Raw genomic sequence first — 56,027 nt, forward strand, 5'->3', positions numbered from 1 at the left:
GACCAGTCGGGCAGCCGCCGCGAGTCCGTGAACGAGTGCCCGATCAGGCCGGCCAGATCGACGCCCTGGCCGACGATCACGCGGGTGAACACCACCACGACATTGGTCCGGAACTGGGACGGCTGCTCGTGCTGTGCCGCGAACACGTTGAGATAGCCCATGTTCCGGCCATCGATCTCAGCCCAGGTACCGGGATCGAGGTCGAGCGTGACGCTGCCCGGGATAGTGCTCGGGTCGGTGACCCGGTGAGTACTGAGCGCCAGGGATTCCAGTGCCGCGTAGATGGGGGTCTCGTCGTCTGCCATCTAGAACAACCCACCTATCCATTTGCCGACCGAGCTGCCCGCGATGCCGCCGACCACACCACCGACCACGCCGCCGACGGCAGCACCGACCGGGCCGCCGACCGCACCGATCATCGCGCCGCCCTCTGCGCCGGCCACCATACCGCCCAGCGCGCCCACGCCACTGCCGACCGCTTCCGGCACCGTCTCTTTGCCCGCCTTCACCTGGTTGTAGCCGTCGTAGACCTCGTACGCCGCAGCCAGCGGTAGTGCCGCCTTACCGGCGACCCGCAGCGCCTTCGAGCCCGCACCCTCGCCCGCACCCGCCACAGTGTCGGTGACGTCCGGCGTGCCCGGCCCAGTGTTGGGCCCGCGCACCCGTGCCTGCACTTCCTTGGGGTCTGGCAGCTGCGGATTCTTCGGATCGACGCCCAGCGCCTCGTTGACCGCACCGCGACTCTTCGACGAGGAGTCGATGACATCCTGCAACGCCTGCTCGCGGGTCATCCCCTTCTTCGCCATCTTGTCTTCGATCAGTTGATCGAAGGGCCGGTTTCCCTCTTTCTTCATGAGTTCTTCGGCCGCGGCTCGGTTCGACATCAAATCCCTCGCCTTGGTGCGGAACTCATTGCGAATCTCGCTGGCGATCCTGGCCCGTTCTTCCAGCGGCATGTCCGTTTTCGCGAGCTGCTCATTGAGCGCCGCCAAGCGCCGCTCGGCTTCGAGATAGTAGTTGCGCACCTCTACATCGGTCAGCGAACCATTGGGATACTCGGGCAATCCCAAGGAAGCGAGACCGAATGCGGCGGCGTATACCGGCGGATGATTCTGCTTGGCCAGATCGCTTTCGCTGAGTTGCCCGTCGGCGCCTTTGATCGCCGCGGCGAGATCGGCGTCCACCAGCTGGGCATTGATCATCAAACGGTTGACCTCGAGTTGCAGCGCCACCCGGTTCGCCTCGATTTTGGCTAGCTGGTCGGCGGTGTAGGGCCCCTGCACAACCCGGGTGACCTTGCCGTCGTCACCGATCATGAACCCGCCGGTCTTGGCCTCGGCGCGCAGGCCGGTCAGTTTGGCTTTGACCGTGGCGACCTCCTCGGCGGCGGTCTTCGCGGCCGCGGCGATTGCGGCGACGTGTTTGCCGTGCGCGTCGAAATCGACGCGCGTCTTGCCGACCGACTGCTTGGCCGCCTCCGCCGCTTCGCCGTCCCAGGTCTGGAACATCTGCAGGTTACCGAGATTCGACGCGCGTTCGTCGCAGTGTTGCGCGTGCGAGGTGCAGACTTGGAATACCGACTCGATGTCCGCCACGTTCCACCGATCGATGTCGGAGATCGTGATCATAGATCCAGCAATCTCCGACCGCGCGGCCGGTCGACCTGGTCGAGTTCGGTCGTGGATTTGTGCTCGGTCATGCTGAATTCGCGCACCGCGTCGGTGACCAGGGACGAATGCCCGTCGAGCCGTCCGGTCAACGCGGTACCCGAGCCGCGCAACTTTTCCAACGCTCCCTCGAGCGCCGCGCGAGAACTGCCTACCCAACCCGAGGACGCCGAGGAAATCTCGGAATGCCCGGATTCGAAGAGCGCGGTGCTGTCCCCGCACCAATCGGCCAGGCACCCCGCCGAATGGTGTAGATCGGTAAAGTTCACCGAAAGTTCGCCAGTCATCGAATACCCCCGTATTCAGGTGCAGTGTTGAATGGACTGCACCTGAATACGTTAACGGGCTGCGGACGCCCTGTTCATGCCCCAATTACTCGGGGCCTCAAGGCTTTTCGGACTTTTCGCCCTTATTTAACCGCGAGGTCGGTTTTCTCTTCGTTCTTGTTCGACGCCGTTTCCTCCAGCACGGCTTCGCCGCGGGCGACCATGCCCGCCTCGTCCGACAGCTTGAGTTGGGGGATGAACAGGGCCAGGACGAAGACGACGATGGCGCCCGGGATCAGATACCAGAAGCCGGGGACCAGGGCGTTCACGTATGCGCCGACGATCGCGTCGTGCAGGCCCTCGGGCAGGTGCTTGACCACCGACGGCACCAGCGCGCTCGGGTCGAGCTTCGCCGCCATGACCTCGGGTCCGTGCGACATGAACGCGTCGGTGAGGCCCTCGGTCAGCCGGCTGGTGAAGATCGAGCCGAAGATCGCGACGCCGATCGCGCCGCCCATTTCCCGGAAGTAGTTGTTGGCGCTGGTCGCGGTCCCGATCTGGTTGGGCGACACGGCATTCTGCACGACCAGCACGATGATCTGCATGATCAGGCCGAGGCCCGCACCGACCACGAACAGCATGGCCGAGACGACCCACATCGGGGTGTTCGCGGCGAGCGTGGTGAGCCACAGCATCGCGGCGAGCATGACCAGCGCACCGATCGGCGGGTAGATCCGGTAGCGACCGGTCTTGGTGATCGCGGTCATCGACCCGATCAGGGTGATCATCATGCCGACCATCATCGGGATCAGCAGCAGGCCGGAGACCGAGGCGGACGCGCCGGTCGCCATCTGCAGATAGGTCGGGATGAAACCGATCGCGGCGAACATCACCAGCCCGACCAGCAGGCCGATCGCGGAGGTCAGCACGAACGTGCGGTTGCGGAACAACCACAGCGGCAGCATCGGCTCCTCGGCCCTGGCCTCCACCATGACGAACGCGGCGACCACGACCACCAGCGCGGCGATCATCGCGATGATCGTCGTCGAACCCCACGCGTACTGCTTGCCGCCCCAGTCGGTGATCAGGATCAACAGCGTTGTCGCCGAGGACATCAGCAGCACACCGAGGTAGTCCGGCTTGGTCTTGGGCCGGTGGCTGGGCACGCTCAGGTAGCGGAAGGCGATGAACAGCGCCGCGATGCCGATCGGCACGTTGATCCAGAAGCACCAGCGCCAGCCGAGCGTGTCGGCGAAGAAGCCGCCGAGCAGCGGACCGGCGACCGAGGTGATGCCGAAGACCGCGCCCATCGGCGCCATATACTTACCGCGATCCTTGGCGGGCACCACGTCGGCGATGATCGCCTGCGCCAGAATCATCAGGCCACCGCCGCCGACGCCCTGCAGGCCGCGGAAGACGATGAACTCCCAGAAGCTGGTCGAGGCCGCGGCGCCGACCGACGCGGCGGTGAACGCGGTCACCGCGAACAGGAAAAGCCAACGCCTGCCGAACATGTCGCCGAACTTGCCGTAGATCGGCATCACGATGGTGGTGGCCAGCAGGTACGAGGTCGCGGTCCAGGCCATGTGCGAGACGCCGCCGAGTTCGCCGACGATGGTCGGCATCGCGGTGCCGACGATCATCTGATCCAGGCTGGCCAGGAACATGCCCGCGATGAGCGCGGAGAAGATGAGCCATATTCGCTTCTGGGTCAGGACAATAGGGGTAGGCGGCGAGTCAGCCGTCGTGGTCATCGCTTCTCCTGGTTTCGCTCGGCGGGCTGGTCGAACATCCGGGCGGCCATCGCGCAGTGCTCCTGCACGGCCGCGGTGAGAGATCTGCTGGTGTCGGCGGTCGCGGACATCGCGGCCCTGGTGGTGATGCTGGTCATGACTCCCGCTGCGAGAGCGGCGAATTCGCGGGCAACCGGTTCGCCGGCCCGCGCGGACAGCAACTCGCCGACGATGGCCTCCTGCTGCGCACCCGCGGCCACGAACCCGGCGAACACCCGCGGTTCCTCCTTGACGATCTGCATCACCAGCGAAATTGCCTCGCGCACTTCGTCTTCCGGCTCGAGCGCGGAGGCGAACAGCCAGGTGAGGTCGGACATGAGCATCCCGGTCGGCCCACCGGCGACGAATTCCTCTCGCGCGGCGGGAGTTCCGATCTCCTCGATCGGGCCGACGATCGCGTCGAGTTTCGTGTCGTAGTAGTTGAAGAACGTGCGCGGCGAGACACCGACGACCTTCGCGATGTCCTCGACGGTCGTCGCGTCGAGCCCGTGCGCGACCACCAGCCGGCGAGCGGCCATGCACAGCTCGAGCCGGGTTTTGCGCTTCTTCTGTTCGCGCAGGCCGATCGGCGGCTCCGCGCGAGTGGGGGATGACATGGCAAAAATTTAACACAAACTGCAAAATTTCAGACAGTGCAATTTTCTGTGATCGCGCTCACCCGAGCCACCGGGACCACTGGGCGGGTTATCCGATCTACTGCTCCAATGCGTACTCGATCACACTCCCGTAAACCTCAGCTCGATAAGTGCTGGTCATAAGCAACCTCTCAGAATCTTCATCTACTGTTCATCTCAGTAGATAAGCAGAGAGGCAACGACGCCATGCAGCGATCACCCCTACGACCGACCGGGCAGCTCCGCCGACACCGCCGCGCCACCGCACTCGTGCTGATCGCCGGATTGCTCGGCGCCACAACCCTGCTCAGCACCGCCGTCGCGGTGGCCGACCCCGGCACTCGCCCGAGCCAGGCACCGGGCCGCGCCGGTTCGGCCCACCCCGGCAACACGACCGGTGCACACCACATCGATCCATTCGGCTACAACCACACCGACGCCAACCCGCTGCAACAGAACGAGCACCGGAACGCCCTGCGCGAATACCGAAGCCAGCAAAATCCGGCCGAGCCGACGCAGAACCGCAGCGGCGGCGCCAGCACCTGGACCGCGGTGCCGCGCGCCGACGGTGACGGCTGGGTCGTCTGCCGGCCCACCGCCAGCTGGTGCTGACCGAAAGCTTCGAAATCACCTGCCGTACTTCGCATTACCGATCGGCGGCGAATCGCGCCGCCAGGTCGAGGACGAAAGAGAGAACTCGATGAACCCGGCAACGACGCCGAACACCCCTACCCTGCGCCGCGCCTCGATCGCGCTGCTCGCGGTCGCCACCCTGGCCGGCGGCCTCACCTTCGGTGCCGGCACCGCCGCGGCCCAGGCCCGGACCAGCGCGGCCGGCGCCGGCGCGCCCTGCCTGTGGGCAGGCACCGGCTATCCGCAGGGCGCGACCGTCGCCGCGGGCGGCCAGACCTTCCGTTGCGGCATCGACCGCGGCGCGGCGTCCTGGTCGCGCGGCCCGGCCGACGGGAAGTCGGTCGCCGTCCCCAACCCCGGCGCCTACGCCAATCCCACCGGCCTGTTCAGCGCGGGCGCCCGGCAACCCGGCACCGAGTACAACGACTACTGCGTCGGCAGCCAGCTCATCGAGGGCAACGAGGACATCTACCAGGTGGTCGCGACCCGCGACGGCAAGCTGCAATGGAAGGCGGCCGGACCGATCTCCCAGTGGGCCTTCGCCGCGGGCGACCCCCGCCCCGGACCGTCCACCCGGTCGGTGAGCCTCTGTATCGACGGCAACCTGACCTGACCCCGGCCGCCGTCACATCCGCGCGGCGGCGTCACCGATCGCCTCGTCGAGAATGGCCAGGCCGAGGGACAATTCGTGCTCGGTCGCGGTCAACGGCGGGGCGATCCGGAACACGCCACCCATACCGGGCAGCTGCACGATGTTCATGTGCAGGCCCAGCTCCAGGCAGCGGCGGGTGACCAGCGCGCCGAGCTCGTCCGACCCCTGCTTGGTCTCGCGGTCGACGACCAGTTCCAGCCCGGCGAGCAGCCCGCGACCACGGATGTCCCCGACGACGGTGTGCCGCTCGGCAATCCGCTCCAGCCCGGCCCGCAGGTACGCGCCGAGCTCGGCGGCGCGGACCTCGAGCCGATCGCGCACGAGCACGTCGAGCACGGTGTTGCCGACCGCGGCGACCAGCGGGTCGGCGACATGCGTGGTGAAGAACAGGAACCCGCGGTCGTGTGCCTCCTGCTCGATCTCCGCGCTGGTGAGCACGGCCGCGAGCGGCAGTCCGGCGCCGAGCGTCTTGGACAGGGTGAGAATGTCGGGCACGATGCCGTCGCGCTCGAACGCGTACCAGGATCCGGTGCGGCACAGGCCGGTCTGGGCCTCGTCGAGAATCAGCAGCATGCCGCGCTCGCGGCACTTGTCCCGCAGCGCGGCGAAGTAGCCGAGCGGCGGTTCGACCACGCCGCCGGAGCTGAGGATCGGCTCGACGATGCACGCGGCCAGGCTGCCCACCGACTGCGCGTCGATCAGGTCGAAGGCGAAGTCCAACTGCTTGCGCCAGTCGAGTTCGCCTGCGGCCGTAATGAAGTCGGGACGATAGGTGTGCGGCGCCGGGATCGCGAAGTTGCCGGGCGCGGCGGGCCCGTACCCCTTGCGGCCCGCGCTGTAGGTCGCGCTCGCCGCGGCCTGGGTCATGCCGTGCCAGGAGCGGGCGAACGAGACGATCTCGTGCTTGCCGGTGACCAGCTTGGCCATCCGGATCGCCGCCTCGTTCGACTCGGCGCCGGTGGTCAGCAGCAGCGCCTTGTCCAGCGGCGACGGCAAGGTGTCCGCCAGCCTGCGGGCGAGATCGACGACCGGGCGGCTGAGCATGCCGCTGAACAGGTGGTCGAGTTCGCCGACCTGACGCCGGACCGTCGCGACGATGTCGGGGTGCGAATGCCCGAGGATCGCGCTCATCTGCCCGGAGGTGAAATCCAGGATCTCCCTGCCGCTTTCGGTGTACAGGAAGCTGCCCGCGGCGCGCGCGATGATCTCGGGCGTGAAGCTGCCCGCGCCCGCGTAGCGCACGAGGTGCCGGTCGGCGTCGGCCCAGAAGTCGTCGGTGGACTGCGGTGTGAAGGTGGGGGAAGCCATAGTCCGACGGTAAGGGCGGTGCCAGCGACACGTCCATCTCACAATTCCGGCTGTGCTGTTCGGCCCAGCCGTACAACAATCGAGGCATGCTGAACCCATGGCGGCTGCGGCTGCTCAGCCAGCTCGACTCCCTCGGCACCGTCCGCGCGGTCGCGCAGGCGGCCGACCTCAGCGCGTCCAGCGTGTCCCAGCAGCTGGCCGTGCTGGAGGCGGAGACTCACACGCAGTTGCTGGAACGCACCGGCCGCCGGGTCCGGCTCACCCCCGCCGGGCTGATCCTGGCCCGCCGGGCCAGGGCGATCCTCGATCACATGGCAACCGTCGAGGCGGAGCTACGCAGCCTGGGCGGCGAACCGGCAGGCCTGGTCCGGCTCGGCGCGTTTCAGAGCGCCATCCACTCGCTGTGCGTGCCCGCGGTGACCCGGCTCGCGCGGAGTCATCCGCACCTCGACATCACGCTGCACGAGCTGGAACCGCACGAGAGCATGCGCGCGCTGCGCGCCGGTGACGCCGACATCATCATCACCACAACGGATTTCGTCGCGCAGCCGCTCGGCCCGGACATCGATATCGTGCCGCTGGCCACCGATCCGATCGTGCTGGTGCTGCCGCCGGGACAGGCCGCGCGCGGACCGGCCGACCTGGCCGCGTACGCCGACGAGCCGTGGGCCTTCGACACACCGAAGTCCTATATGGCGGGCCTGGCCACCCGACTCTGCCGTGAATCGGGCTTCGAGCCGCGGATCGTCTGCCGGTTCAGCAACTATCTGATGGCGCTGCAACATGTCGAGGCCGGGCTGTCGATCACGCTGCTGCCCGGCCTCGCCATCGATCCGCGCTATCACGTCGCGACCAGGGAACTCGCGAGCCCGGTTACCCGGACCATCACGGCGGTAATCCGGCGCGGGACGCCCCCGCGCCCGGCCGTCAATGTAGTGCTCGACGCACTGCGCAGACACGGCGACTTGCCGGGCGCGACCGGCCCGATCGGCGGTTGAAAACACCCGATCGAAAACCGGGAAGCTCGCCGACGAACAGTAATTAGCCCACCATACGGCTCACCGACACGGGAATTCACCCCGGACCGACCGTCGCGTTACCCCAGCTAGAAGGCGTTTTTCAATAGACAATAAACTATAGTTACCATTTCGTTATTGCTCTATCGTGTGTCGGAAATTTGTTCGAACCCCGATGTGTCGAAAGATGGGAAATCGGATCCGCTTGGACTGACAGATCACCGTGATGTTCTCGAATCTTATTCGGAGACTTTGGTGAAGTCCGGTGCGCCACAGGCATGGCGCCGCATGGCCGAGCCAAGGCCTTCGAAATGACCATCGGAGGACTTGATCATGGCATCGAATACCGACGACGACGTCCGAAGTACCCGCTCGCTGCGCCGGGTGTTCTGGTGGACACTGGCCGCGGGCGCAGCATTGTCCGGCGCACTCCTGTTCTCCGCCGCGGAAGCCTCGGCGCAGACGGTGACCATTCCCGGCGTCGGAGCTGTCGAGGTTCCGAACGAAATCTCGGTTCCCCCAGGCATTCCCGGCCTTCAGGTCTCGAGTCCCGCACCGGAGAGCGCGCCGTCCGCTGCTCCCGCTACGACCGAGTTCTCCGCCTTCGGAATACCGTTCACACTTCCCGACATTCCGGGTGTCGAATTCTCCGGCCTCGCCGGGCTTCCCGGCGTCACCGCGCCCAATTCCGTTCAGCCCCAGGTCGCACCGATGAAGACGACCGGCGAGGTCGCCGTCGAAGCGGCCAGGGCCAAGATCGGCTCGGACTACCGTGCCGACTCCGCGGGTCCGGACGCGTTCGATTGCTCGGGCCTGGTCCAGTGGTCCTACCGGCAGGCCGGCGTCGCGGTGCCGCGCACCAGCTACGACCAACTCGCCACCGGAACCCCGGTGACTCGGGACGATCTGCGCCCCGGCGATGTGGTGTCGTTCTACGGCGGCGGGCACTCCGCGCTCTACGCGGGCAACGGCAAGGTCATCCACGCCTCGACCTACGGCACCGGTGTCGTGGAGTCACCGATGTCGTCGATGCCCTACGCGGGAGCCTGCCGGTTCCAGCGCTGACGCCGACGGCCGAACCCGGCGACCTACTTCTGCGTCGATTCGTCCGCGGGCGCGGCCGGAGCGATCCGGACCACGCCGGCATCCAGGTCGAGCGCGAGCCGGGGGCTGTGTTCCTGCCCGTCGCTGTCCTCGCTGCCCTCGTCGGTCAGCTTCTTGCCCGGAAACAATTCGCCCATGACGCCCATGCACCCCACGATAGCCCCGACATCGGGGAATGCCCGAAATGTTCCGATCCGCTCTACGCTGGCCGCATGTCTGTTCGTCGCCTGGTGGCCGTGTCCGTGATCTGCGCCTGCGCCGCGCTCGGGGTGTCGGCGTGCACCGTGGAGGGGGCGGGGACCAAGACCGAGTGCGCGGTGAGCGGCTGCACGGTGACCTTCGATCGCGGGGTGAACGCCAAGGCCGGTGTGCTCGGGGTGGATGTGGAACTGGTTGCGGTGAAAGGTAATACGGTCACGCTGAAGGTGGGCGGCCAACAGATCAGCGTGCCGGCCGGGGACAGTCGGCCCGCCGACGGGCTCAATGTCACGGTGCAGGAGGTGACCAGCGACAAAGTCGTGGTCAAGCTCTCCACCGGGATCACCACGAGCTGACCCTAGTCGGTACCGCGGTGGTATCTGGCGATGAACCGGCGCAGGATCTCCTTGGGCGCGGTGATCGATTCCCGATGCCCCAGCTCGGTGAGGTAGTCGGCCTCCTCGGGATCGAAATACCCGGCGTGCCGGTAGGTTTCGATGCGCAGCGCGAGGCCGTCGCCGTCGAGCTCCGGATGGAACTGGGTGGCGTAGATGTGCCCGCCGACGCGAATCATCTGCACCGGACAGTCCGCGGAGGTGCCGAGCAGCACCGCGTTCGGCGGAACCTCCTGGCACGCCTCCTTGTGCCCGACGAAGGCCCGGAAGGTCTGCGGGAGGCCCTGGCACAGCGGATCGTCGCCCGCGTGCTCGGTCAATTCGATGGTCTGCGCGCTCGGTGATTCGCCGAAGCGCTCGTCGCTCACCGTTCCGCCGAGCACATCCGCCAGAATGCTCAATCCGTAGCACGCCCCCAGATACGGAAAGTCCCGGCCGACGATCTCGACCAGCAGTTTCTTCAACCCGGGCTCGAATCGCTGCTGATAGTCGTATTTCTCGGCGTCCGGATTGCCGACATTGCTCGGCCCGCCGCCGACGATCACCGCCGAGTAATCGTCGAGCACCAGATCGGGCAGCCCCCGATCCATCTGCACCCGCACCACGTCACCGGCCGCGAGCTCGCCCGCGCGCAGGACGGCCTGATACTCGTCGTCCGCGGCGGGGCGCTCGGGTCGCAGCTGGAGCAGCAGGCAGGGCTTGGGCATGCCTCCGATTGTGCAAGATCGGTGCCGCGGAACGGGGCTGGTGCGGACAACTCGCGTGTTCATTTTCCGGATGCCGATGCGATCGAGCCGGTCCGCCGGGATCGGCGAAGAATTGTCGGTCGTTCGAATGACAGTCATCCGACCGATACCCGATCACGATCACGACTGTCAGGCTCGTCGGCATACGACGAAGAGTCGGACCCGACTGAGGCCGAGCACAGAGGGGTTGATCGGCCATCAGTTCGGCAAGCCGGCGCCCGGCCCGGACTCAGCCCGGCTCGCCGACCAGGCCACGCAGCACATCGATGCCGGCGGTCAGCGCGGAACCTCCGGTGGCCCAGTCTGTTCCGGCGGGCTGCGACGACAATACGACGACCGCGTACGACAGTTGCCGGGTCGAGGCCGGGCCGACCAGACCGGTGGTGTCCAGCGTCGTGGAGGTGTCGAGGGACATCCAGCCCTGTTTCACCGCCCAGCCGACACCGGTCAATCCGTCCGGAATGCCGAAGTACTGATCGGTGCCGTCCGCCGAGATCTCGCTGGTACCGCGCAGTGCGTCGATGACGAGGGAGCGGGACGGCTCGGGCACGGCGGTGGCAAGGAACCGGTAGACGGCGACCACATCCCGTGCGGTGGTCAGGGTCTCGCCCCATTGCTCGGGGTCCGCGGGCGGCCGGGTTGCGGTCAGGCCGATCGCATCGATCATCCGGCGGACGATCGGGTCACCGCCGTTCTCGTCCCACAGCTCGTCGGCGATGTTGTCGTCGCTGGCCGCGAGCATCGTGCCGATTCGCGCCGCGGTGTCCGAATCCGGTTGCCAGCCCTGCTGTTGCAGTGCGTCGAGAGCGATCAGCAGCTTGACCACCGACGCGGTGTAGAACTGCTGATCGGAATTCAAGCCGGCCAGGGTGGTCCCGGAGTCGAGGTCGACCACATCGATGCCGACCTGGGTCCCCGGCGAGACGGCCTGGATCGCCGCCTGCATCCGCTGCGCCAGCAGGGTGGGCGACCCGGCCGCGCGCAGCGGGTGCGGAACGGGCGTCCCGCGCACCGGTGTCAGGGCGGTCGTCGGCGGCGCGACAAAGTCCTGGTCATGCGGGCCCGCCGCGGCCAGCGGACTCGCCACCAGCGCCGATATCGCCGCCGCCGCCACGCATCCGGCGGCCGCCGCCCCCCGCCCCCATCTCGATCCCATACCTATTTGAACCATGCCAGGCTGGTGAAACCTCGAGGGGTACTTGGCAATTGGCTGTGACCCCCGCCCCAATCGCCATCGGGACGGCCGCGCCGCCTCAGGGTCGAGGCCCGACGGGTATCGGGGTGGGTCCACCCAAAGGATGACACGGGTCGAGACCGCGGGCCGATGCCCACCGAGGGGGCGCCCGCGCAGAATCGCTAGGGCGGTTGGCGATCACAAGCATTCTGTAGGGAAACTGCTAGCCGCGCAGGATTTGATGCACAGGTGCAGTTGGCGGGGCTCCTGCGCAACCGATGTGAGATCTTGATCTACCTGGTGAAATGGAGAAGACAGTGCCCGCGACGTTCCAGAGTTCCAGCACCTCTACCGCAGCTGACGCAGTGGAGGACTACCGCAGCCGCGGCTGGACCGTCGCCGAAACGGCCAATGGCGCGTGCCTGATCACCGACGAGCACGTGGCCGCCGTCGAACTCACCGGCCCGCTCGCCACCGAGGTCCGCCGCTTCCTGCGCGCCAACAAGCTCTCCGGCCCGGTCATCGAGATCCCCGGCGCCGAGCGCCGCGAGATCCACCTGGTGGTCGGCGTCGCCAAGGCCGCGCTGGCCATCGAGGCCCTGCGCGGCGCGGGCGCGACCGTGCACACTGACGGCGCCAGCATCCCGCTCCCGCCGACCCGGCTGACTCGCGGCTGCGCCGAGTGGGCCATCTTCCCCGCCGAGGCACGCTGGATTCCGCCGGTGGTCGCCATCGCGGCCGCGGTGCACGCTGCCGCCCCGGCCCGCCGCCTCGCCGAAATCGCCTGCTAGCCGGACCATCCCGGTCAGGCGACCACGTGCCGCGGCTCCGGGAAGTGGCAGGCGGCCAGGTGGCTCCCAGCGGACGTGCCCAGGGGGATCAGGGGCGGTTCTTGCTCGGCGCAGATGCCCTCGGCCTTCCAGCAGCGGGTGCGGAAGCGACAGCCGGACGGCGGATTGATGGGTGACGGGACGTCGCCGGTGAGGCGGATCCGCTCCCGCTGCTTGGCGCTGTCCGGGTCGGCCTCCGGCACCGAGGACAGCAGCGCCTGGGTGTACGGGTGCTGCGGACGGCCGTAAAGGTCGGCGCGATCGGCGATTTCGACGATCTTGCCCAGATACATCACCGCGATGCGCTCGCTGAAGTGCCGCACCACGGCCAGGTCGTGCGCGATGAACACGAAGGCGATGCCCAGCTCACGCTGGAGGCGCTGCAACAGGTTGACCACCTGCGCCTGGATGGACACGTCCAGCGCGGATACCGGTTCGTCGGCCACGATCAGCTTGGGGTCGAGGGCCAGCGCACGGGCGATGCCGATGCGCTGGCGTTGGCCGCCGGAGAACTCGTGCGGAAAACGATTGAAGTGCTCGGGATTCAGGCCCACCGTCGCCAGCAGTTCGCGCACCCGGTTGCGCCGGCCACCGGGCGGGTCGATGCCGTTGATCTCCATCGGCGCGGCGATGATCCGGCCGACGGTCTGCCGCGGATTCAGCGAGGAGTACGGATCCTGGAAGATCATCTGGATCTCCGGGCGGATGGGCGCCAGCTCGCGACGGCTCCGGTGGGTGATGTCCTGACCGTTGTAGGTGATCGTGCCCGCCGTCGGCTCCAACAGCCGGGCCAGCATCCGTCCGGTGGTCGACTTGCCACAACCGGATTCACCGACCAGCCCGAAGGTTTCACCCGCGGACACGCTCAGGTCGATGCCGTCCACCGCGCGGACGACCTCGGTTTTGCGTGCGATCAGGAATCCGGAACGGACCGGGAAATGCATCTGTAGTCCGGTCGCGGTCAGCAGCGGTCCGCTCGCGGCGGGGCGCGAGTTCGGCAGGTGCAGAGTCTGTTCGGTCATGATGCCTTCCCGATGCCGAGCGTCGGCTGGACCGTGTCGACGAAGATGCGATCGGCGGCTTCGGTGGTGAGATGGCAGGCCGCCCCGCGTCCCGTCGCCGAACCGAGTTCCGGTCGCTCGGTGGTGCAGCGCGCGTCCGGCACGCGGTCCACGTAATCGCATCGAGGATGGAACGGGCAGCCGGACGGCACGTCGATCAGGCTCGGCGGCGTGCCGCGCACCGGGGTCAGCGGCGTGTCCACATCCCCGCCCAGGTGCGGGATCGAGGACAGCAGCCCCCAGCTGTACGGATGGCGTGGCCGTTTCAGCACCTCGCGCACCGTGCCGCGCTCCACGCACCGGCCCGCGTACATCACCAGCACGTCGTCGGCCATCTGCGCGACCACGCCCATGTCGTGGGTGATCAGGATGATCGCGGTATCGAACTCGGACTGCAACTCGCGCAGCAGGTCCAGGATCTGCGCCTGCACGGTGACGTCGAGCGCGGTGGTCGGCTCGTCCGCGATCAGCAGGTCCGGGTCGCAGCAGAGCGCGATCGCGATCATCACCCGCTGCCGCATGCCGCCGGAGAACTGGTGCGGGTACTCGTCCACCCGGCGCTGCGGCTGCGGGATGCCGACCTTGGTCAGCATCTCGACGGCTCGCGCCCGCGCTTGCTTGCGGCTCGCGCCGGTGTGCTTGCGGTAGGTCTCCATGATCTGGTCGCCGACCGTGTAGTACGGCGACAGCGCGGTCAACGGATCCTGGAAGATCATCGAGATCCGCTTGCCCCGGAACTGCCGCATGGTGCGTTCGTCCGCGCCCGCCAATTCCGTTCCCTCGAACCGGATCTGGCCGCCGATCCGCGCCTGCTTGCGGTTGTGCAGGCCGAGGATGGCCATGCTCGACACGCTCTTGCCCGAACCGGATTCGCCGACGATGCCGAGCGTCTTGCCCCTGGCCAGATCGAACGACAGCCCGTCGACCGCCTTGACCGTGCCGTCCTCGGTGCGGAAGTGCACCAGTAGATCTCGCACCGAGAGAATGGCGTCTTGGCTGGACATGGCACGCTCCAGGTTCGCATCGGGCGGGGTCATCCGAGCCGCACCCTCGGGTCGATGAACGCGTACACCACGTCCACCACGATGTTGGCCACCACCACGGCGGCCGCGGCCAGCAGCACCACGGCCATCATCACCGGCAGGTCCGAGTCCTGGACCGAGTTGACCGCCAACTGGCCGATGCCGGGCAGATTGAACACGGTCTCGGTGACCAGGGCCCCGCCGAGCAGCACGGCGATGTCCAGGCCGAGCAGCGTGGCGATCGGGCTCAGGGTGCCGCGGAACGCGTGCTTCAGATAGATGTTCCCGTTGCCCATGCCCTTGGCGCGCACGGTGCGGATGTAGTCCTCATTGAGCACCTCCACCATCGAGGAGCGGGTGAACCGTGCGTAGGCCGCGGCGGTGATGATGGCCAGGCAGATCCACGGCAGCAGCAGTCCGGTCGCCCATTTCCCCGGGTTGCTGAAGAACGAGGTGTAGCTGGGCACATTCATCAGGTGCGTCGAATACACGACGAGGAACAGCAGGAACGGGCCGAGCACGAAGATCTGCTGCGCGCCGCCGAGCACCGCGAAACCCATGGCCGCCTTGTCCGCGACCTTCCCCTGGCGCAGCGCGGCCAGCAGGCCGAGACCGATGCCGACCAGCAGGAACAGCACCACCGCGCCGATGGTCAGCGAGAACGTGACCGGGATGCGGTCCAGGATGGTGTCGAGCACCGGCCGGTGGTTGTGGAACGAATAGCCCAGACACGGTGCGGAGCAATAGGTATCGGCGATGGTGCGGCCGGTGAAGATCCCGCCGAGGTAGTCGAGGAACTGCTTCCAGATCGGCTGGTCGACGCCCAATTGGTGTGCGACAGCGGCGATCAGCTCCGGTGAACAGCTCTTTCCGCAGGCCAGTCTGGCGACGTTGTTGCCGGGGGCCACGTAGAACAGCACGAAGGTGATCGCGCAGATGATCAGCAGGATCAGGATGCCGCCGAGGATCCGGCGGGTGAGGAAGGCCAGCATGCGGAGATCGCTCTCTGGAGGAGGTGGCGGCCGAGCCGGGTGACGGGCTGTTCGTCACCCGGCTCGACAGACCTGCGCTACTTCTTGATGTAGGTGTTGAACAGGTCGATGGTGGCGCTGAGCATGTCCATCCGCGCGCCGCCGACCTTCGAGCCGTACATCACCTGTTTGCGCGTGTACACCAACGGGATCGCGGCCGCGTAGTCCTTCTGGATCATCTGGTCCAGCGGCATGTATCCGGCGCCCTGGGCGTTGATGTCCTGGATGGCCTGGACGCGGTTGATCTCGTCGTCCACGTGCTTCTCCTTGAGCTGGGCGTAGTTGTTGCCCTCGTCGCGGACCGCGCCGCCGTAGTACACCGCGCTGTACACGGTCCGGTTGGTCGGCCAGTCCGGGCTCCACTGGTTCCAGATCAGGTCGAACGGATTGTCCAGGCGCCCGACGGCGTCATAGAAACCCTTGGTCGGCACCGGATTCAGGTTGACCTTGAAGCCGGCCGCCTCGAACGCGCGCTTGATCGGGACGCCCCACCGGTCGGCGGTCGGGGTGGAGTCCCAGGCCACATTGACCTCGTAGCCGAGTTTGCCTGCGTCGGTGAGGATCTGCTTCGCCTTCTGCGGGTCGCCGTTGTCGCCGACGCCGTACGGGTTGGGCTGCTCCGCGAAGCCGAGCGAGGAGCGCGGGCTGAGCGTGTCGGCGATATTGCCGAAGAACGGGCCGCCCTGCGTGGTGACGACGTCCTGCTTCGGGAAGGCGGTCGCGATGGCCCTGCGTACCTGTACGTCGGTGACCCTGGCGGTGTTGATCGCGAAGACCTGCACGCCATTGGTCTCGTTGTCCAGGACGCGTTGCTTCAGGTTCGGGTCCTGCAGGATGGCCTGGACCTGGTCGCTGTCCACGCCGCTGTAATACGAGGCGGCATTCGGGTCGGTGTCGGCCTTGAGCTGGTCGGTCTGCTGCTTGGCCATCACGCCGAACTGGAAGTGGATCTGGTCCAGGTACTGGTGCCGGACCGGGTCGGTCTTCGGATCCCAGTTGGGGTTCTTCACCAGGGTCAGCGACTTGTCGACGTCGTGTGTGCCGATCTTGTACGGGCCGGTGGCCATCTCGCCTAATCCGTTGGCGTCCAGGTCATCCGGCTTCGCATCGCGGTCCTTGCGCACCGGCACGGTCTGGCCCATCGAGGCGGCCATCGGGAAGTCCGACTCCGGCTCGGCCAGATGGAAGATGATGGTCTTGTCGTCCGGCGTCTCGATCTTGTCCGGACCGAGCTCCTTGCCGCCGGTGAACGGACCGGGATAGACGGAGTTGAAGTCGTCCTTGCCCGCGAGCCAGAGCTGAACCCATTTGGGCCCGGTGGCGAACTTCGTGTCGAAGCTGCGCTCGACGCCGTACTTGATGTCCTGGGACCGGATCGGCGAACCGTCGGCGTACTTCACCCCGTCCTTCAGGGTGTACTTCCACGTCTTACCGCCGTCGGAGGCCTCGCCGGTATTGGTGGCCAGATCGCCGACCAGCGCCATGGTGCCGTCGTCGTGCTGATCGAACACGGTGAGCCTGCGGTTGATCAGGCGGAACGCTTCGTCGTCCGGGGCGGTGTAGACCTTGGCCGGGTCGTAGTGCGGAAAGTCGGTGCGCCACAGCAGGTTCAGCGAGCCGCCCGGCTGGGCGCCGGGCACCTCGGCCGCCGGGCCGCTGGACCGTTTGCCCTCCGCGTCGAGGGTGAGCTTGCTCTGGTTGGCCTTCGGCTGGTCGCCACTGCCGACGTTGGTGCCGCCGGCCGAACAGCCCGCCGTCACCAGGGCCAGCGCCGCGGCCACCGCGCCCGCCTGCGCGATATGCGATCTTCTCATTCCAGTTCCTGCCTCCTCTTACCGCCGAAAAGCCCGGCGACCCAACGGTTATCGGCTTCCCTTCGGGTCAAGGGCGTCGCGCACCGAGTCCCCGAGCAAGTTGAACGCGAGCACGAACAGGACCATCCCGATGCCGGGGAAGACCAGATAGGTGATGTCGGAGGAGATCAGGCCGGAGCCGTTCTGCACCATCACGCCCCAGTCGGGCGTCGGCTCCTTGATGCCGACGCCGAGGAAGGACAGCGCCGCCTCCGCCGTGACGTAGGCGGGCAGGTCCAGCGTCGCCAGCACCAGGATCGGGGTCCACAGATTCGGCAGCAGTTCGCGGAAGATGATCCGCCGGGGACCGGCCCCGGTCACCTTGGCCGCTTCGACGAACTCGAGCTCGCGCAGCGAGAACACCTGTCCGCGCAGCAGTCTGGCGTTGCGGGTCCAGCCGAAGAAGGTCAGCAGCCCGATCATGCTGGCCGCCCGCACCCAGGGCGGAACCTCCTGTCCGGTCGCCTGATAGCCGGCCCAGGCGACCGGCATGAAGGCGAGGATGAACAGGGTGGACGGGAACGACAGCAGGGTGTCGGTGATCCGGCTGATGAGGTAATCGGTCCGGCCGCCGACGTATCCGGCGGTGACGCCGAGGACGGCGCCGATGATCGTCGTCAGCAGCACCACGGCCACCGCGATCAGCAGCGAGGTGTGAATTCCGTAGACCAGCACGATGAGTACGTCGCGGCCGGTGTGCGGCTCGATGCCGAACCAGAATTGGCTGTCGATGCCGCCGTTGGGTTTGATCGGGAAGCCGGTGTCGGTGAGTAATCCATTGGCGGTGGTGGCATACGGGGTGTAAGGATCTTTGCCGTAGAGCCAGGAGATCAGCGGTGCGCCGATGCCGACGGCGAAGAACAGCACAACGATAATGCCGGCGACTACGCCGGTTTTGTCCCTTTTGAACCGAAGCCAGGCGAGCTGGCCGGGGGAACGGCCGAGGGGCGCGGTGCCGGCCACCTCGACGGTGGCCGCGACATCCGGTGGAAGCTCGTCCGCGCGCAGGGCCACTGGTCCCCCTAGATCACTTGGTAAGAATGGGCGAAAGGTACGGCGCGCGAGCATTCAGCGTCAACCCCCACTCACGTTTACTGAGCAAGATGTACACATAAATCGGACAGTGCCTCGCGAATAGTGCACTGTTGCATCAGTTTTTGTTGCCGAGACCCGGCGAGAGCACCTGCTCAGCAGTCCTCGGTACCCGAAAACAGCTGAACCTCAACGGATGTCGACGGCGAGTGAGTTTCATTGCCCGGCCGGTCAACTGGGGAATTCCCCAGTTCGGCGGGTTGCGCGGCGCGGGTGGATGTGCTCTCGCCCGAGCGCACGGGTCCGCGCCTGGTCCCGCGGCGGGGCGATCGGCCGGGAGCTGACGGAATAGGTGTTTCCTATGGCGCCTACTGGATATTCGTCTTTGCTCCGGTTCTTTTGCCGACGTAGCGTGAAAACAGTTCGAGGAAGCCAATTACTTTCCGTCGAGTCGACGGATAAATCAATCGAAAGGATCGTGGTATGACCACGTTTGGCAGCGGAGCGGAAACCCGCGAACTCAAAGGAAAGCGGGCGCTGGTCACCGGCGGTTCGCGCGGAATCGGCGCGGCCATTGTGCGGCAGTTCTTGAATGCGGGCGCCGAGGTATTGACCACCGCACGATCGGCGACGAGCACGGTGCCGGAGGGCGCCACCTTCGTGGCCGCCGATGTACGAACGAAAGCTGGAGCGGAATCGCTCGCCGCGGCCGCACAGGAGGTGCTCGGTGGCGTGGATATCCTGGTGCACAACGTGGGCGGGGCGCGACCGCACCGCAGCGCGCTGGCCATTCCGGACGAGGAGTGGCAGGACGCGCTGGACCTGAATCTCCTTGCGTCCGTTCGGCTGGACTCGCTGCTGGTGCCGGGGATGCGGGAGCGGGGTTCGGGAATGATCGTGCACATCTCCTCGGCTGCGGTGCCGACAGCCGCGCCGCCGTTCCTGCACTACGTGGCGGCGAAGGCGGCGCTGGAGGCGTACAGCCGGGGACTGGCGCTGGAGCTGGCGCCGTCCGGAATCCGGGTCAACACCGTGTCTCCGGGCAAGACCGCCACCCCCGGCGGCGAAGAGACACGGGAGCTTTGGGCACTGCTGGACGAGACGTCGACCCCATCCCCCGGCAGCACCACGCCGCTGGGGCGCGACGGCAGGCCCGACGACATCGCCGACGCGGTGCTGTTCCTCGTCTCCGACCGGGCGAGCTGGCTCACCGGGAGCAATATCTTCGTCGACGGTGGCGAATTCCCCAGGGGCTGAAGGCATTCCAACGATCCGAAGCTTGTGAGAAAGGGAATTCCGGTATGGGTGCATACGGCGACAAGAATGTAGTGATCACGGGCGGCGGCAGCGGCATCGGATTCGGGATGGCGAAACTGCTGGCGGACGGCGGGGCGCGGGTAATGATCACCGGCCGTTCGCAATCCGCGCTCGACGCCGCGCGCGAGCGACTCGGACAGAATGTGGTAACCGTCCGTAGCGATGTGGCCGTGCTGTCCGACCTGGATGTGCTGGCCGACCGGGTGCGGGACGAATTCGGCACGCTCGACGGTCTTTTCGTGAACGCCGGGATCACCCGCACCATGCCCTTCGCGTCGACCTCGGAGACGGAGTACGACGAACTGTTCGCGATCAACGTCAAGGGCGCGTTCTTCACCGTGCAGAAACTCGCGCCCGTGCTGAGCCAGGGCGCCGGTGTCGTCCTCACCACCTCGGTCGCGAACGTCATGGGCATGGCGGAGGCGGGCGTCTACTCCGCGGGCAAGGCGGCGCTGCGCTCGATGACCCGCAGCCTCGCCCGCGAGCTGCTCGCGCAGGGAGTCCGGGTCAACGCGGTGAGCCCGGGCCCGGTGGACACGGGGACGCTGGAGAACACGATGACCGCGGCGGCAGCCGCGCAATTCAAGGCGGACCGGGTCGCCGAGAATCCCCTGCGGCGTTTCGGCACTCCGGCCGAGATCGCTACGGCGGCAGCATTTCTCGCCTTCGACGCGACATACACCACCGGCGCGGAGTTGGTTGTGGACGGCGGCGCGACCCAGCTCTGAACGTCAGGACACCTGGACCAGGGCGGCGGGCTCGGGCCAGGTCTCCTGGCGCAGGAGCTCGAGCAGAGCCCGCTCCGCCGGGCCCGCGTTGTCCCGGACGACGGCGATCACGGGCTGGGACACGACCGGGAACACCGGGCGCGCGAGGTGCTCATGACCGGGCGGCACCGCGGAGGCCGGAATGAGCGTGACTCCCAGCCCGTGCGCGGCCCAGCGGGCGGCGGTCGCGGTTTGGGACACCCGGGCGACGGTCGTCGGGGTCAGCTCGTTCCGCCGCAGCACGTCCACCAGCACGGCGTCGAGCGCGCTGTCCCGGTCGAACCGCACCCACGGTTCCCCGTCCAGTTCGCGCAGCTCGACCCGGTCCGCGGCGAGCAGGCGATGCCCGGCGCTGAGCATCACCACGAATTCCTCCTCGCCGAGCCGGTGCGCGCTGGCCGGGGTACGGTCGCAGGCCGCCATGAACGCGAGGTCCAGCAGGCCCTGACGGCACAACCGGTCCAGCTCGGCCGAACTCGCCTCCTCGAAAACCGTGACCTCGAGGCGCGGATAGCGGCGGCGCAACGCCCCCAGCGCGCCCGGCAGCTGGCGCGTGCCCAACCCCATCTGCACCGCGATCACCACCTCCCCCACCAGCTCCTCCGCCCCGGCCCGCGCCGTCGCCCGCGCCCGCCGCGACGCATTCACCGCGACCTCGGCCTCGCGCAGAAACGCCCGCCCGACCACCGTCGGCACCAGCCCGCTCGGCGTGCGCGCGAACAGTTGCACCCCGAGTTCCCGCTCCAGGGTGCGAATCTGCTGTGACAACGACGGCTGCGCCACGTGCAACCGCTCCGCGGCCGCCGTCACCGACCCCTCCTCGGCCACCGCCAAGGCGTATTCGAACTGACGCAGGCTCATCGAATCCCGTCCCGCGGTGGACCAGCGCCCACCCCGTTGCCATCGCAAGTATCAACAAGCGTTACAACGTGCCGGGCGAGGCGTTTAGTCCGGGCGCCCTGCCCGTTGGTCGCTCACCGGTGTGCGGTGCGGATCTGGTCGACGGACTCGGCGACAGCGTGCCGGGCGCGGGCGGTTCGCCACCGTCACCCTGGGCTAGAACGGCCGGAGTGCGCGCCTGCGCACGGTGCGCAGGCCGCACGCTTGTCCGACGCTCGCACCCTCCAGCAAGAACTGGAACACGATCACCACATAGCCGAACAACCATCGGCCCACCGTCTGCCACACGCGCGGGCGGCGGCCGTCCTTCCAGCGCAGCACCCGCATGCCGAACAGCAGCTTGGCCACACTGCCACGGAAGATCAGCGTGCCGAACACGTGATTGACGAACGACACCGCGAACAGGCAGGGCAGGAACACCGGCGCGAACTCGGCGATGCCGGCCTCGGCGTGAAAAACCCGCACCGCCAACGCGAGAGCGATGAAGAAGGCCAGCAACCCGTCGAGCATCGCGGCCAAGGCGAGCCGATTCTCCCCCGCCTCCTCCGGCACCCACACATCCGCCGGACGCGATCGCCGGGCACGACCCGAAGTAGCCGTTGCGGGATCCACGTAAGGTGCGCTCACGGACCACATTGTGCACACCACCACCCCACTTGCCCAGCACCGAAAATTAGGGGGTTGGGGAATTGATTGCGTTTGGCATACCCGGCCTCCCGATACCGGAGTTCACCTTCGGCTTTCGCCGACCGATGTGATGATTGCGAGCATGGGACCCGCGCGTGTGGCCTGGTTGGTGTTGTCCGGAGCGACCATCGCGTGGGGGGTATTCGTCGCTTCGGAACCGCTATACCAGATCTCCTCGTGTGAGGTCGTGCGGATGGACACCGTATGCGGCAGCTCGATATTCGCTCGCCATGGAGTTGGGCTCGTACTTCTGCTTGCGGTGCCGGTATTGCTGTGTGCGCTGGCCGCGCTGCGCGTCACTCATGGCCTGTCGTGGGTGGTCGCAGGCGTTCTGATGATCGGTGCGCTCACGGCGTCGGCTGCGGCCGACACCGTGTTCGCCGCCTTCGCGTATTACCTGCCGATCGGCGTAGTCGCGATACTCGTCGCGGGATTTCAGGCCTGGCACAACCGGCGAAACAGGGTTGCCGCCGCAAGGATCACTACCGCACCCGATGCTTACCTTCGCCAGGCCCGTCGCGCTGGTGGAAATGAGGGGTCGCCGAACAGGCGGTCACCTGTATAGTTCGGATCGACTCCACACGGGGGAATCCATTGCTAGAGAGAGTAATTCAACGTGCGTAAATCCAACAGGGCGGCGGCCACCACCGTGGCGGCACTCAGTGCGCTGGCCGCGGCGGTCGCGTTCGCCGCGCCGCAGGCGGGGGCGACCGTCACGAGCGTCCATGTCGACAAGGGACAGAGCTTCGGCAGCTCGGCCGATGCCCGCGGCACCGGCTGCTCCTACCCGATCGTCGTGAACACGGATCCGGGCAAGAAGGTGGTCGTGCTCGACCAGATCGGCGACGACCCGAATACCGCGGACTACAAGCAATTCCAGCCGTATGAACTGGTGGCGGATGCGTCCGGGGCGGCGCGCTCCACCTGGACCCCCGATCGCAAGGGCCCGCACAAGATCGTGGTCCTCGAGCTCCGCGCCGACGAAGACTACGACGTCTACAGCCCCCGCACCGCGCTGAACATCGGAACCGGCATCAACCTCGGCCCGGCCTGCGTCGTCCTGCCCTGAGTAACTGCCGCAGACCGGGTGTCCATCGGCTCCATGCTGAGTGCCATCCGGTCTGTGGCGTCTACGGCCGCCGCCCTATCGTCCGCCTGGCGGCCGGACAATCTTGCGGGTCTGTTCCCGAGCGGGCTACTGATTTGCAGATTCAGCCACGGCACCAATCCCATGGCATTCCTTGGTATCCGGGCTCGACAAGGCAGACCCGGGCGCGGGCGGTCGGGATGAGGGTGCAGGTGTCGCCGGAACCGGTGCAGCCGGTCCAGGACAGCGCCCCCTGGTAGGTCACGAATTCTCCTCGTTGCGCGGTGAGGGTTACTCGGGTGCCCGGTCGGTAGTTCAGGGTGCAGTTCGTTGCGGAGACCGGACTGCACGTGACTCCGGGTGGGTTCGCGCGGACGGTGTAGCCGCCGGGTACGAAGATCGACAAGGTCACCGTGCTGTGCGAAGAGGACCAGTTCAGCTTGTCGAAGACGTCCGGGAATAGCTTGGGGCCGATAGTGGCGACGAGGATCAGCACGAAGATTCCCTTGAGTCCGTCGAGTATCCAGTCGACAACTTTGCTTGGCTTCGGCGGTGGGTCATCGGTGCTCTTCACCGCGGCGCCGGCCAGGACGACGCCGGCAGCAACTCCACCGTCGCGTTTCCCGGTTCGATCGCGCTCCTCTTCTTCATCGAGGACTCGGCGAATAGTCTCCGGTAGCAACTCGTTCAGCTCCGGCGCAATGAGGATCGGAATGAGCACCGGGCTGTAATGCACGACGAGCCGAGCCCGCTGCTTATCGCAGGTGCCGCAGTTGTCGCATTTCCGGCAGGTGCCGAGATGGCGAAGGATGCGTTGACGCAGAATACGGGTGAACTGCTCGTCGCTCTTGCCGTCCCAACCGGAGCGGTCCAGAATTCCGGCGAGTTGAATGCATTGCGGCCGACCGTGTTTGGCGAGGATCAGCGCGCCGAATCCCTCGTCCACCCGAATCTTGTTCTCGTAAGCGAACTTATAGGCATTCTTCGTACTGACGGACAGCGCGGTGGCCAACGCCTTTCCGTGTAGTTCGCGACGAATGTTGAACTGGTAGATCCGGCGTTGATGATGCGTGAAGGTCGTAGCGACGATGTCGAGCATGCGGTTGACCTCGTCCGTGCGGCGCAGCCGGTCCGCCTCGTCGTCGTCGGCCACCAGCGGTTTCAACGGCAGTGGGCCGGTGCTCGCTCGCCTTCGCCGGTCCTCGCGGCAGCGATTTCGCACGATCCCGCACAGCCACGCCCGCAGTTTCTCGGGTTCTCGCGGGTTCTCCCCACCGACCAGTTCCCGCGTGGCGACCTCGACGGCGTTCTGGACGATGTCCGTGACCCGGCCCCGGTCCGGGATGTCCAGCTGGTACACGCAAACAGTCGCCATGACCTTCTGGTAGCGGCGCACGATCTCCCCCAGCGCCGCTTCGCGTTCGGCGCGGTCGATCGGATGCCGGACTCGTTCCACCAGCCCGGCGTCCGGCAACCGGGTCCAGCTGTCGTCATCGGTCACCGGGCACATCCCCTTGGCATTCCTGAGAATTATCTAAGAATCCAACCGACTTCGGGGGAGATTTCGGCCATCCCGGTCCCAAGCCTTCACGACCACGAGCCCGAGGAGGCCGACCATGAACGACAACAACTTTCGAGCGCCGAGGCAGTGATCACCATGGCGAACTCGAGAATCCCTGCCTGCGCGTCCGTCGCCGCCCTGACCGCCGTCACCCATCACCTGCCCACGCTGGCCATCGGCGCCATCACGCTCATCCTCACCATGCTGATCCCCGTCGCCCCACAGATCCTCAACGAAATGTTCTGGCTCCGAGCGCTGAACCGCCCCGAGCGAAACCTGCGCCAGATCCTCGTTCACGCCTCGATCCCCGACGCGGAACCCCCGATGCGGATGCTGCGCCGCGCGCGAGGCGATGTATTGCGCGCGCGAGCGGAGCGTCCTCAGTCTCCGCTGAACCACAGGTACCGCGCCGCCGGATCGCGGATTCGGCGGCGTCGCGCAATACCGTGAACAGTTCGCGCTCACTGTCGTTGCCTGGCACGAAGGAGGCGGCACCACCGAGTTCTGAGGGTGCGGGGCCTGGCCACCTCTTCGGCCGCAAGTCTCGTCGCCGGGATGGTGGCCGCGTTGACCCGCCGTACGGTCTTGGTGTCGCTGTCGACGGCGAACCAGAACAGTGGGTCTTCTTCTGCACACGGTGAGATGAGGGTTGCTGCGACTGCTATTGCGAATGTGTCGGTGAGGGGAGTTACCGTCTGACGGGTGTCAGTGAATATTGATGTCGCGTTCTCCGTTCGGGGGTTACGGGACGAGCGTGAACGGGCGGGGGTGGCTGCGGTACTCACCGATGTGCTCGACAGCGAGCGGTTGACCTTGGACGTCTTCATGACGTTCGGCGCGAGGCCGTCGGCCCATGGAGTGATGTGCTGCCACCGAAGCTCCGGTCGCGCACAGGAACCTGGACGTGAACGTAGGTGGTCGAGAGTTCACGACCCTCACCCATGACCACTTGCGTTACTGGCTGACCAAGCTGCCGTACGTGAGCGGTGGGTCGTTCATGACCGTGGCGCGCGCCGGTCAGGACGGCTTTATCCAGACTTATCGCAACCACGCGACCGAATACCTGCTCGAGGTGAGCACGGGAGCGGAAGACGGGACATACCTGGAGACCACGGTGGACAACCTCGACCGGGTTGCCCAGTTGATCTGGGACTGGCTGGAGAACGATCGGGTTCGCCTCGAAGCGATCGACTGGAACCATCGATCGTTCTAGCGACCGCGACATAACTGTCCCTCCAGACTGGCGGGTTCAGGATCTTGAACAGCACGGTCGCTGACATCCGCGTGTGCCGATGTGCGAGCCGTCGGGCTCAGCGGCCCATTCCTGCAGGAGGATTGACCAGATGCCGAACTGGCCGACGCTCGACCCGATCGAACAGCATGCCAAGCTCACCGAGATCACGAGCGAGGTGCTCCCCACCCTGCCGATCGGTTGGACTCGGCTTGTAGTGCGCGCCAGGATGATCGGGACGCATGCGGAATCCGATACCGGAGTGCGAATGCCCGACGGCACGATACATGCCTGGTCCTTCCCGCCTGATGTCTGGCGGAAGTTTCAGCAACTGCGGAAAGGGATGTACGTTCAGGGACTCGGATCATGGATCGAGTTCGAATACATTCTGAATCCGCCCGACCGCTTCACCATCCGATACAACCGAGATAAGCCACCGGCCTTTTCGACCCGGCCGACAGCTGAGCACTTCGGTACCGAGAACAAGTGGTTTCCGCGATCGGACCAGGAGATGCCGGAGTGGTTCCGCCAGGGGCTGAGCCCGGCCTAGCCCGAGCGGCTAGCCGAGACGGACATCGCGCTGCCGGACGCCGACAACAGACCGACCTGATCATCGACCTGACATGCCTGTTGTAGACGCTGTCTGTGCCCCCAGTCGGACTCGAACCGACACTCGATGGATTTTAAGTCCACTGCCTCTGCCAATTGGGCTATGGGGGCGTCCGGGACAGCGTACCGAGTCGTACGGGTGTACCGGAATTCCGACTGTTCAAGCTGTGCAACGTGTCGGCGTCCTCCTGGGAAATGTCGGGCAGTTGACCAAAGCGGGGTGGTGGAGCGGGGCGGTGCGGGCCGGGGGCGGGCGTGTCTGGTTCGGTGCGGGTTATCGTCTGGGCGGCAGCGGGATTCGGGCGAGATCGGTGGCGACGTGGATGGTGCCGGTGAAGTGTTCGCGCGCCTCGGCGAGGTGCGCGGACAGGTCGCGGTAGCGCTGGGAGAAGTGGGTGAGAACGAGGGTGCGGGTGCCCGCGCCGGCGGCGACCCGAGCGGCTTGACCCGCCGTGAGGTGGCCGTATTCGGCGGCGAGGTGGGCGTCGACGTCGAGGAAGGTGGCCTCGATGACCAGCATGTCGGTGTCGGCGGCGAGTTCGTGCACGCCGTCGCAGAGGCGGGTGTCCATCACGAAGGCGAGGCTCTGGCCGGGGCGCGGTTCGCTGACCTCTTCGAGAGTGACTGTGCGTCCGGAGATCTGGAGCCGGCCCGCGTGCTGTAGTCGGCTGATGGCCGGTCCGCGCACGCCGAGGGACCGCAGCCGGTCGGGCAGGATGCGCCGGCCGGGCGGTTCGGTGAGCCGGTAGCCGAAGGTGTCGACGGGGTGGGCGAGGGGAACGGCCGACATCTCGAACGGTGCGCCGGGAAACTCCACCGGACCCGGCCGGTCGATGGGTCGCGGACGCAGCTCAGCACGCCGGTAATAGGACGTGGCGTTGACCAGCCGGTCGTAATACTCGGCACCCGAGGCCGGAAAGCACACGTCGACCGCGTGCGGCACCCGGTCGAGATTGATCCGCTGCACCACACCGGCCAGCCCGAGGCTGTGGTCGCCGTGGAAATGGGTGATCGCGATCCGGGTGATGTCGGTGGCCGACACCCCGGCGTAGGTCATCTGCCGCTGCGTCCCCTCCCCCGGATCGAACAGCACTCCCTCGTCGTCCCAGCGCAGCAGGTATCCATTGTGATTGCGCTGCTTGGTGGGTACCTGACTGGCAGTTCCGAGGACAACGAGCTCCCGCTGCGACACTAGCGCCACGCTACTCTCGCGCCGCTAGCCCACCCGATGGCCGAGCGATCCGGCAATGCGGGAGCGGCACACCCCGACGAGGACTTCACGCAGACCATGTGCCGCTCTCCCCACTACTCCGCGGGAGTGTTGCGCAGCACCGAGTGGCGCCGGCTGTAGGCGAAGTAGACGACGAAGCCGAGCGCCATCCAGACGATGAACCGCAGCCAGGTCTCCACGGACAGGTTCAGCATCAGCCACAGGCAGGCGAGCACACCGAGAATCGGCACCACCGGCACCAGCGGAACGCGGAAACCCCGCGGCAGTTCGGGCCTGGTGCGACGCAGGATCAGCACGCCGACCGAGACCAGCACGAACGCGAACAGCGTGCCGATATTGACCATTTCCTCGAGCGTGCCGAAGTCGACGAAGCCGGCCAGCACCGCGCAGACCACGCCGACGATCACGGTGATCCGCACCGGCGTGCCGAACTTGCCGGTGTGCGCCAGCTTTCGCGGCATCAGTCCGTCACGGGACATGGCGAACAGCACCCGGGTCTGGCCGAGGAACATCACCATGACCACGGTGGTGAGCCCGGCGAGCGCGCCGATCGAGATGATGTTCTTCACCCAGGTATCGCCGTGGATCGCGAAAGCCGTTGCGAGCGTGGCATTCTCGCCGGACAGCTCGGTGTAGGGCACCATGCCGGTGAGCACCAGCGACACCGCGACGTAGAGAATGGTGACGATCAGCAGCGAGCCGAGAATGCCGCGCGGCACCGCCTTCTGCGGGTTCTTGGTCTCCTCGGCGGTGGTCGCGACCACGTCGAAGCCGATGAAGGCGAAGAACACCAGGCTGGCCGCGGCCAGCAGGCCGTACCAGCCGAAGCTGCTGTGCCCGGCGCCGGTCAGGAAGGAGAACAGCGACTGGCGCAGACCGTCGCCCGATTCGCCGGGCTGCGACGGCGGGATGTAGGGGGTCAGGTTCTCCGACTTGAAGTAGGTGACGCCGACGATCAGCACCAGCGCGATCACGGAAAGCTTGATCGCGACGGCGACCGCGGACACCCGGGAGGACACCTTGGTCCCGGTGGCCAGCAGCACGGTCAGGACCGCGATGAGCAGCACCGCGCCCCAGTCGAAGGACACCGGGCCGATGTGCACGATCGGCGTCGTGCCCATCACCTCACCCAGGTACTGCGACCAACCCTTGGCCACCACCGAGGTGGCGAGCGCGAATTCCAGGATCAGGTCCCAGCCGATGATCCACGCGACGAGTTCACCGAAGGTGGCGTAGGAGAAGGTGTACGCGCTGCCCGCCACCGGCACCGTGGACGCGAATTCCGCGTAACAGAGCGCGGTCAGCCCGCAGGCGACGGCGGCGAAGACGAAGGCGAGCGAGACCGACGGTCCGGCGACGTTGCCCGCGGTGCGCGCGGTGAGGGTGAAGATGCCCGCACCGATCACCACCGCGACGCCGAAGACGGTGAGGTCCCACGCGGTCAGGTCCTTGCGGAGCTTGGAGTCCGGCTCGTCGGTGTCCTTGATCGACTGCTCGACCGATTTGGTGCGGAACAACCCGCCCCATCGAGCCGGGCCCTGTCCCGTCGCGTCGTCCGGCCTGCGGATCGCCACACCTTCTCCTCTACCTATGGTCGTGCTGTCGAGCTGTCTATGGCCCGGGGGGCAGGCTAATGCACGCCCGCCATGTAGCTGCTGATCCGCGGCGCGATGGCGGCCACGATCAGGCCGGCGCAGACCGCGACGGCGCCGGTGATGCCGAAGTAGGCGACTTCGTGGTCTTGGTCATAGAACCGAGCCAAGGTACCCGACATCGAAGTGCCGATGCCAACCGAGAAAAAGTACAGCGCCATCATCTGTGCCCGGAAAGCTTCCGGCGCGAGCTGGGTGGTAGCCGCAAGACCAATGGGCGAGAGCAACAACTCCGACACCGCGAATCCGGCCATGACGGCGACGATGAGCAGGATCGGCACATGCTGGCCGTTGATGAACGACAGCGGTACGAACAGCATGAAGGCCAGTCCCATGCCGATCACGCCCAGCGCGAATTTGCGCGGGGTGCTCGGCGCGCGCGAGCCCAGCTTGGTCCACATGAGCGCGAACAGCGGGGACAGCGTGATGATCCAGACCGGTTCGACCGAGCTGATCCAGTTCGACGGCGCGGTCCAGCCGAACAGGCGCCAGTCGATCCGGTTGTCCGAGTAGCCCGAGAGCACCGTGAAGATCTGCTGGAACAGCGACCAGAACACCGCGTTGGCGATGAACAGCGGGATGAACGCGCGCACCCGGCTGCGCTCGAGCGGCGTCACCTTGGCGCTGGTCAGCATGACCACGAAGTAGATCGCCGCCGCGACGGCGATGACGCCGGTGGTCACGTCGGGCAGGTTGTCCAGCGTCACGAGGCCGGTCAGGAAGGCCACGGCGACCACAGCGGCCGCGGCGGCCAGCAGGCCGAGCACCGGGCCGATCGCGGTGCGCGGCAACGGGTTCGGCACCTCGCGGCCGTGCGTGCCCAGGTTGCGCCGGAACACGACGTACTGGAGCAGGCCGAGGGCCATGCCGATCGCGGCGGCGCCGAACGCGTAGTGGAAGCCGAGGTGATCGTGCAGCAGGCCGGTGAGCAGCGGGCCGCTGAACGCGCCGAGATTGATGCCGAGATAGAAGAGGGTGAATCCGCCGTCGGCGCGCGCGTCGCCCTTCGGGTAGAGCGTGCCGAGCAGCGAGGAGGCGTTCGCCTTGAGCGCGCCGCTGCCGAGCGCGACCAGCACCAGGCCGACGCCGACCCCGGTCAGCCCGGGCAGCACGGCCAGCGCGACGTGCCCGGCCACGACCACCACGCCGCCGTAGAAAACGGTCCGTTCCATGCCGAGCAGCCGGTCGGCGATCCACCCGCCGAGCACCGTGGACAGATAGACCAGCCCGCCGTAGGCGCCGACGATGCCGAACGCGGTGCTCTGATCCAGCCCGAGGCCGCCGTCGGTGGCCGAGTAGTACAGGTAGTACCCGAGGATGCTGACCATGCCGTAGTACGAGAACCGTTCCCACAGCTCTACTCCGAAGAGGTTGGTCAACCCGATCGGGTGGCCGAAGATGGTCCGTTCGGCAATCGGTGAATCAGCCGTTTTCGCTTCCGACATCCTCAGACCTTCCCATGTTTGCGACGATTCTTCGGCATCAACGCCGAAATCCCGAAGATCATCGCAGCATCGCGCCCGGTTGCGGATCGTGCCAGACTGCATATCGGAGCGTTTCCTCAGGCCCGGGTTGGGCATCCGGGGAGCAGTGCAGTCCCGGCCACGACGGCCCCGGCAGACGACGAAAGTGACGCGCGGATGGATCCGATCGAAATCACGGTGCCCGCCTCGGTCGAGGACACGTTCGCGGTGCTGGCCGACGGCTGGTTGTATCCGCTCTGGGTGGTCGGCGCCTCGCACATCCGCGATGTCGACGCGGGCTGGCCCGCGGTCGGCACCCGCATCCATCACAGCGTCGGCCCGTGGCCGCTGAATCTGTCCGACACCACCAAGGTCCGCGAGGTGGACCCGCCGCGGATGCTCGAGCTGGAGGCGCGGCTGTGGCCGGTCGGGTCGGCCTGGATCCGGTTGGAGCTGACCGAGATCACCGCCGCGACCACCCGGATCAGCATGTTCGAACGCGCGATCAGCGGACCCGCGGCATTGGTGCCCGACCTGATTCAGACGCAGGTGCTGGCCCCGCGTAACAAGGAGTCACTGTCCCGGCTCGCCGACCTGGTCACCGGACGGGCCCGCGAAGGCAAGTCCGACTAGGGCGCGAGGCCGTCAGGCGATGGAGAGCGCGATGCCGTCCAGGATGTCGTGTTCGGACACGACGAGCTCGGAAATGCCTGCGCGGCGGGCGAGTTCGTCGGCCAGGACCTCGGCGATGACGCCACCGCCGCCGATCACGTCGACCCGGCCGGGGTGCATGGGACCGAGCGCGGCCCGCTCGTCGTGACTCATGCCGATCAGCCGATCACACACGGCGCGTAGCTGATCCAGGCTCAGCCGGGTGAGATGCACCTTCTCCGAGTCATATTCGGGCAGATCGAGGGCGACGGCGGCCAGGGTGGTCATGGTGCCCGCGACGCCGACCCAGGTGTGCGCGCCTTCGACCGGCACCAGGGCGAACGCTTCGGCCAGCCGCTCGGCGGCGAATTCCCGTGCCGCGCCGACCTGTTCGGCGGTCGGCGGATTGCCGGGCAGGCAGCGTTCGGTGATCCGCACGCAGCCGATGTCGGCGGAGAACGCGGCCCGCACCCCCGTGCTGTCGCCGAAGACGAGTTCGGTGGAGCCGCCGCCGAGATCGACCACGACGAACGGCCCTGCCTCGCTGGACAATTCGCCGATGGCGCCGGCGAACGACAACCGAGCCTCCTCGTCGCCGCTGATCACCTCGGCCTCGGCGCCGGGCACCACGGTGCCGAGTTCGGCGCGGGCCATGGCGAAGAAGTCCTCGCGATTGGACGCGTCACGGGTGGCGGAGGTGGCGGTCATGCGTACCCGGTCGACGCCCGAATCCCGCATCAGCGCAACGTAATCGGCCAGCGCGACCCGGGTGCGTTCGATCGCGTCCGGGGCCAGCGATCCGGTGGCGTCCACGCCCTTGCCGAGCCGCACGATCCGCATCTCGCGGTGCACGTCGGCCAGGGTCCCGTCGTCGAGCACGTCGGCGATCAATAGTCGGATGGAGTTGGTCCCGCAATCGACGGCGGCTACCCGGTTGTTCATGCCTGTGCTCCGTTTTCCGCCGCGCCGGCGCGTTCGTACTTCGGCCAGTCGGCCGGAATGGCGGTGCCGCGCAAGCCGTTGTCGGCGGCCAGCGCCACCGCCTCGTCGCCGAACGGATTCACGCCCGGCCCCTTGGCCAGCGCGTGCGCGATCAGCACGTGCAGGCACTTCACCCGCTCCGGCATGCCACCGCCGGTGAAATCGGTGCCGAGCGACTCGATCTCGTTGCGCTCGGCCAGGTAGCTCCGGTGCGCGGCCAGGTAGGCGGCGGCTAATTCCGGGTCGCGGCCGAGCCGTTCGGTCATCTCGCGCATCACCCCGGCCGATTCCTGCCTGCTCGCCTCGGCGGTGAGCCGCGGGTCGGTCAGGTAGTACAGCGTGGGGAACGGGGTGCCGTCGGGCAGGCGGGGCGCGGTCTGCACGACGGCCGGGATCCCGTCCGGGGTGCGATACGCGACGGCGAGCACGCCGCGCGGTTCGCGGCCGAGCTGCTTGGCGATGATCGCGAGATCCTGGTCGTTCGGCTGGGTCACCTGGGTCCTTCCGGTCCGGGCGGCGGCGCGACCGGCGGGGCGGGAGGTGGTGCCTGGTCGGCCGCGGGGGCGGGTTGTGGTTCGGAAATGCTGTGCCACAGTTCGGTGTACCAGGGGTCCGGCTCCCTGGACTTGGTCACCGCGGTGGGCGGGGCGGAGGCCTCCATGCCGGGCACCTGCACGATGTACGGCGTCTCACCGGGCAGCACCAGCCGCAGCCGATCGCGCGCCTCGGAGCGGATGTAGGCCGGATCCTGTTGCTGCGCACGGCGATCGCGCAGCCGCGCGAGATCGGCTTCCAGATCCCGGCGCTGCTGCGCGAGTTGCGCGGCCTCGGCCCGCTGGGTGAAGTACGTGCGCATCGGCACGGCCAGGGTGAGCGCCAGCGCGCACACCACGATCGCCAGGATCACCGCTTTGCCGGTGGACAGGCCGAGAATCGTGCGGTCGTGCTTGTCCGCGCCGTGGCCGCCGGTGCGCAGGCCGACCTTCTGCGGCCCGGCCTTCTTGTCGTCGGTTCGCCTGCGCGCGGTGCGTTTTACCGCCGCGGGCCGGGCGGCCGTCTCCGTGTCGGATCCGGCCCTCGGCCGCGATCTGGCCGAACGCGACGTGCGGCGGTCCCCACGCCCGGCTGGACTGGTCCCACGCGCACGTCGCTCCGTCATTGCGTCCCTTGCTTACTAACCCTCGAAGGCGAAGCGCGGGAACGCGACATCTCCCGCGTACCGCGCGGAATCGCCGAGCGCGTCCTCGATGCGCAGCAGCTGGTTGTACTTGGCCACCCGCTCGCTGCGCGCCGGCGCACCGGTCTTGATCTGGCCGCTGCCCACCGCGACCGCGAGGTCGGCGATGGTGGTGTCCTCGGTCTCGCCGGAACGGTGGCTCATCATCGTCTTGTAGCCGTTGCGGTGCGCGAGCTCCACGGCGTCCAACGTCTCGGTGAGCGTGCCGATCTGGTTGACCTTCACCAGCAGCGCGTTCGCGGCGCCCTTGGCGATGCCCTCCTCCAGGCGCTCCGGGTTGGTGACGAACAGGTCGTCGCCGACGATCTGGATCTTCTCGCCGATCTCGTCGGTGAGCGAGACCCAGCCGTCCCAGTCGTCCTCCGACAGCGGGTCCTCGATGGAGACCAGCGGGTAGGAGGCGAGCAGTTCGGCGTAGAACTGGGTCATCTCGGCGGCGCTGCGCACGCTGCCCTCGAACTTGTAGCCGCTACCGGTGGTGTAGAACTCGGTGGCCGCGACGTCCAGCGCCAGCGCGACATCGCTGCCGAGCTTCAGGCCGGTCTTGCCGATGGCACCGCTGATCAGGTCGAGCGCCTCCCGGGTGCCGGCCACGTCGGGGGCGAAGCCGCCCTCGTCGCCGAGGCCGGTGGACAGGCCCTTGGACTTCAGCTCCGCCTTCAGCGCGTGGTACACCTCGGCACCCCAGCGCAGCGCCTCCTTGAAGGTGGGCGCGCCGATCGGGGCGACCATGAATTCCTGCACGTCCACGCTGGTGTCGGCGTGCGCGCCACCGTTGAGGATGTTCATCATCGGCACCGGGAGCACGTGCGCGTTCGGGCCACCGAGGTAGCGGAACAGCTCGAGGCCGGAGGACTCGGCGGCGGCGCGGGCCACCGCGAGCGAGACGCCGAGCAGCGCGTTCGCGCCGAGGCGGGACTTGTCCGGGGTGCCGTCCAGGTCGAGCAGCACCTGGTCGACGGTGCGCTGCTCGACCGCGTCCAGGCCGATGACGGCGGGCGCGATCTCGTCGAGCACACCCTCGACCGCCTTCTGTACGCCCTTGCCGCCGTAGCGTTCGCCGCCGTCACGCAGCTCGACGGCCTCGTGCTCGCCGGTGCTGGCGCCGGAGGGCACGGCGGCCCGGGTCAGGGTGCCGTCGTCGAGGGCGATCTCGACCTCGACAGTGGGGTTTCCGCGAGAATCCAGGATCTCGCGAGCTCCGACCTGTTCGATGATGGCCACGAAAACGACACTCCTTAGGCTGCAGGCACGGTGGGTATTACGGGAATTGCCGTGCGCTGCGAGCCTAGCGTCCGCCGAGCTCGGCGGGTAACCGGCACTCCGGTCGGGCAGGTCATACCCGGCGACCGACGCTATAGGCGGCGGCGCGGTCACGCACGGTCAGCAGGTAACTGGTGGACTGGTTGTAGGTGAGCAGCGCCTTCTGCCACCCGTACTCGGAGGTGAGATCACCGCCGCTGGCGCACAGATAGCGGGCCGCGGTGAGGGCCGCGTCGTCGATGTTCTGCGGGTCGGCCACGCCGTCGCCGTTGGCGTCGACGCCCCAGCGCTTCCAGGTCTCCGGGATGAATTGCAGCGGGCCGATGGCCCGGTCGAACTCCGGGTCGCCGTCCAGCGCACCGCCGTCGGTGTCCTTGACCAGGGCGACACCCGGTGCGCCGTCGAGCGGGATGCCGATGATCGGCGGGCGCACGGTGCCGTCCGCGTCGATCCGCGAGCCGCCGTGCGAGCCGTGTTTGCTCTCCACGCTCGCGATGCCGGCGATCGTGGTCCAGGCGATGCCGCAATCCGGCTTGGCGCGGCCGAGGACCGCGGCCGCATAGCCGTAGGCCTCCAGCGCCACCGAGGGAATGGCCATGCGGTCGGCCTGTTCGTCGGCCCAGCCGCGCAGCTGGATCGCGGTGCGGCCGGGACCGTCCAGGTCGATCAGCGGCAGCGGGGTGCCGGGGCCCGGCGGGATGCCCTCGGGAATCGGCGGGAGGTCGCGGTCGATGCCGCAACCGGCGAGCGCGAGGGTGACCACGACGGCGGCCACAGCGCCGGTCTTTCTGAGGAGCACTCCATCCATCATCCAGGTCCGGCGGAGTACCCGGCGAGATCAGCCGAGCAGCTCGCGCGTCGCGGCGTGGGCGGGGGACCCGAGTATGGCGCGCGTCTCACCGGATTCGACGACGCGGCCGTGGTCCAGCACGACCATGCGGGGGCAGTGGGCGGCGACCAGGGGCATGTCGTGGCTGATCACCAGCAGGGCCATGGCGCGGTCGTTCTTCATGCGATCCAGCAGAGTCATGATCGATGCGGCGGTGGCGTGATCCAGGGCGGAGGTGATCTCGTCGCAGATGAGGATCGCGGGTTCGGCGGCCAGGGCGCGCGCCAGGGCGACGCGCTGGCGTTGGCCGCCGGACAGTTCGTGCGGGTAGCGGGCGGCCAGTTCGGGACCGAGTTCGACCGAGGCGAGCAGGTCGCTGATCCGCTGGGGCAATCGCCGTCTCGGCACTCCCCCGATGCGGCGCAGTGGGCGGCCGAGGGTCTGTGCGACGGTCCGGCGTGGGTTGAGCGCGGATCGCGGGTTCTGGGTCACCAGCTGAATGCCGTTGCCGCCGTTGGTTCGTCGGCGACCGGTGACCGGGATCGGCGTGCCGTGCAGCTCGAGGGTTCCGGTTGCCGAGCGGTGCAGGCCGGCGATGACCCGGGCGAGCGTCGTCTTGCCCGCGCCGGATACGCCGACGACCGCGAGCGCCGCGGACGGTGCGAGCTCGAGGTCTATGCCGGTGAGGACGGCATGGCCGTCGATCGATGCGCCGATATCGTCGGCGCGCAGCAGGAGTGAGCCGGTGGTCGCGGCCGGGTGCGGATCGGCCGATCCGGGTCGTGAGTTGCCGTCCGAGGCCGCGCGTGCACGGGCCACCTTCGGCCGGGCCGGGATATTCGCTGGCAGTTCAGGTTCCGTCACATCGCCGATCAGGACCGCGGATTTCTCGCTGACCGAGTGCCCATCCCCATCGCTGATCTCCGTCGGTGCAGCCGGGATACCCACTGCCGAATCGGATCCCGACGAACGGTCGGTCGCGGGCCGCGCGGACGTGGCCGCATGCTCGAGGCGGTCGGCTCCGCGGTGCGCCACCGGTGCGCCACCGAGTTCGATCACGTGGTCGGCGATCGCGTGCACGGTGTCGGTGTCGTGGCCGGACAGCAGGATCGCGGTCGAACGCTCGGCGGCGATCTCGGTGAGCAGGCGGGCGATGTCGGAGCGCAGGGCGCCGTGCAGGCCGGCCAGTGGTTCGTCGAGGATCAGCACACCGGTGCGGCGGATCAGGGCGCGGGCCAGGGCGACTCGGCGTTGCTGGCCGCCGGAGAGCTCGCCGGATCTGCGGCGCAGGTGTTCGGCGCCGAGGCCGACCAGTTCGAGGGTCTCGATCAGGGTGTCGCGGGTGGCGGGCCGGGCGACCTCGTGCAGCAGTCCGTGCACGCGCATCAGGGGGTTGAGGGCGGACCCGGGATCTTGGCCGACAAAGGCGACGTGGGTGCGGCGGAACCTTTGCAGGGCAGCGGGATCCAGTGCGAACACCTCGTGCCCCGCGACCGAGACCGAGCCGCTGTGCCGGGCGGCACCCGCGGGCAACTGCCCGAGCAGCGCCCGCATCAGCGTCGTCTTGCCGGACCCGGAAGGCCCGGTGAGCGCGGTGATCGTTCCCGCGGCGAGCTGGAAACTTATGGGCCCGAACAACTCCTGGCCCGCCGCGCCGCACACCGACAGCTCGTCGACCACCACTGGCAAACCTGCTCCCTGCCCAGCACGCGATCCCAGGACTATGTCGTCTGCGTTGATCGGGTGAACAGCATCGCCGTGTGCACTCGCCGACGCCTGCCGTGCCTCGCCATCGACCCGTGCACCCCCGTCGACAGCATGGTCGCTCACCACAGCATCCCTCGTTCGCTGACCATCATCGAACGTACGCAGCGCCCGAATGCCGTCTGTATGCCCGCCCCTACTACCCGCCCGCGTTCGGCACCGTTGCCTCCGGGGGCAACAGCAGCAGGCGGTTTCTGTCCGCTCATGCTGCCACCGCCGGCGATTGCCGGAACCCGAACGCCCGGCCGGACACCCCGGCCACTGCGCCGATGTCCGGCACCGCCGACGACGACGTGCGAGGTGCGCTCGTTCATGGGCGCTCCCCCCGCCCGAACGCGGTGACCGCCAGATTCACGCTGACCGCGACGATCGCGATGGCCAGGCTGGGCGCGAGCACCGCCCACGGGTTGAGCAGCATGCCGGAGGCGTTCTCGCGCACCATGACTGCCCAGTTGCTCGCGCCGAGGGTGGTCGGCAGTTGCAGGAACGAGGCGGTACTGACCAGGTAGACGGCCGCCACGAAGCGGAGGCCGAGTTGCGCGGTGACGACTTCGCGCAGATTCGGGATCACCTCGCGGAAGACCAGGTGCGGCAGCGTTTCACCGCCGGCCTGGGCCGCCTCGACGTAGCCGGAGGCGGCGACGCCCGCCGCCGCGGCGGCGAACACCCTGGCACAGTACGGGGTGCCGAACAGCAGGGCGACGACGAGCAGACCGAGGGCGCCCGCGTCCGGCCACGAGGTCAGGACGAGCAAGATGCCCAGCACCGCGGGCAGCAGCATGGCGAAGTCGGTGGCGAGTTCGATGGCCCGGCCCACCCGCGGGCGCAGCGCGGCGATCGTGCCGAGCACGCACGACAGTGCCGTCACCGTCACCGCGATCACGGCGGCCAGCAGCAGCAGACCCCAACCGCCGTACAGCAATTGGCTCAGGACATCCCGGCCCAGCCGGTCGGTGCCGAACCAGGCATCACTACCGGCGGGGCCGAACGGGATACCGACCGGAGTCTCGGCCGCGTGCGGGGCCAGTGCGGGGCCGAGAACGGCGAGCAGCGTCACCAGCACGGCGGGCACCACGGTCAGCAACCGAAGCCGCCGCACCCGAGGGCGATTGCGCTGCTCGCCGGTGCGCGGCTCGCGCAGATCCAGCAGTCGTTTCATCCGCGGCCCCGCAATGACCAGGCGCGCATGCCGTCGGCGGCGGCGAGCACGCACATGATGACCACTCCGGACAGCGCGACCACCGACGCGATCAACGACACGTCGCGATCCGCCACCGAGCCGGCCAGCAGCGCCCCGAGCCCCGGATAGTTGAAGATGGTCTCCACCACCAGCGATCCGCCCAGCACCATCCCGACCGTGGTCGCGAAACTCGCCACGATCGTCGGCAGGGCGAACGGCAGGGTATGCCGCAGCTGCACCGCACGCGTGGAGATCCCGTCCAGCACAGCGCTTTCCACGTGCGGGGCCTGAGCGGCCGCCAGCATCGCGGCGCGCACCACCCTGGTATTCCACCCGATCTGCGGAATCGCCAGCGCGAGTACCGGCAGCACCAGCATGTCCGGGCTCGCCGGGAAGCCGGAGCGATCGGTGATGGTGACGGCAGGCAGCCATCCGGCGGCCAGCGCGAACACCAGGATCAACAGCGTCGCGACGACGAACTCCGGCACCGCGGCGGCGACGGTCGTCGCGGGCTGGAGCAGCCGCACCGTGCCGCGCCGGAGCGCGCTCGCCCTCCCCTGGGCCGGGGCGGCATCAGACCGAGCGCGTTCGAACGGTCGCGCCGCCCACCACATTCCGAGCAGCAGCGACGCGACCACGGTCAGGGTCAGCGCGATCCCGCCGAGCAGCAGTGTCGGCGGGAACTTGTCGGCCAGCAGGTCATTGATCGAACGTCCGCGCGCCGTGCGGCCGAAATCGCCGCTGAGCACCCCCGAGATCCAGTCCCAGAAGCGTTGCGGCAGCGGATGATCCAGTCCCAGCTCGCGCTCCTTGGCCGCGATCTGCTCCGGCGCGGCGTCGCGTCCGAGCACCGCCCGTGCCGCATTGCCGGGCAGCAGGTCGACGACCACGAACACCGTTGCCAGCAGGGCGATCAGCAGGGCGATGCGCCGGGCCAGCAGGCGCGCGAACGACATCACCCGGCTAACCAGGCTCGTTCCAGCTGCACCCTGGCGAAGCCGCCGAGCGTGGGCAGGTCGCGCACCCGGGCGGCGGCGATGTCGATGCCGTCGGCCATGCCCCACACCAGGTAGCCGCCGCGATCGTGCTGGATCTGCTGCACTTCGCGGCAGGCCTGCGTGTAGTCCGAGTCATTCTGCGCGGCGAGCGCTTTCGCGGTGGCCGCGTCGAATGCCACGTCCTTGAAGTCGGTTTCGTTGCGGTTGGAGCCGCTGGACATCAGGTTCTTCGCATAGAACAGCGTGGAATCGTTGGTGCCCCAGGAGACCGTGTAGAGCGGGGCCTTCAACCAGGTCTGGTCGTAGAAGGCGCTCGACTCCTGGGTGACCACGTCGAGCCGGACCCCGATGTCGGCCAGCTGGGTCGCGATGACCTTGGCCGACTCGACCTCGCCGGGCGCCTCCGCCTTGGTCACCAGCGGATAGCTGCGTCCGGTGTCGAAATTGGCCTCGCGCAGCAGCGTTTTCGCCCGATCGATGTCCCGGGTGCGCTGCGCGATTGCCCGGTCGTACTGCGGATCGCCGGTGCCGAGAATGTCGTTGGCGACCTTGCCGTAGCCCGAATGCACCTGCGTCACCAGGGCGTTTCGATCGACGCCGAGCCGCACCGCGGTGCGCACCCGCGGATCGGCGAACGGGCCGTCCGAGGCGCGCATCGCGACGCCGAGCATGGTGTCGTCGGCCCGGCGCACCACCCGCAGGTCACCGCGCCCCTCGGCCGTCCGGCCGGCGATCGCGCCGACATTGGACGCGAGGTCGATCTGCCCGCCGAGCACCGCGTTACCCAGCGCGGTCACGCTCTCGAACATGGTGACCTCGATGGCGTCGAGCAGCGGCGCCGGGCCGTGCCAGCGCTCGTTGCGCACCAGCCTGGCATTGCCGCCCTGGTACGACTCGAGCCGGAACGGGCCGGTGCCAATGGCTTTGGTGAAGTCGGTGGTGTCCTTTTTGACCGTGAAGGTCATCAGCCGCACCAGCAGCGGCAGCTGAGTGTTCGGCTCGGGCACGGTGAGCACCACCCGATTCGGGCCGTCCGCGGCGATATCATCCACGGCCACCGGCATTTTCGAGGCGCCGCCGACCGTCCGCAGCCTGCGCAGCGACCACACGACGTCGTCGGAGGTGACCGGGCTGCCGTCGTGGAAGGTCGCACCGTCGGCGAGGGTGAAGGTCCAGCGGCGGCGTTCGGCGTCCGGCTCCCACCGGGTGGCCAGGCGGGGCGCGACATTCGGATCGCCGCCGGGCACGGTGAGCGCGTCGTACACCAGCGAGGTGATCAGGAAGTCGCTGTCGTTGCTGAGGTTGGCGTGCGGGTCGCGCTCGCTGCGGGCCGCGGTGCCGAGCGCGCCGACGCGTAGCGTGCCACCGCGCTGTGCGGGTCCGGACGAGTCCGTTCCCGTCGAGCACGCGGCGGCTACGAGCACCGCGCCGATCCCGAGACTCGACTGCAAGAGCTGCCGGCGATTCAAACCCATTGCGCTGCCTTCTTCCTGGACGATCAGGACAGGCTAGCCTAACGGGTTGAGCGCAATATCGACTCGGTTGCGCCGATCTTCACTATATTTATGCGTTTCCGCTATTTTTTATAGACTCGCTTAGGTAAGCCTTGCTTAACGCCGCAAGACCAGATAGCTTCGCAGATCGACGTCACTCCTGCTTTTTCGAACGATGCGAAGAAGGGATTCCCTCGGTGAAAGGCGTTCTCTCCGAACGTAAGACGCTTCACCCGCAGGATATCGAACGTCGTGAGCTCCCCGCCGCCGCCGGGCGTGCGGTGCGTGAACTCGCGCGAGAGATATCTACCACACTGATTTCCGCGTCCCCCGACGAAGCCGCGCTGGCCGCCACGCTGACCGATCCGGCGCTGATCGCACAGGTCGACGCCAGGGTCACCGAGTTGCCCACCGACGTCCGCCGCACCCTGCGCCCGCCCGCCACCAGCGCGGGCGCGACCATCGTCAGCCGCCTGCCGCTCACCGATGCCGAATGCGGGCCGACGCCGCCGAGCTGGCGGGAAGCCGCGCAGTGGAGCGGCAGCGCCGCGCGGCGCGCGAGCTCGTTCGAACTCGACCTGGTCATGCTGCTGCTCGCGCGTTGTGCCGGTGAGCCTTTCGGCTGGCAGGGCCAGCAGGGCGGACGGTTGGTGAACAACATCCTGCCGTCCCCCGGCCACGAGCACGAGCAGTCCGGCGCGAGCAGCAAGACCCTGCTCAGCCCGCATTCCGAGGATGCCTTCCACCCCGGGCGGGCCAACCTGCTGATGCTCGGCTGCCTGCGCAATCCGGACCTGGTCGGCACCACCGTATCCTCGGTCCGGCGGGTCGAGCTGACCGCCGCGCACCGCGGGCTGCTGAGCTCGCCGACCCTGCCGATCCTGCCCGATGTTTCGTATGGCACTGGGCACGAACGATATTCGGCCGCGCCACTGCCGACGCTGTGGAGCCCGGCAGGCCCGGACGAGACCACGCTGCGCTACGACCCGGCCTACACCCCGCTCGACGACGCCGACCCCGACTTCCGCGCCGCCTATGCCAGGCTCAGCGCCGAGCTCGAACGCGTCTGCGTCACCGCCGCGCTCGTCCCCGGCGAGGTGCTGCTGGTGGACAACGACGTCGCGGTGCACGGCCGGGTACCGTTCACCGCGCGCTACGACGGCACCGACCGCTGGCTCAAGCGGGTGAACGTCCGCCTGCCTGATCGGCCGCGGCGGCCGGAAGAGACCGACGAGAATGGATACGGGCAACGGATCGTCGCCCCGTTCCGCGCAGCGGTGAATTCCGCGTTCGCGTCCGGCGGCGAGGAGCCGAGCCGTACGGACGAACACCGGGCGACCCCTCCGGTGGCGATAGAGCGGGAAGCAGCACATGATCGAGGATCCTTTGAACACCCGTGACCGCAGCACCCCCTTACGGGTGCTCAGCCGCAGCGATCTGGCCGGCGTGCCGATCACGCCCGGCGATGTCGTGCGGGCCGTGGAGGACGCGTATCTCGCGTTCGCCGCGGGCGATTCGGACAACCCGCGCAAACTCAGCGTGGCCAATCCCGACGGCTGGTCGGTGTCCTACGCGATGCTCGGCCGCGACGGCCGCCGCCGGGTGGTCGCGATGAAGACGTCGTACAAGTTCGATCCCGGTCACGATCGCAGCACCAAGCGCTACTACACGACCATCACCTTGTACGACGACAGCACCGGCGCGCCGATCGCGATGATGGACTGCTCCAGGGTCGGCGCGCTGCGCACCCCGGCGGTTTCGGCGCTGCTGGTGCGCGAGACCGTCCGCCGCGGCGCGGAGAGCGTGCTGCTGATCGGCACCGGCACCCAGGGCCGGAACGCGTTGCCGCACTTGCTCGCCGCGAATCCGCAGCTGCGCAAGCTGATGCTGTACGGCACCCATCCCGAAGGCCTGGACGCGGTGCACCGCCAACTCGCCGAGTACTACCCGCACGCGCTGCTCGAGACGGTGGAAGACCCGAAGGTGGCCGCGGCGAGCGCCGACGTGGTGCTGGCCACCGCAGGCCCCGGCACCGAGGTGGCGCTCGAATCCGGTGATCTCGCACCGGGTTCGACGGCGGTGCTGGTCGGCTACGGTCTGGCCCCCTCGGCGTTGATCGACGCCGACCGGGTGATCGCCACCAGCGCCGAGCAGATGGCGTTGACCGGCACCGACATGGCCGGGCCGGACGGGACGCTGCGCGCGGTGGACGCCGAGCTGCCGCAGATCCTGAGCCGTCGCGCGGTCGGGCGGCGCTCGGACGACGAGCGCGTCTTCGTCTACAACAGCGGACTCGTGCTGACCGACATCGCGGTCGCGCACGCACTCGCCGAACGCGCCATCGCGGAGGGCCGCGGTACGGAGGTGCCGCTGTGGGATTAGACGCCGGGGAGGTCGGGGTGACGCGCGATTCGATCAGCGCCGCCCCGGTCCCCGCGCTCCTGGACGAGTGGGAGCGCCACGCGCTCGATGACCCGGATCTGCTGGGTGACATCGCCTTTGCCGTGGGCGGACCGTTCCATGTCCTGTACCCGCCGTCGGTCGGCCGCAACATCCGCGGGTTCCGCGCGGTCTTCGAACAGTCCGGGATCGACGGCGTCGTCTACTACGGCAAGAAGGCGAACAAGTCGCCTGCCGTCGCGCGCGCCTGCGCGGAAAACGGTGCGGGCGTGGATGTCTCCAGCACCGGCGAGCTGACCGCCGCGCTGGCGCAGGGGATTCGCGGCGACGAGCTGATGGTGACCGGCCCGGCGAAGTCCGACGAGCTGCTCTGGCTCGCCACCCGGCACGGCGCGCTGATCGCCGTCGACGACCTCGGTGAGCTGGAACGTCTTGCCGCCCTTGGCACCTCGGCCGCGCCGACCCGGATCCTGCTCCGGGTGCTGCCCGCCGCGTCGACCAGCCGGTTCGGCATGACCGAGCACGAGCTGGCGCGAGCGTTGACCGCGCTCGCCGGGCGGGGATCGATCCGCCTGGAGGGCTTCAGCTTTCATCTCTCCGGCTACGACGCCGTGGCGCGCGCCGAGCTGGCGGCCGAGCTGATCGCGCACTGCCTGCACGCGCGGACCCTGGGCCATCCCGCCACCACACTGTCGATCGGCGGCGGCTTCGGCGTCGACTACGTGCCCGCCGCCGAGTGGGCCGAGTTCACCGAGCACGTCGACCGGCGGTGGTTCCACTCGGGCAAGTCGTTCGCGTCGTACTACCCCTACCACTTCCCGGCGCCCGGCCCGGCCATGCTCGCCGCGATCCTCGACCACGACGGTCTCGCCGAGCGGCTGCGCGACAACGCCATCCGGCTGGCCGTCGAACCGGGCCGGGCGCTGCTCGCGCACGCCGGCTTCACCGTCTTCCGGGTGCAGGGCAGCAAGCTCCGGCACGCCGACGGCGCGCCGTACTGCCTGCTCACCGTCGACGGAACGAGTCTGAGCCTGTCCGAGCAGTGGTTCGACAGCGAATACCTGCCCGATCCACTGCTCTGGCCGGTCCGGCCGGGCACGCCGACCCCGACCAGCGTCGGCGCCGCCACCTGCCTCGACTCCGACATGCTCAGCTGGCGCCGGGTCCCGCTGCCCCGTGCGGCAGCGGTGGGCGACCTGCTCATCTACCCGAACACCGCCGGTTACCAAATGGATTCGAACGAATCCGCCTTCCATGACCTGCCGATCCCGCCGAAAGTGGTGCTGCACCCGGCACCGGTGCGCCCCCGGCCCGACGGCCGCCATCACCCGGACAATCGGTTCCGCTGGACGCTCGACGGCTGACCCCCAACCCACCTGACCGAGGAGAATTTCCATGCCGCTCGTCACGCGCGTGACGGATCTGATCGGGCGCACGCCGCTGTTCGAACTGGCGACGACCTCGACCGGCACCCGGTTACTGCTCAAGCTCGAGCAGTTCAACCCGACCGGCGCGGCCAAGATCAGGATGGCCCGCGAGATGGTGCTCGATGCGGAGCGTCGTGGTTTGCTGAGAAGTGGCGGGCATATTATCGAGTCCACCTCCGGGAACACCGGACTCGGTCTCGCGGTAGTAGCTGCCGAACGTGGGTATCGCTTCACCGCGGTGGTCGATCATCACGCGTGTAAGGACAAGTTGCGGGCAATGCGGGCAATGGGTGCGGAATTGGTGTTCGTCGCCGACGACGGCGACGACAACCTGGCGACCTCGGCGCGGGAGGACCTGGCCGAGGCGATGGCGGCCGCGCGGCCGGACGCGTACTTCACCGAGCAGCACAACAACGACGCCAACGCGGTCGGCTACTACTCGGTCGCCGAAGAGTTGCTGGAAGACGTTGAGCGGGTGGATATCCTGCTGTCCTCGGTCGGCACCGGCGGTTCGCTGTTCGGCACCGCGACCCGGCTGCGCGAACTCGGTTGCCCGGCCAGGGTGATCGGCGTCGAGCCGGTCGGCTCGATCGCCTTCGGTGGCGAGGGCGGCCCGTACTGGCAATCCGGCACCGGCACGCCGCCCGGCGCGACGATCGGTACCGCGGTGGACTACTCACTGCTCGACGAGGGGGTGAAGGTGACCGACGTGGACGCCTTCGCCACCGCCCGCGCGGTCGCCGCCGAACTCGGCCTGATGATCGGCGGCTCGGCCGGCGGCTCGGTGCATGCCGCGCTCAGCCGTCTCGACGAATTCCCACCCGGCTCGACCATCGTCACGCTGGTCTGCGACGGCGGGGAGAAGTACCTGGACACGGTCTTCGACGATGCGTGGATGGCCGAACGCGACCTGCTCGACCCCACCGCCGAAGCTGAGGTCAGGACCATGCTGCAGCACTATGCCCCCGCCGCCCGCCGCCCCGTCGCGCTCGCCGAGGCACGATGAAGCGCGCACCCGTGGTCGGGCGCCGCGCCTCGATCAATCCGCCGTGCACGACCCGCGAAACCGGTTGCCGCGTCGCGTCCGCGCGCGTGGAGGTGGCCCGGTGATCCTGTCGGGCTACCGGGCGGACAGCCGCCGGCTCACCGCGCTCGCCACCCCGATCGCGCTGACCCAGTTGGCGCAGATCGCGGTGTCCACCACGAACGTCGTCCTGATGGGCACGCTCGGCGTGCAGCAGGTGGCCGCGGGCGGGCTGGCGATCGCGCTGTTCAATCAGATCCGCACCATGTGCGTCGGGCTGATCACCGCGAGCGGCAATCAGATCGCGACCGCGGTGAGTTCGGCGGGCAAGCGCGGCGTCTCCCCGGATGACGAGATCAAGGACGTGCTGCGGTCGAGCTTCCTGATCGCCACGCTGGCCGGCCTGGTCGGCGGCGCGCTGCTCATCGGGCTCGGCTGGGCGTTGCAATGGCTCGGGCAGGACGCCGGGGTGCTGGCGGACGCGCGTCCGCTGATGGTGGCGCTGGCGCCAGGTCTGCTGCCGTGCCTGTGGTTCCAGGTGCTGCGCCAGTACACCGTCGGCATGCAACGCCCGCAGGCCCTGCTGCTGGTCACGCTCGGGTCGGTGCTGCTGAATCTGGTGCTGGCCCTCGGCTTCATCCACGGCCGGGCCGGGCTGCCCGAGCTGGGTCTCACCGGCATCGGCGTGGCGACCTCGCTGGTCTTCCTGATCACCTTCGCAGTGTTCTGGGCGATGGTGCGCCGCGACGCCCGGCTCGGCCCGACGCTGCCGCTGCGGCCGTGGCCGGTGCGGCGCTCGACCGTGCTCGCCGAGCTGAAGCTGGGCGCGCCGATCGCCCTGACGTACGGCTCCGAGGCGGGCATGTTCTCGGTGCTCGCGCTCGTGATGGGCAGCATCGGCCCGGCCGCGCTGGCCGCGCACAACATCGTCTACCAGATCATCTACATCGTGTTCCAGGTCGCCATCGGCCTGTCGCACGGCGCGTCGATCCTGGTCAGCCATGCCGTCACCCGCGACGAATACCCGCACGCCAGGGCGCTGGCCTGGATCGCACTGCGGCATGCGGCGGTCGTCGCCGCGCTCACCGGGGCGGTCTACGTGATCGCACCCGACCTGGTGCTGCGGCCGTTCTTGAATTCGAGCGACACCAGCACGATCCAGATCGCGCACACCCTGTTGCTGATCGGCATCGTGCTGCAATTCTTCGACGCCGCGCAGAACATCGGCACCGGTTTGCTGCGCGGGTTGAAGGAGACCAACGCCGGTTTCCGGTTGTCGATCATCGGCTACTGGTGTGTGGGCCTTCCGGTCGCGCTGCTGCTGGCCTTCCCGATCGGCCTCGGCGCGGCAGGCGTCTGGTGGGGACTCACCGCGGGCCTGGCCACCACGGCCGGGCTCATGCTCCGCCGGTACTTCGCGCTGCTGGACAGCCGGGAACGCGACCGCTCGCGGCTGATCGCGGAGGCGCCGGAAAGCCTCAGCAGCCCCAGCTGATTCGGGGCGGGTCTTCCGGAGGTCTTGCCGCCCGGCAGGATCCGGAAGGCCCGCGCCGCGGACGACCGATCAGATGTGCACGCCGTAGTCGCGGGCGATGCCTGCCAGTCCGGAGGCGTAGCCCTGACCGATGGCGCGGAACTTCCACTCGTTGTTGTGCCGGTAGAGCTCGCCGAACACCATCGCGGTCTCGGTCGAGGCATCCTCGGTGAGGTCGTAGCGGGCCAGCTCCACGCCGGTCGTCGCGTCGGTGACCCGGATGAACGCGTTGCGGATCTGCCCGAACGACTGGCTGCGCGCGTCGGCGTCGTGAATGGACACCGGGAAGAAGATGTTGGTGATGGTCGGCGGGGTGGCGCTCAGGTCGACGTTGATCACCTCGTCGTCGCCCTCGCCCTCGCCGGTCAGATTGTCGCCGGTGTGCTCGATCGAGCCCTCGGGCGACCGCAGGTTGTTGTAGAAGACGAAATGCTGATCCGACAGCACCTTCAGGTCCGGTCCGGTGGCCAGCGCGCTGGCGTCGAGGTCGTAGTCGGCACCCGTGGTGGTGCGCACATCCCAACCGAGGCCCACCGCGACCTTGCTGAGGTTGGCTGCCTGCTTAGACAGCGAAACATTTCCGCCTTTGGCCAATGTGACGCTCATGAATCCCTTCCATGCGGCCCGTTCGCGCCGCCCTCGTTCCCGATTATCATCGTGCGTTCCGGAAGTGTTGCGCAGGTTCAGTTTTGGTCTTTTGACCAGGTACGCAGGGTGCGCACCCGGCCCTCCAGCGCGTGCAGTTCGCTCGGGTCGAGCACGGTGCGCTGGATGCCATTGGCGACCTGGAACGCCGACTGGCGATGGTCATCGATCGCCTCGACGTCGATCCGCACGGCCGCGTAATCGGCGGCGTCCGGCATCTCCTCCGCGATGACGTGCGCGGTCCCCCGCGCGCACAGCGCGACGTTGCCGCCGCCGAGGATCAGCAGCGCCACCTGCGGGCGCGCACGCAGCCGGGCCAGCGACCCACGATCGAACTTGAGACTGAGCAGGATGCGCCGATCGCCGGCCCGCACCGGCCAGGACACCGGGATAGCGTGCGGCCCGGGGTCGGTGGTGACCAGCACCGCGATCGTTTCCTGCGGCCATTCCGGGAGCACGTCCAGCTCGGGGTGATCGTCGCAATCTGTCGAGTGGTCTTGACGTTGCACGTGGCTCGCTCCGGCTACCATCTTCGTCACCTCATGGATCGTCGAGCGCGACGGGCTGTGCCGCGCTTGATAGCAGTCTAAAGTGCTGGGCCACTTGTCCGCTGGCGCTGCACCCTATGTCCGGACTGCTCTCAGCCGACTATCAGGCCGGGGCGAACGCGCGGATGGGCAGCGTCGCCGCCCAGTCGCGGGCCATCTCCTTCGCCCGGATTTCGGTCGACGCGTCGTGCCGCGCGTGCTCGCCCACCTGGATCGCGCCGCACTCGACGAGCCGCTCGGCCGCGATCTCGCCGCCGCGATTGAAGGTGTCGCCGTAGATGCTGTCGCCCAGGCCGAACACGGCGAACCGCAGGCCGGTCAGATCGGGCGCGGCCGCGGCGAGTTCGTCGAAGAACGGTTCCGCGTTGGTCGGCAGTTCGCCGTCGCCGTAGGTCGAGCAGACGATGACGTGGAAGTCGTGCACGGCGAGATCGGCGACGGCGAAGTCGCCCATGTCGTAGACCGACACGTCGTGCGCCGAGAGGGCGTCGGCGACGCTGTCCGCGACGGACTCGGCCGTGCCCATCTCGGATCCGAACAGAATGACGACGCGCACAGCGGTGCACTCCCTTCGCTAAAAGATTGGTGAGGCTAGCCTAATTAGTCGGTCCGTTCGCCGCCACCCCCGCGCTCGCCGGGACATGATGCCGGTCACCGCGACAGACCGGCTGAGCTGCGCCGCGGCCGCCCATATCGAGCCGTTCGGCTGCCACAACCAGGCAAGGCGTGGCTCCGGGGCGCGCGAGCGGGCGCAAAGGCAGTGAAACGGCAGCGGGTGAGACGGAGTGTCCCGATTGACGAAATGTCACCGTCGATGCATCATTCGTACAGTCCCCATTGTTGTCTGGGACATCTTCTCTTTGCCGGCCGATGATTGTCCGGCCCAGCGTGCTGTCTCCCGTGCGCACGCTCGGTCGTCTCGCCCGCGCGCACGGATCCAGCACACCCATCATTTGACGCTTGTGCGTTCTGCCGTGAGTGAGGTGAAAACGAATGGTTTACCTGTCGTCTACATACCGCGTGATCAATTCGTTCCTGCGCTACGGCATCGTGCCCCACTTCTGAATGCGACCGCGCCGGGCGCGGCAACGCACGGCCGACCGAACGACGTCGGCGGTGCGGCCGCTCGGCTCCGGCGCGGTGCCTCGGTAGTTGGCCCCAACGGAGCACGAACGAATGTGGAGAACAAGCTGATGATGGACATGGGGGCAGTGAACCCGATTGAGCTGGCGACCCGCCCGATGGCGGGCAACCTGGCCGTATCGGCCTCGATGATCGAGGATTTGGGATACCTGCGCTCCGAGCTCGCGGCGGCCGAGGTGCCGTTCCTGCTGGTGCGCGACCGCGGGCACCGGCTGGTGCTCGCCGCGGACGCGGCGCACCATCTGATGGTCGGCCGCGTCATGGCCGGCGCGACGGCCGCGGGCTTCGCGTGTGAAGAAGTGCAGCACAACGTGTTCCGGATCGGGCGCGACAGCGATCCGGCCCACCGGGTGGACCTGGAGCTGTGGCAGTACCACGGCGACACGGTCGAGTGCCCGCGCCCGAACGCGTTGACCCGCACCGTGTTCGACCTCGCCGATGTCGAGCAGACGCAGGTGCTGCTGTTCGATCGGGCCTGGCCGACCCTGGTGGACATGTTCGCGCCGCAACCGAGCGACGTGAACTTCGACATCGACCTGGTGTTCTCCTGGGTGGACGGCTCGGATCCGGAGTTCCGGGCCCGCCGCGCGGGCATGCTCGCGCAGGTCGTGGTCGGCGAGGGTGACGACGCGGACGCGCGCATCCGGCAGATCGACGAGCTGAAATACGCACTGCGGTCGGTGGACAAGAACGCACCGTGGATCCGGCGGATCTTCATCGCCACCGACTCGGCCCTGCCCGCCTGGCTCGCCGACCATCCCCGGGTGACGGTTGTCCGTGCGCTGGACCACTTTTCGGACACCAGCGGGCTGCCGACCTTCAATTCCCACGCGGTGGAATGCCAGTTGCAGCACATCGAGGGGCTCAGCGAGCACTTCCTGTACTCCAACGACGACATGTTCTTCGCGCGGCCGGTGCGCCCGTCGATGTTCTTCACCTCGGCCGGGATCAGCCGATTCATCGAGGCGGACACCAGGATCGGGCCGGGCCGCAACAACGAGCGGCGCAGCGGTTTCGAGAACGCCGCCAGGGTGAACCGGGAACTGCTCGCCGAACGGTTCGGGCACCTCATCTCGCGGCACCTCGAGCACACGCCGGTTCCCTTGCGCCGCAGCGTATTACTGGAGATGGAGGAGGAGTTCGCGGCCGACTTCGCACGCACCAGGACCAGCCGATTCCGTTCGGCCACCGACATTTCCGTCACCAACTCGCTGTATCACTACTACGCGATGCTGACCGGGCGGGCGGTGCCGCAGGAGACGGCGAAGGTGCGTTACGTAGACACGACGAGTCACAAGGGGCTCTCGCTGCTGGACGGGATCGCGCGCAAACGCAACGTCGACTTCTTCTGCCTGAACGACGGAAGTTTCCCGGAGATCTCCGAAACCGAACGTGTGCTTGCGGTTTCGGCGTTCCTGTCGCGCTACTTCCCGGATCCGGCGCCGTGGGAGCGGCTCAGCGCACCGTCTCGTCGTCCGCTTCCGGAGTCGTCGCCCGGCGCCGCATGACATGTGGGATGCGCGCGGCGGGCGGGATGACGATCCCCTCCGCCGCGAGCGTCCTGGCGGCCTCCGCCGCGGTGGCCGGCTTGCCGACCGTCGGGCCGCGGTCGATCGGGACCACCGAGTGCACCACGGTGTCCGGGTAGATGTGCACGTAGTTGAACGCCTGCGCGCCGTCCCGGCCGCGCTGGGCACCCTGCTCGACGCCGAGATCCTGGCTGTAGCAGGTTGCCGAGGCCACCGAGACCGGGATGCCCGCGAAGGTCGCGTTGGTGGAGAAGTGCAGGTGACCGGCCAGGATGGCACGGACGTCGCTGCCGTCGAGCACGTCGGCCAACTTGCGCTGGTCGCGCAGCTCGACGGTGACCGCGAGGTCGAGCACGCACGGCACGGGCGGATGGTGCATGGCCAGGATGGTGCCGAACGGGGCCGGCTCGGCCAGCACCGCACGCAGCCAGTCCAGCTGTTCGTCGGAGATCTCGCCGTAATGGTGGCCGGGGACCGAGGTGTCCAGCGCGATGATGCGCAGGCCGTCGATCAGATGCACGCGGTCGAGCGGGGCGGTAGAGGCCCGCTCGCCGAGGAGTTTGCGGCGCAGGAGACTGCGGTCGTCGTGATTTCCCGCGACCCACACGATGGGCGCTGGCAAACTCCGCGCGAACGGCTCGATCAGAGCCTTGAGCTTGTCGTACGCCGCGGGCTCACCCTTGTCGGTGAGATCGCCGGTGAACACGATCGCGGTCGGCTGGATCCGACTGGCCGCGGCCTGCTCGAGTAGTTGGCGTAACCGCTGGTCCGCGTCGACGTCACCGTATAGCTCGCCGTCGCCGGCGATGACATGGGTGTCGCTGAAGTGGAACAACACATGATCCGGTCGCGGGTGCTCCGCGACTCTGCTGATGTGCACCGGACCGAACGTCCTCCCCGGCGGTTTGCCCGCCATTGGCTTCGGGTTCCACCGCAAGAATAGCGAAGGACTACTGACAGGTTTCCCGACGGACGGTGACGACATGCTTGCGGGAAGGTGAGGTTTCTATGTCGAAATCCCGCGGAGGTGCTCGGACGTTAACCGGCTCCACGGTTCGTTAGTGACACGGTTCATACCTGACGCGAGCCGCAGACTCCCCCACTGCGCCCCGCCGCCGCACGGCTGTAGGGGTGGGCTAGCGGGTGCGGCCGAGGGCGTCGGCGGCGCGGAGGGCGTCGATCGTCATCGCGGCGTCGACCGTGAAGGGTTCGTTGTGGATCGACTCGGCGGGAGCAGTGGCGCGGGTGGCGATCGCGAACAGAGTGGCTTCGTCTGCGTCGGCCAGGCCGACACCGGCGAGGGTGGTCGGCAGACCGATCTCGGCGCAGAAGTCGAGAACCGTGTTGATCTCGGCGGCCGGAGCGCCCTCCAGGACCAACTGGGTAACGACGCCGAATGCGACCTTCTCGCCGTGCAGATACGCGTGAGTCTGGGGCGCGGCGGTGAGCCCGTTGTGCACGGCGTGCGCGGCGGCCAGGCCGGAGGATTCGAAGCCGAGACCGGACAGTAAGGTGTTGGCCTCGACGATTCGCTCGAGCGCCGGGGTGATCGCGTGCTCCCGCACCGCGGCCAAGGCCTGCGGGCCATCCGCGAGCAGCGTGTGGTAGCAGAGCTCGGCCAGGGCGGTGGCGCTGCGCGTGGACGCGCCACCACGCAGATTGCGCACCTGCGCCGCCGAACAGGTCCGCGCCTCGAACCAGGTGGCGAGCGCGTCCCCCATGCCGGCGGCGAGCAGCCGGGCCGGCGCCTGCACGATCACCGAGGTGTCGACGAGCACGAGCGCCGGATTGCGGCGCAGCAGCTGCGAGGTCTCCACTTCGCCTGCATCCGTGTAGATCACGGACAACGCACTGCACGGCGCGTCACTCGACGCCGTGGTCGGACAGCTGATCATCGGCAACCCGAGGTCGTCGGCGACCACTCGTGCCGAGTCGAGCACCTTTCCACCGCCGGCACCCAACACCACCGTGCTGCCGTTCTCCTGCACACCCGCGGTGATCTTGGCGATCTCCGCCCTGGTGCACTCGCCGTTCGAAAGATGTACGGAGTAGGCGATTTTCGCGTCCGTCAGCGACCGCTCCCACACCTGCGCCAGCAACCGCTGCGCACTCCGCCCCGCGACAATCGTGACCGGCCCCCCGATCCCCAACCGAGTCATCTCCGCCCCGAGCTGCGCGGTCGCCTCCCGCCCCTGCACGTAGTGCCCCGGCGAAGAAAACACACTCAACATCGCAACCTCCCGATCGCACACCCACCGACGCAGTACCCCCCAAACGCTACCCGGGCCGAATCGCCGCGACCGGGACCTGGCCGCGCCGAAATACGAGTGGGCCCGCGGTGAGGTCCCGGTCGGCGACGCGATATCGCGCCGGGCGAAATGCCGAATGGGCTGCGGCTCGGTCGATTACGGCGCTTTATCGAACGCTAGGAGTACGGCGGCTTGCTTGGCGGGAGGGAAGTCCGGTGCCGAGCGGAGGTGGTGGATCGGGCTAGCATCACGATCAGCTGCCGGGTCAGTCGTCGCGGCGTCGGGAGAAGTGAGGGAAGGGCTATGGCAACACCAGCTGAAGATGCGGGCGCGTCGAGTCTGCGGGGGCAGGTCGAGCAGTTGCTGGATCGATACGGCGACGGTGTCGCGCCCATCGTCCAGTCCGGCGATCCGGTGCTGCGATCGGTCGCCCAGGAGTACGACGGTCAGCTCGACGACGAAACGCTGTCGGCCCTGGTCGAGTTGATGCGGCGGACGATGCACGCGGCACCCGGCGTCGGTTTGGCCGCGCCGCAGATCGGCCTGCCCGTACAACTGGCGGTGATCGAGGATCTGTTCCCGGTCAGCGAGGAGATCGCCATCACCCGCGAACGGCATCCGCAGGAATTCCTGGCGATCCTCAATCCGGGCTACACGCCCTCGTCACTGCGCACCGCCGATTTTCCCGAGGGCTGCCTGAGCGTCACCGGATACCACGCGGTGGTTCGCCGGCATGCCGATGTCACGCTGCGCTACACGGATCTCGGCGGAGTCTCCCGGCTCGCGGAGTTCAGCGGCTGGCCCGCCCGCATCGTGCAGCACGAGACCGATCACCTCAACGGCATCCTCTATGTCGACAAGGCCGAACCCGGCACGCTCACCGAGATCGTGGATACGCCGCCGGTCTCGTCTCAGTGAACCCAGTACTTACGCCAGTCGTCGCCGGCTAGCGGAAGTCGTTCCCCGCGATCGGCTTCCGCGGCATCCTCGGTGGCGCGGATGGCGGCGGCGAAGGTGAGGGTCGCTTTGCGGAGGCGTTCCTCGGCGCTGTCGGCGAGGCCGAGGTGGACGACGCGCAGGTCTTCGGGGACGAGGTCGTCGGGGAGGCCGGCCTTGGTGCTGCGGTCGCGGATCTTCTCGGCGAGGGCCAGTGCGGGTTGGGCCATGGCGATGCCGTCCAGGCAGGAGCGGCGGGACTTCTCGGCGGATTTGCGTTCTTCCCAGGCGCTTTCCTGGGCGGCGATCTTTTCTTCGAGGGTGGTGTCCGCGGCGAATTGAGTGTCGCGGAGGTAGGGGCTGCGGTTGACGAGCTTGGCCACCAGGGCGGCGGCCACGTCGTTGACCGTGAATTCGCCTGCGGCCTGGGCGATCCTGGAGTGGAAGAGGACCTGGAGCAGCAGGTCGCCCAGTTCCTCCTTGATGGTTTCGGCGTCATCGTGCTGGATGGCGTCGAGCAACTCGTAGGTCTCCTCGAGCAGGTAGGGACGCAGCGAGTCGTGGGTTTGGGTCACCTCCCAGCCGCCGAAGTTCCACAGGCGATCCATCACTTCGACGGCGCCGGTCAGGCCCGCGGCCACCACCGCGGTGTCCGAGGGCACGCCGCTGGCGGCAGCATGCCGGGCGGCGCGCAGCACGGCCTCGTCGCGATCGGCGGTCATCGGGCCGCCGAGACCTCGGTCGCGGTGGTGAGATCCACTGCGCCCTGGGCCTTTCCGTCCAGGGCGAGGAGCAGGTCGGCGACGAATTGCAGCAGCACCACGTCGCGGACGCGCTCGGCGCCGACGCTGTCCTCGACGCGCGGCAGCGGCAGCGAGATCACGCCGCTGGCCGCGCGATAGCTGGCGCTGGGGTAGATCCGCTTGAGCCGCATCTGCTTCGAGTCGGGCAGGTGCAGCGGCGAGATCTTGAGCGTCGTTCCGGTGACCGCGATCTCGGTGACCTCGTACTCGCGGGCCAGCAGCCGCAGCTTCGCCACCGAAACCAGGCGGCCGACCTCGACCGGCAGTGGACCGTAGCGGTCGACGAGTTCCTCGACGACCGAGGCGAGCGTCGAATCGTCTTGCGCGGAGGCGAGTTTGCGGTAGCCCTCCAGCCGCAGCCGGTCGCTGCCGATGTAGTCGGGCGGGATGTGCGCGTCGACGGGCAGGTCGATGCGCATCTCCTTGGGTTCCTCGGTGGTGATCGGCCTGCCGTCGGCGGCGGCCCGGTACGCCTCGACGGCCTCGCCGACCA

General features: G+C 68.0%; 57 protein-coding genes and 1 tRNA gene (2 of these 58 cut by a window edge). 21 read left to right on the plus strand and 37 right to left on the minus strand.

What is annotated here, in order from left to right:
- The 5 genes from ACFQ9K_RS26520 to ACFQ9K_RS26540 form a co-directional block, all read right to left on the minus strand.
- Positions 1–305 carry the 5' portion of an LpqN/LpqT family lipoprotein gene (locus ACFQ9K_RS26520; protein WP_378713843.1) on the minus strand. It extends 235 nt beyond the left edge of the window, so only the first 305 of its 540 coding nucleotides appear in the window; the start codon lies at positions 303–305; the stop codon falls past the left edge of the window.
- Positions 306–1,595 (minus strand): phage head morphogenesis protein, encoded by a 1,290-nt coding sequence (locus ACFQ9K_RS26525; RefSeq protein WP_378713841.1) that lies wholly within the window; start codon positions 1,593–1,595, stop codon positions 306–308.
- Between the two features lie 29 nt (positions 1,596–1,624).
- Positions 1,625–1,954 (minus strand): hypothetical protein, encoded by a 330-nt coding sequence (locus ACFQ9K_RS26530; RefSeq protein WP_378713839.1) that lies wholly within the window; start codon positions 1,952–1,954, stop codon positions 1,625–1,627.
- Between the two features lie 122 nt (positions 1,955–2,076).
- Positions 2,077–3,687, minus strand: coding sequence for an MDR family MFS transporter (locus ACFQ9K_RS26535; protein WP_378713837.1), 1,611 nt, complete (start codon positions 3,685–3,687; stop codon positions 2,077–2,079).
- Entirely contained in the window at positions 3,684–4,322 is a 639-nt protein-coding gene (locus tag ACFQ9K_RS26540) for a TetR/AcrR family transcriptional regulator (protein WP_378713836.1), read from the minus strand. The genes ACFQ9K_RS26535 and ACFQ9K_RS26540 overlap by 4 nt, the downstream gene beginning before the upstream one ends.
- Before the next feature lie 225 nt (positions 4,323–4,547).
- Here ACFQ9K_RS26540 and ACFQ9K_RS26545 point away from each other — a divergent pair, with 225 nt between their 5' ends.
- Together ACFQ9K_RS26545 and ACFQ9K_RS26550 are read left to right on the plus strand one after the other, a co-directional pair.
- On the plus strand, positions 4,548–4,952 hold the full coding sequence (locus ACFQ9K_RS26545) for a hypothetical protein (protein WP_378713835.1): 405 nt from the start codon (positions 4,548–4,550) through the stop codon (positions 4,950–4,952).
- 88 nt (positions 4,953–5,040) lie between these two features.
- Positions 5,041–5,586: a hypothetical protein gene (locus tag ACFQ9K_RS26550; protein ID WP_378713834.1), complete on the plus strand. Its 546-nt coding sequence runs from the start codon at positions 5,041–5,043 to the stop codon at positions 5,584–5,586.
- A gap of 12 nt (positions 5,587–5,598) precedes the next feature.
- On the opposite strand, the gene ACFQ9K_RS26555 is transcribed toward ACFQ9K_RS26550, so the two are convergent.
- The gene (locus ACFQ9K_RS26555; protein WP_378713832.1) at positions 5,599–6,933 is read right to left on the minus strand and encodes an aspartate aminotransferase family protein; all 1,335 of its coding nucleotides are present in this window, start codon (positions 6,931–6,933) and stop codon (positions 5,599–5,601) included.
- Between the two features lie 86 nt (positions 6,934–7,019).
- Here ACFQ9K_RS26555 and ACFQ9K_RS26560 point away from each other — a divergent pair, with 86 nt between their 5' ends.
- Both ACFQ9K_RS26560 and ACFQ9K_RS26565 read left to right on the plus strand, forming a co-directional pair.
- Complete coding sequence (locus tag ACFQ9K_RS26560) at positions 7,020–7,931, plus strand: LysR family transcriptional regulator (protein ID WP_378713831.1); 912 nt, start codon at positions 7,020–7,022, stop codon at positions 7,929–7,931.
- A 351-nt stretch (positions 7,932–8,282) separates the two neighbouring features.
- Entirely contained in the window at positions 8,283–9,014 is a 732-nt protein-coding gene (locus ACFQ9K_RS26565) for a C40 family peptidase (RefSeq protein WP_378713830.1), read from the plus strand.
- A 23-nt stretch (positions 9,015–9,037) separates the two neighbouring features.
- On the opposite strand, the gene ACFQ9K_RS26570 is transcribed toward ACFQ9K_RS26565, so the two are convergent.
- Positions 9,038–9,199 (minus strand): hypothetical protein, encoded by a 162-nt coding sequence (locus ACFQ9K_RS26570; RefSeq protein ID WP_378713829.1) that lies wholly within the window; start codon positions 9,197–9,199, stop codon positions 9,038–9,040.
- A gap of 66 nt (positions 9,200–9,265) precedes the next feature.
- Here ACFQ9K_RS26570 and ACFQ9K_RS26575 point away from each other — a divergent pair, with 66 nt between their 5' ends.
- Positions 9,266–9,607 (plus strand): hypothetical protein, encoded by a 342-nt coding sequence (locus ACFQ9K_RS26575; RefSeq protein ID WP_378713828.1) that lies wholly within the window; start codon positions 9,266–9,268, stop codon positions 9,605–9,607.
- A 2-nt stretch (positions 9,608–9,609) separates the two neighbouring features.
- Here ACFQ9K_RS26575 and ACFQ9K_RS26580 read toward each other — a convergent pair whose 3' ends face one another.
- Positions 9,610–10,353: a glutamine amidotransferase gene (locus ACFQ9K_RS26580; RefSeq protein ID WP_378713827.1), complete on the minus strand. Its 744-nt coding sequence runs from the start codon at positions 10,351–10,353 to the stop codon at positions 9,610–9,612.
- 268 nt (positions 10,354–10,621) lie between these two features.
- Positions 10,622–11,548, minus strand: a complete 927-nt coding sequence (locus tag ACFQ9K_RS26585; RefSeq protein WP_378713825.1) for a serine hydrolase — start codon at positions 11,546–11,548, stop codon at positions 10,622–10,624.
- 323 nt (positions 11,549–11,871) lie between these two features.
- On the opposite strand from ACFQ9K_RS26585, the gene ACFQ9K_RS26590 reads away from it, so the two are divergent.
- On the plus strand, positions 11,872–12,357 hold the full coding sequence (locus ACFQ9K_RS26590) for a hypothetical protein (protein ID WP_378983725.1): 486 nt from the start codon (positions 11,872–11,874) through the stop codon (positions 12,355–12,357).
- 14 nt (positions 12,358–12,371) lie between these two features.
- Here ACFQ9K_RS26590 and ACFQ9K_RS26595 read toward each other — a convergent pair whose 3' ends face one another.
- The 5 genes from ACFQ9K_RS26595 to ACFQ9K_RS26615 form a co-directional block, all read right to left on the minus strand.
- Entirely contained in the window at positions 12,372–13,418 is a 1,047-nt protein-coding gene (locus ACFQ9K_RS26595) for an ABC transporter ATP-binding protein (protein ID WP_378713822.1), read from the minus strand.
- Positions 13,415–14,494 (minus strand): ABC transporter ATP-binding protein, encoded by a 1,080-nt coding sequence (locus tag ACFQ9K_RS26600; protein WP_378713820.1) that lies wholly within the window; start codon positions 14,492–14,494, stop codon positions 13,415–13,417. The genes ACFQ9K_RS26595 and ACFQ9K_RS26600 overlap by 4 nt, the downstream gene beginning before the upstream one ends.
- Positions 14,491–15,471, minus strand: coding sequence for an ABC transporter permease (locus ACFQ9K_RS26605; protein WP_378713818.1), 981 nt, complete (start codon positions 15,469–15,471; stop codon positions 14,491–14,493). Before ACFQ9K_RS26605 ends, ACFQ9K_RS26600 begins: the two co-directional genes overlap by 4 nt.
- Positions 15,472–15,548: 77 nt before the next feature.
- Complete coding sequence (locus tag ACFQ9K_RS26610) at positions 15,549–17,324, minus strand: ABC transporter substrate-binding protein (RefSeq protein ID WP_378713816.1); 1,776 nt, start codon at positions 17,322–17,324, stop codon at positions 15,549–15,551.
- A 48-nt stretch (positions 17,325–17,372) separates the two neighbouring features.
- Positions 17,373–18,377, minus strand: a complete 1,005-nt coding sequence (locus ACFQ9K_RS26615) for an ABC transporter permease (protein WP_378713815.1) — start codon at positions 18,375–18,377, stop codon at positions 17,373–17,375.
- Between the two features lie 501 nt (positions 18,378–18,878).
- Here ACFQ9K_RS26615 and ACFQ9K_RS26620 point away from each other — a divergent pair.
- On the plus strand, positions 18,879–19,652 hold the full coding sequence (locus ACFQ9K_RS26620; RefSeq protein ID WP_378713813.1) for an SDR family oxidoreductase: 774 nt from the start codon (positions 18,879–18,881) through the stop codon (positions 19,650–19,652).
- Between the two features lie 44 nt (positions 19,653–19,696).
- Positions 19,697–20,440, plus strand: a complete 744-nt coding sequence (locus ACFQ9K_RS26625) for an SDR family oxidoreductase (RefSeq protein ID WP_378713812.1) — start codon at positions 19,697–19,699, stop codon at positions 20,438–20,440.
- Positions 20,441–20,443: 3 nt separating this feature from the next.
- On the opposite strand, the gene ACFQ9K_RS26630 is transcribed toward ACFQ9K_RS26625, so the two are convergent.
- Positions 20,444–21,340 carry a LysR family transcriptional regulator gene (locus ACFQ9K_RS26630; RefSeq protein WP_378713810.1) on the minus strand — a complete coding sequence of 299 codons (897 nt, stop codon included), beginning with the start codon at positions 21,338–21,340 and terminating at the stop codon, positions 20,444–20,446.
- 195 nt (positions 21,341–21,535) lie between these two features.
- Entirely contained in the window at positions 21,536–22,006 is a 471-nt protein-coding gene (locus ACFQ9K_RS26635; RefSeq protein ID WP_378713808.1) for an RDD family protein, read from the minus strand.
- 142 nt (positions 22,007–22,148) lie between these two features.
- Here ACFQ9K_RS26635 and ACFQ9K_RS26640 point away from each other — a divergent pair, with 142 nt between their 5' ends.
- On the plus strand, positions 22,149–22,631 hold the full coding sequence (locus ACFQ9K_RS26640) for a hypothetical protein (protein ID WP_378713806.1): 483 nt from the start codon (positions 22,149–22,151) through the stop codon (positions 22,629–22,631).
- 51 nt (positions 22,632–22,682) lie between these two features.
- A complete protein-coding gene (locus tag ACFQ9K_RS26645) occupies positions 22,683–23,135 on the plus strand; it encodes a hypothetical protein (RefSeq protein ID WP_378713805.1) in 453 nt (150 codons plus the stop codon).
- A gap of 142 nt (positions 23,136–23,277) precedes the next feature.
- Here the strand turns inward: ACFQ9K_RS26645 and ACFQ9K_RS26650 are convergent, their stop codons facing one another.
- Entirely contained in the window at positions 23,278–24,252 is a 975-nt protein-coding gene (locus ACFQ9K_RS26650) for a hypothetical protein (protein WP_378713803.1), read from the minus strand.
- Between ACFQ9K_RS26650 and ACFQ9K_RS26655 the strand changes: the two genes are divergently transcribed.
- The 3 genes from ACFQ9K_RS26655 (at position 24,217) to ACFQ9K_RS26665 (ending at position 26,495) form a co-directional block, all read left to right on the plus strand.
- Positions 24,217–25,164, plus strand: a complete 948-nt coding sequence (locus tag ACFQ9K_RS26655; RefSeq protein WP_378713801.1) for a hypothetical protein — start codon at positions 24,217–24,219, stop codon at positions 25,162–25,164. The genes ACFQ9K_RS26650 and ACFQ9K_RS26655 overlap by 36 nt on opposite strands.
- Positions 25,165–25,618: 454 nt before the next feature.
- Positions 25,619–25,927, plus strand: a complete 309-nt coding sequence (locus ACFQ9K_RS26660; protein WP_378713800.1) for a hypothetical protein — start codon at positions 25,619–25,621, stop codon at positions 25,925–25,927.
- Positions 25,928–26,006: 79 nt separating this feature from the next.
- Positions 26,007–26,495, plus strand: a complete 489-nt coding sequence (locus ACFQ9K_RS26665; RefSeq protein ID WP_378713798.1) for a hypothetical protein — start codon at positions 26,007–26,009, stop codon at positions 26,493–26,495.
- A 96-nt stretch (positions 26,496–26,591) separates the two neighbouring features.
- Here the strand turns inward: ACFQ9K_RS26665 and ACFQ9K_RS26670 are convergent.
- The 4 genes from ACFQ9K_RS26670 to ACFQ9K_RS26685 all read right to left on the minus strand — a co-directional run bounded on the left by ACFQ9K_RS26670 (position 26,592) and on the right by ACFQ9K_RS26685 (position 30,882).
- Positions 26,592–26,665, minus strand: a tRNA-Leu gene (locus tag ACFQ9K_RS26670).
- 163 nt (positions 26,666–26,828) lie between these two features.
- Positions 26,829–27,746: a ribonuclease Z gene (locus ACFQ9K_RS26675; protein WP_378713797.1), complete on the minus strand. Its 918-nt coding sequence runs from the start codon at positions 27,744–27,746 to the stop codon at positions 26,829–26,831.
- Positions 27,747–27,859: 113 nt separating this feature from the next.
- Entirely contained in the window at positions 27,860–29,359 is a 1,500-nt protein-coding gene (locus ACFQ9K_RS26680) for an amino acid permease (protein ID WP_378713796.1), read from the minus strand.
- 56 nt (positions 29,360–29,415) lie between these two features.
- Complete coding sequence (locus ACFQ9K_RS26685) at positions 29,416–30,882, minus strand: peptide MFS transporter (RefSeq protein ID WP_378713794.1); 1,467 nt, start codon at positions 30,880–30,882, stop codon at positions 29,416–29,418.
- Between the two features lie 195 nt (positions 30,883–31,077).
- Here ACFQ9K_RS26685 and ACFQ9K_RS26690 point away from each other — a divergent pair, with 195 nt between their 5' ends.
- Positions 31,078–31,533 carry an SRPBCC family protein gene (locus ACFQ9K_RS26690; RefSeq protein WP_378713792.1) on the plus strand — a complete coding sequence of 152 codons (456 nt, stop codon included), beginning with the start codon at positions 31,078–31,080 and terminating at the stop codon, positions 31,531–31,533.
- A 12-nt stretch (positions 31,534–31,545) separates the two neighbouring features.
- Here the strand turns inward: ACFQ9K_RS26690 and ACFQ9K_RS26695 are convergent, their stop codons facing one another.
- The 9 genes from ACFQ9K_RS26695 to ACFQ9K_RS26735 form a co-directional block, all read right to left on the minus strand.
- Positions 31,546–32,493, minus strand: a complete 948-nt coding sequence (locus ACFQ9K_RS26695) for an exopolyphosphatase (RefSeq protein WP_378713790.1) — start codon at positions 32,491–32,493, stop codon at positions 31,546–31,548.
- A complete protein-coding gene (locus tag ACFQ9K_RS26700) occupies positions 32,490–33,026 on the minus strand; it encodes a DUF501 domain-containing protein (RefSeq protein WP_378713788.1) in 537 nt (178 codons plus the stop codon). The genes ACFQ9K_RS26695 and ACFQ9K_RS26700 overlap by 4 nt, the downstream gene beginning before the upstream one ends.
- Positions 33,023–33,691: a septum formation initiator family protein gene (locus ACFQ9K_RS26705; RefSeq protein WP_378713786.1), complete on the minus strand. Its 669-nt coding sequence runs from the start codon at positions 33,689–33,691 to the stop codon at positions 33,023–33,025. Before ACFQ9K_RS26705 ends, ACFQ9K_RS26700 begins: the two co-directional genes overlap by 4 nt.
- 15 nt (positions 33,692–33,706) lie before the next feature.
- A complete protein-coding gene (gene eno / locus ACFQ9K_RS26710) occupies positions 33,707–34,993 on the minus strand; it encodes a phosphopyruvate hydratase (RefSeq protein WP_378713785.1) in 1,287 nt (428 codons plus the stop codon).
- Between the two features lie 112 nt (positions 34,994–35,105).
- Positions 35,106–35,840: a lytic transglycosylase domain-containing protein gene (locus ACFQ9K_RS26715; protein WP_378713924.1), complete on the minus strand. Its 735-nt coding sequence runs from the start codon at positions 35,838–35,840 to the stop codon at positions 35,106–35,108.
- A gap of 30 nt (positions 35,841–35,870) precedes the next feature.
- Positions 35,871–37,544: an ABC transporter ATP-binding protein gene (locus tag ACFQ9K_RS26720; RefSeq protein ID WP_378713922.1), complete on the minus strand. Its 1,674-nt coding sequence runs from the start codon at positions 37,542–37,544 to the stop codon at positions 35,871–35,873.
- Between the two features lie 391 nt (positions 37,545–37,935).
- Positions 37,936–38,784, minus strand: coding sequence for an ABC transporter permease (locus tag ACFQ9K_RS26725; protein ID WP_378713784.1), 849 nt, complete (start codon positions 38,782–38,784; stop codon positions 37,936–37,938).
- On the minus strand, positions 38,781–39,761 hold the full coding sequence (locus ACFQ9K_RS26730) for an ABC transporter permease (RefSeq protein ID WP_378713920.1): 981 nt from the start codon (positions 39,759–39,761) through the stop codon (positions 38,781–38,783). Before ACFQ9K_RS26730 ends, ACFQ9K_RS26725 begins: the two co-directional genes overlap by 4 nt.
- The gene (locus tag ACFQ9K_RS26735; RefSeq protein WP_378713783.1) at positions 39,761–41,278 is read right to left on the minus strand and encodes an ABC transporter substrate-binding protein; all 1,518 of its coding nucleotides are present in this window, start codon (positions 41,276–41,278) and stop codon (positions 39,761–39,763) included. The genes ACFQ9K_RS26730 and ACFQ9K_RS26735 overlap by 1 nt, the downstream gene beginning before the upstream one ends.
- A gap of 215 nt (positions 41,279–41,493) precedes the next feature.
- Here ACFQ9K_RS26735 and ACFQ9K_RS26740 point away from each other — a divergent pair, with 215 nt between their 5' ends.
- The 5 genes from ACFQ9K_RS26740 (at position 41,494) to ACFQ9K_RS26760 (ending at position 47,642) form a co-directional block, all read left to right on the plus strand.
- Positions 41,494–42,696: a TauD/TfdA family dioxygenase gene (locus ACFQ9K_RS26740; protein ID WP_378713782.1), complete on the plus strand. Its 1,203-nt coding sequence runs from the start codon at positions 41,494–41,496 to the stop codon at positions 42,694–42,696.
- Positions 42,668–43,678, plus strand: coding sequence for an ornithine cyclodeaminase family protein (locus ACFQ9K_RS26745; RefSeq protein ID WP_378713781.1), 1,011 nt, complete (start codon positions 42,668–42,670; stop codon positions 43,676–43,678). Before ACFQ9K_RS26740 ends, ACFQ9K_RS26745 begins: the two co-directional genes overlap by 29 nt.
- The gene (locus tag ACFQ9K_RS26750; RefSeq protein ID WP_378713780.1) at positions 43,669–45,060 is read left to right on the plus strand and encodes an alanine racemase; all 1,392 of its coding nucleotides are present in this window, start codon (positions 43,669–43,671) and stop codon (positions 45,058–45,060) included. Before ACFQ9K_RS26745 ends, ACFQ9K_RS26750 begins: the two co-directional genes overlap by 10 nt.
- A gap of 31 nt (positions 45,061–45,091) precedes the next feature.
- The gene (locus tag ACFQ9K_RS26755; RefSeq protein ID WP_378713779.1) at positions 45,092–46,129 is read left to right on the plus strand and encodes a PLP-dependent cysteine synthase family protein; all 1,038 of its coding nucleotides are present in this window, start codon (positions 45,092–45,094) and stop codon (positions 46,127–46,129) included.
- A 100-nt stretch (positions 46,130–46,229) separates the two neighbouring features.
- Positions 46,230–47,642, plus strand: a complete 1,413-nt coding sequence (locus tag ACFQ9K_RS26760; protein ID WP_378713777.1) for an MATE family efflux transporter — start codon at positions 46,230–46,232, stop codon at positions 47,640–47,642.
- A 69-nt stretch (positions 47,643–47,711) separates the two neighbouring features.
- Here the strand turns inward: ACFQ9K_RS26760 and ACFQ9K_RS26765 are convergent, their stop codons facing one another.
- From ACFQ9K_RS26765 to ACFQ9K_RS26775, 3 genes are all read right to left on the minus strand, one after another.
- Entirely contained in the window at positions 47,712–48,287 is a 576-nt protein-coding gene (locus ACFQ9K_RS26765; protein WP_378713775.1) for a TerD family protein, read from the minus strand.
- Between the two features lie 77 nt (positions 48,288–48,364).
- Positions 48,365–48,856, minus strand: coding sequence for a hypothetical protein (locus ACFQ9K_RS26770; protein ID WP_378713918.1), 492 nt, complete (start codon positions 48,854–48,856; stop codon positions 48,365–48,367).
- 121 nt (positions 48,857–48,977) lie between these two features.
- The gene (locus tag ACFQ9K_RS26775; protein WP_378713773.1) at positions 48,978–49,430 is read right to left on the minus strand and encodes a flavodoxin domain-containing protein; all 453 of its coding nucleotides are present in this window, start codon (positions 49,428–49,430) and stop codon (positions 48,978–48,980) included.
- Positions 49,431–50,067: 637 nt separating this feature from the next.
- On the opposite strand from ACFQ9K_RS26775, the gene ACFQ9K_RS26780 reads away from it, so the two are divergent.
- Positions 50,068–51,525 (plus strand): stealth family protein, encoded by a 1,458-nt coding sequence (locus tag ACFQ9K_RS26780; RefSeq protein WP_378713916.1) that lies wholly within the window; start codon positions 50,068–50,070, stop codon positions 51,523–51,525.
- On the opposite strand, the gene ACFQ9K_RS26785 is transcribed toward ACFQ9K_RS26780, so the two are convergent.
- Together ACFQ9K_RS26785 and ACFQ9K_RS26790 are read right to left on the minus strand one after the other, a co-directional pair.
- Positions 51,473–52,426: a phosphodiesterase gene (locus ACFQ9K_RS26785; RefSeq protein WP_378713772.1), complete on the minus strand. Its 954-nt coding sequence runs from the start codon at positions 52,424–52,426 to the stop codon at positions 51,473–51,475. The two genes, ACFQ9K_RS26780 and ACFQ9K_RS26785, sit on opposite strands and share 53 nt — an antisense overlap.
- 256 nt (positions 52,427–52,682) lie before the next feature.
- Complete coding sequence (locus tag ACFQ9K_RS26790) at positions 52,683–53,777, minus strand: glycerol dehydrogenase (protein WP_378713770.1); 1,095 nt, start codon at positions 53,775–53,777, stop codon at positions 52,683–52,685.
- Positions 53,778–54,098: 321 nt separating this feature from the next.
- Between ACFQ9K_RS26790 and ACFQ9K_RS26795 the strand changes: the two genes are divergently transcribed.
- A complete protein-coding gene (locus tag ACFQ9K_RS26795; RefSeq protein ID WP_378713768.1) occupies positions 54,099–54,713 on the plus strand; it encodes a peptide deformylase in 615 nt (204 codons plus the stop codon).
- Here ACFQ9K_RS26795 and ACFQ9K_RS26800 read toward each other — a convergent pair.
- Both ACFQ9K_RS26800 and mfd read right to left on the minus strand, forming a co-directional pair.
- The gene (locus tag ACFQ9K_RS26800) at positions 54,707–55,339 is read right to left on the minus strand and encodes a MazG family protein (RefSeq protein ID WP_378713914.1); all 633 of its coding nucleotides are present in this window, start codon (positions 55,337–55,339) and stop codon (positions 54,707–54,709) included. The genes ACFQ9K_RS26795 and ACFQ9K_RS26800 overlap by 7 nt on opposite strands.
- A gap of 110 nt (positions 55,340–55,449) precedes the next feature.
- Positions 55,450–56,027: the final stretch of a transcription-repair coupling factor gene (gene mfd, locus ACFQ9K_RS26805; RefSeq protein WP_378713766.1), read on the minus strand. The gene runs 3,037 nt beyond the window's last position; the window shows 578 of its 3,615 coding nt (coding positions 3,038–3,615); the start codon falls outside the window, past its right edge — the gene reads right to left on this strand; its stop codon occupies positions 55,450–55,452.

This window comes from Nocardia sp. NPDC056564 (assembly GCF_042793755.1).
Lineage (GTDB): Bacteria > Actinomycetota > Actinomycetes > Mycobacteriales > Mycobacteriaceae > Nocardia.

Coding starts and splice junctions, on each gene's coding strand:
- ACFQ9K_RS26780 (WP_378713916.1), top strand. CDS start 50,068: ATGATGGACATGGGGGCAGTGAACCCGATTGAGCTGGCGACCCGCCCG.
- ACFQ9K_RS26575 (WP_378713828.1), top strand. CDS start 9,266: ATGTCTGTTCGTCGCCTGGTGGCCGTGTCCGTGATCTGCGCCTGCGCC.
- ACFQ9K_RS26730 (WP_378713920.1), bottom strand. CDS start 39,761: ATGTCGTTCGCGCGCCTGCTGGCCCGGCGCATCGCCCTGCTGATCGCC.
- ACFQ9K_RS26595 (WP_378713822.1), bottom strand. CDS start 13,418: ATGACCGAACAGACTCTGCACCTGCCGAACTCGCGCCCCGCCGCGAGC.
- ACFQ9K_RS26585 (WP_378713825.1), bottom strand. CDS start 11,548: ATGGGATCGAGATGGGGGCGGGGGGCGGCGGCCGCCGGATGCGTGGCG.
- ACFQ9K_RS26555 (WP_378713832.1), bottom strand. CDS start 6,933: ATGGCTTCCCCCACCTTCACACCGCAGTCCACCGACGACTTCTGGGCC.
- ACFQ9K_RS26570 (WP_378713829.1), bottom strand. CDS start 9,199: ATGGGCGTCATGGGCGAATTGTTTCCGGGCAAGAAGCTGACCGACGAG.
- ACFQ9K_RS26530 (WP_378713839.1), bottom strand. CDS start 1,954: ATGACTGGCGAACTTTCGGTGAACTTTACCGATCTACACCATTCGGCG.
- ACFQ9K_RS26725 (WP_378713784.1), bottom strand. CDS start 38,784: ATGAAACGACTGCTGGATCTGCGCGAGCCGCGCACCGGCGAGCAGCGC.
- ACFQ9K_RS26735 (WP_378713783.1), bottom strand. CDS start 41,278: ATGGGTTTGAATCGCCGGCAGCTCTTGCAGTCGAGTCTCGGGATCGGC.
- ACFQ9K_RS26600 (WP_378713820.1), bottom strand. CDS start 14,494: ATGACCCCGCCCGATGCGAACCTGGAGCGTGCCATGTCCAGCCAAGAC.
- ACFQ9K_RS26705 (WP_378713786.1), bottom strand. CDS start 33,691: ATGACGGAGCGACGTGCGCGTGGGACCAGTCCAGCCGGGCGTGGGGAC.
- ACFQ9K_RS26545 (WP_378713835.1), top strand. CDS start 4,548: ATGCAGCGATCACCCCTACGACCGACCGGGCAGCTCCGCCGACACCGC.
- ACFQ9K_RS26605 (WP_378713818.1), bottom strand. CDS start 15,471: ATGCTGGCCTTCCTCACCCGCCGGATCCTCGGCGGCATCCTGATCCTG.
- ACFQ9K_RS26800 (WP_378713914.1), bottom strand. CDS start 55,339: ATGGATCGCCTGTGGAACTTCGGCGGCTGGGAGGTGACCCAAACCCAC.
- ACFQ9K_RS26655 (WP_378713801.1), top strand. CDS start 24,217: ATGATGCGTGAAGGTCGTAGCGACGATGTCGAGCATGCGGTTGACCTC.
- ACFQ9K_RS26560 (WP_378713831.1), top strand. CDS start 7,020: ATGCTGAACCCATGGCGGCTGCGGCTGCTCAGCCAGCTCGACTCCCTC.
- ACFQ9K_RS26790 (WP_378713770.1), bottom strand. CDS start 53,777: ATGTTGAGTGTGTTTTCTTCGCCGGGGCACTACGTGCAGGGGCGGGAG.
- ACFQ9K_RS26620 (WP_378713813.1), top strand. CDS start 18,879: ATGACCACGTTTGGCAGCGGAGCGGAAACCCGCGAACTCAAAGGAAAG.
- ACFQ9K_RS26770 (WP_378713918.1), bottom strand. CDS start 48,856: ATGGTAGCCGGAGCGAGCCACGTGCAACGTCAAGACCACTCGACAGAT.
- ACFQ9K_RS26565 (WP_378713830.1), top strand. CDS start 8,283: ATGGCATCGAATACCGACGACGACGTCCGAAGTACCCGCTCGCTGCGC.
- ACFQ9K_RS26630 (WP_378713810.1), bottom strand. CDS start 21,340: ATGAGCCTGCGTCAGTTCGAATACGCCTTGGCGGTGGCCGAGGAGGGG.
- ACFQ9K_RS26695 (WP_378713790.1), bottom strand. CDS start 32,493: ATGAACAACCGGGTAGCCGCCGTCGATTGCGGGACCAACTCCATCCGA.
- ACFQ9K_RS26685 (WP_378713794.1), bottom strand. CDS start 30,882: ATGTCGGAAGCGAAAACGGCTGATTCACCGATTGCCGAACGGACCATC.
- ACFQ9K_RS26795 (WP_378713768.1), top strand. CDS start 54,099: ATGGCAACACCAGCTGAAGATGCGGGCGCGTCGAGTCTGCGGGGGCAG.
- ACFQ9K_RS26745 (WP_378713781.1), top strand. CDS start 42,668: ATGATCGAGGATCCTTTGAACACCCGTGACCGCAGCACCCCCTTACGG.
- ACFQ9K_RS26690 (WP_378713792.1), top strand. CDS start 31,078: ATGGATCCGATCGAAATCACGGTGCCCGCCTCGGTCGAGGACACGTTC.
- ACFQ9K_RS26755 (WP_378713779.1), top strand. CDS start 45,092: ATGCCGCTCGTCACGCGCGTGACGGATCTGATCGGGCGCACGCCGCTG.
- ACFQ9K_RS26610 (WP_378713816.1), bottom strand. CDS start 17,324: ATGAGAAGATCGCATATCGCGCAGGCGGGCGCGGTGGCCGCGGCGCTG.
- ACFQ9K_RS26540 (WP_378713836.1), bottom strand. CDS start 4,322: ATGTCATCCCCCACTCGCGCGGAGCCGCCGATCGGCCTGCGCGAACAG.
- ACFQ9K_RS26625 (WP_378713812.1), top strand. CDS start 19,697: ATGGGTGCATACGGCGACAAGAATGTAGTGATCACGGGCGGCGGCAGC.
- ACFQ9K_RS26640 (WP_378713806.1), top strand. CDS start 22,149: ATGGGACCCGCGCGTGTGGCCTGGTTGGTGTTGTCCGGAGCGACCATC.
- ACFQ9K_RS26580 (WP_378713827.1), bottom strand. CDS start 10,353: ATGCCCAAGCCCTGCCTGCTGCTCCAGCTGCGACCCGAGCGCCCCGCC.
- ACFQ9K_RS26665 (WP_378713798.1), top strand. CDS start 26,007: ATGTGCGAGCCGTCGGGCTCAGCGGCCCATTCCTGCAGGAGGATTGAC.
- ACFQ9K_RS26590 (WP_378983725.1), top strand. CDS start 11,872: ATGGAGAAGACAGTGCCCGCGACGTTCCAGAGTTCCAGCACCTCTACC.
- ACFQ9K_RS26715 (WP_378713924.1), bottom strand. CDS start 35,840: ATGGATGGAGTGCTCCTCAGAAAGACCGGCGCTGTGGCCGCCGTCGTG.
- ACFQ9K_RS26535 (WP_378713837.1), bottom strand. CDS start 3,687: ATGACCACGACGGCTGACTCGCCGCCTACCCCTATTGTCCTGACCCAG.
- ACFQ9K_RS26550 (WP_378713834.1), top strand. CDS start 5,041: ATGAACCCGGCAACGACGCCGAACACCCCTACCCTGCGCCGCGCCTCG.
- ACFQ9K_RS26650 (WP_378713803.1), bottom strand. CDS start 24,252: ATGCTCGACATCGTCGCTACGACCTTCACGCATCATCAACGCCGGATC.
- ACFQ9K_RS26765 (WP_378713775.1), bottom strand. CDS start 48,287: ATGAGCGTCACATTGGCCAAAGGCGGAAATGTTTCGCTGTCTAAGCAG.